Origin of the sequence: Pseudoalteromonas sp. SR43-3, assembly GCF_014163875.1 — a bacterium.
Taxonomy (GTDB): Bacteria; Pseudomonadota; Gammaproteobacteria; order Enterobacterales; family Alteromonadaceae; genus Pseudoalteromonas; species Pseudoalteromonas distincta.
On record NZ_JACJEC010000019.1, the window covers coordinates 1 to 57,462 of the forward strand.

Genomic DNA, 57,462 nt, shown 5'->3' on the forward strand with positions numbered 1-57,462 from the left:
AGCCAAGCAAGTCATAAAGCTATGTAAGAGACGTATTACACAAAGCTATATAGAAAAAAGTTTAAAAAACTTTATTTTGAATTACGAAAAAGAGGCCGCTGGATAAAGTGGGGATCCCTCAGCCCAAAGGGTTCTTCCTAGGGGCTACTTACTCTTTGTTGCTCGGTTTTTACTTAGCCCACTAGGTTACAAATCTCGCGCCGCGATTAAATAGCCCCTAGTTTGAACAAATTTTAATCCGCAAAGATCAACAGACCCTAAAGTTAATAGCTTAAACCTCTCATTTGTTTTTAGCATTCACCCTTTTTAGTAATTGACCTTTTGGTCAGTAAAGCTACAATCAATCAATACGTTAAACACGCAAACTTTATAATGACCACACAAATAAAGCCAAATAAAAAAGAAGTCACACGCGAGAAAAACCAAAAACTAATTTTAGATGCCGCCGAGCAATTGTTTTCGCAATTAGGTTACGACGGAGCAAGTATGAGCATGGTTGCTAAAGAAGCGCAGGTGCCAAAAGCTAATATTTTGTATTACTTTAAAAGTAAGGATGGTCTGTACGAGTCTGTGATTGACCGCATAATAGCTAATTGGAACTTAGGGCTCGATAACGTCACAATTAACGACGATCCAGCTACCGTGCTTTATAACTATATTAAAAGCAAAGTAATACTGGCCGTAAATCAGCCAATGCAATCTCGCTTATTTGCCAGTGAAATACTGCGCGGTGCACCCTATTTACAAAACTACTTTAGAACCAATACCCGCCCTTGGGTTAAACAAAAGGTTGATGTACTTCAAGCATGGATGGACGCTGATAAAATGGATAAGGTTGATCCCTACCATTTGCTCTTTACTATTTGGTCTACCACGCAATATTACGCCGACTTTCAGGCTGAGGTTTTACTCGTAATGAACAAATTAGAGTACGACGAAACCGATGTGGCACAAATTACGCAATCAATTGCCCACATAATTTTAAAAGGTATTGGTCTTAAAATACCTGAGCAAAGTGAGACTTAACCCATGACATCCTTTACTACACCCGATTTATTTGACGATCATCGCGATAACGTGCAAGTAGCAGACAGCGGCCTTTATCACTTTGGTAAAAAAACCACGTTTTATGGCAAAGTAGTTACCGTTACCTGCCCAGAAGACAACTCTTTTGCCGCCGATATATTGCATGAAAATGGTGAAGGTAAAGTATTGGTTATAAACGGGTTTGCGAGCAAACGCTTTGCGTTTATAGGCGATATTATGGCTGAGCGTGCCCTAAATAATGGCTGGGAAGGCGTAATAATAAATGGCTGTTGCCGAGATATAGAAATACTTGCCACGATGAACTTACCTGTAATGGCGCTAGGCTCTACACCGCGTAGTACCTTAAAGCGCGGCTTTGGTGATAAAAACCAAGCTGTTACCATGCTTAGCACTACTATTGAACCTAACAATTGGGTTTACGCCGATATTAACGGTTTAATCATCAGTAAAACGCCCCTTATTTAGCACTCAAAACCATATAAATAGAGACCAACTTGGTGCATCTGCGCACCAAGTTGGTCTGTTTTAGCTCATTTTAATCTCACTATTTCTACAGACCACATTTACAAATCTCATACAACCCAACAAAACCTGACCAGTTGGACAGGATTTTAATTTATGGCATTCCTCTTGCTTAGTCTAAGCACTATAAAATCAAAACTACCGATTAAAAAGCGGAGCCTTAGCAATTGCATTAAATTAGTGATCTATTATAACGCGAAGAAAATGACGCAGTGAGTGCGCTATTTAATCCGATAAAATGATCATGTTTTTAATAAAATTGGTATTCATAATAATAATAACCAGCCCGCTTTTTAATCACTCTTAACTTAATAAGTAAGTACTTGGTCAGTTTTATAATAATGAGCTGCAAATGAGTGATAAAAAAAACAACAAAGGTATATTTTGCAATCACGGTCCTACCCTGTGGCAAACAAACCACTCTGGAGTGCTTGCAAACAATCGCTTAGCTGTAAAAGATGTATTTGCAGTAAAGGGCGAGCGTAACAGCGCAGGCAACCCACACTGGTTTAAAACAGCTAAACCGGCTCAAAATACGGCAAGCTCGGTTAATAAGCTCATGACCGCTGGTTGTAACTTTATAGGCTTTACCCATACTGACGAGCTGGCTTATAGCTTAGAGGGTAATAATATACATTATGGCGCTGCGCAAAATCCTAAATTAAAAGGGCATGCTTGCGGTGGTTCGAGTATGGGGTCTGCTGCTGCAGTTGCTGCTAACTTAGCTGATATTGGCTTAGGCACCGACACCGGCGGCTCAATTAGAATACCCGCCAGCTATTGTGGTTTATATGGCATAAGGCCAAGCCATAACGTGATTGAAAAAGACGGCCTAATACCGTTGGCTCCGCCTTTTGATACCATAGGTTGGCTTACCCAAAGCGCCGAGCTATTAAGCGATGTAGGTAATGTACTGCTACCAAATCAAGCTATTAATAACGTTGATACCTTAGTTATTTGCGAGCCGTTATTTGAACTCGTTGACCCTGTTTTACAAGCCCCACTTAAACAATTGCTTGAAAAAACCAAGCCTAATTTTAAGCACCATAAAGAATTTGAACTACCTAACAGCAGCTTATTAAATGAACTTGCTGATAGTTTTAGAGTACTGCAAGGGCGAGCAATCGCAAAAACGCATAAAGACTGGCTTCAATTGCCGGGGCAACTTCCCCAGTTTGCTCCAGCAATTGCGGCACGTTTTAATATGTCGCTTGCCCTAACTGATCAAGAAGAACAAGAAGCACTAAAAGTACAAACCCAATGGCAAACACTAATAGCTAAAAACCTAAATACAAACAGCTGTTTATTTTTGCCAACCACACCTACAACCGCACCTAAATTAGGCGCCGACACAAGCGCCTTACGCATGCAAATTATTACGCTTTCGGCAATTGCAGGACTTAGTGGCTCAGCGCAAGTGCATTTACCGCTGGCTGATTTAGCAAATGATCATCCGTATGGTTTTTCATTAATGATGAGCCACGGTAACGATAAAAGCCTACTAGCTTGCGTTAAGCACCTAGCTGCACACTTTAAACAGGACACACCGGCATGACTACACACAACATTGCATTTACCGCGTCTCATTTTTCGGCCACTGAGGCGGGTATAAATATACTAAAACAAGGCGGTACAGCTACCGAGGCTATGGTAGCGGCTGCCGCTGCTATTAGCGTTGTATATCCACATATGAACTCAATTGGTGGCGACAGCTTTTGGCTTATCGATAACCCAAACCAAAAAACGCCTACCGCTATTGACGCCTGCGGCCGTGCAGCAACTAATACAACGCCCTATAACTCGCTCGCGCAAATACCAGAGCGCGGCGGGTTAAGCGCACTGACTCAAGCGGGTACAATTCGCGGTTGGCAAAAGGCGCTTGAACTAGATGAGCACGCAGCACTACCACTGTCAAAAATTTTAGCACCCGCTATTGAGCTTGCGCGCGAGGGCTTTACAGTTACAAAAAGCTTGCAAGCAGGCTGCGAAAAACTAGCCACTGCTAACAATACCAATGAGGCGTTTAAAAGCCTCTACATACCCAATGGCAAGCCCTTGCAAGCAGGTCAACATTTTAAAAACCCTAAACTTGCAGCAACGTTTGAATACCTAGCAAAACATGGCTTAAACGCATTTTATGAAGGCGCACTTGCCAACTCATTTGCCGCCGACTTAGCAAAAGCAGGCAGCTCAATTACCGCAGGTGACATTGCAAATACTAAAGCCGAGGTAGTTACTGCGCTAAATGCAAACCTCAGTGGTATTGATTGCTACAACTTACCCGCGCCAACACAGGGCGTGCATTCACTACAAATAATTGGTGCCGTAAATAAGTTAAAGCATTTAGCTAAAACCGATGCCGACTGGACACATTTAATTGTTGAGGCAACTAAACAAAGCTTTACCCATCGCCCTACCCTTTGGGCTGACCCTGAAGCATTAGGAGACGATTATAAAAACGCACTAACCGATAATCGCTTAAGCGAACTTGCTAACAATATTGATATGGCCAAAGCCAAAAAATGGCCATTTAACGCAGAGCCTGGCGATACTGTGTGGATGGCAGCCAGAGATAAAAACGGGCAATTAGTCAGCTTTATTCAAAGCATTTACTGGGAATTTGGCAGCGGAATATTAATGAGTGAAGGCGGCTTTGTGTGGAATAACCGTGGTTTAAGCTTTAGTTTAAACAATCAAGATACCAACGCCCTTGCACCAAATAAAAAGCCCGCTCATACACTTAACCCAGCACTGGCAAAGTTTAGCGATGGTCGTCGACTTGCTTACGGAACAATGGGCGGTGAAGGGCAGCCACAAACTCAAGCCGCTGTTTTTGCAGGCTACGCGTGGCGAAATAAATCTATAAAACAAGCAATTAGCGACCCTCGTTGGTTACTTGGACGAACATGGGGCGATACGAGTACAAATTTAAAAATTGAAAAAGAGTTAGTTTTTCATATAGAACATGAATTAAATCAACGTGACCACGATTGGGTAAGCGTTGATAATAATAACGAAATGATGGGGCACGCTGGGGCTATTTTAGATACACCTATAAGCCTTGAAGCTGCAACAGATCCTCGTTCAGATGGACGTGCAACAGTAACTACAGCAGGAACACAATGTCAGAAATAATAAATCAATGGCCAATTATAGTAGCCTTAATAGCAACCGGTATTTTTGCCGGTATTTTAGCAGGACTTTTTGGTGTAGGCGGCGGTATTGTTATCGTCCCTGTGCTGTATTTTTTACTGCAAGGTTTTGGCGTAAGCCCAGAGTCGGCAATGATGATAGCCACCGCTACATCACTTGCAACCATAGTACCTACTTCGCTTTCATCTATTCGCTCGCATCATAGCAAAGGGAATATTGACCTTGCGCTAATAAAATACTGGGCACCATTTATTTTAGTTATGGCCGTTGTAGGCAGCTACTTAGCGCACTCAATACGCGGTAATGCACTGGTACTTATGTTTGCCTGTATTGCTATTTTAGTCAGTTTAAACATGCTATTTAGAGCCGGCGCACCCGCGCTTGTAAAACAACTGCCAGGAAAATTTGGTCAAGGCGTTATGGCAAGTCTTGTAGGTGGTTTGTCGGTAATGATTGGCATAGGTGGCGGCACTATTGGCGTACCTATGCTAAACGCATTTAATGTACGCGCCCATGTTGCAGTAGGTACTGCGGCCGTTTTTGGTTTATTGATTGCACTACCTGGCGTTATTACCTTATTAAGTATTGGCACAACGCCAACCGATGCTCCCCTAGGTACGTGGGGGTTGGTTAACCTCCCTGCCTTTTTTCTTATTATTCCGTTGACTATTTTATTTGCGCCTATTGGCGTAAAAATTGGTAGCAAGCTGGATCAAAAACAACTAAAACGCGCCTTTGCCGTTGTCTTAATGATAACCGGCATACGCATGCTTATTCAGACTCTGGGAGCCTAAAATATGTTTAATAACACGCAAGTTCAAACCTTAAACCCACCACAGCGTTTATTAATGGGACCAGGCCCAATTAATGCCGACCCTCGTGTTTTACGTGCTATGTCGGCACAGCTTATAGGCCAATACGACCCAGTAATGACCGGTTTTATGAACGAAACCATGGCACGTTACCGCGAAATTTTTAAAACCAAAAACGAATGGACCATGCTAATAGATGGCACATCGCGCGCGGGTATTGAAGCCGTATTATGCTCAATTTTACGCCCGGGCGATAAAGTACTAGTACCAATTATGGGGCGCTTTGGCCACCTACTTGCTGAAATAGCAGAACGCGTTGGCGCAAAGGTGCACACAATAGAAGTGCCGTGGGGCGAAGTGTTTACGCCAGAACAAATCGAAAAAGCCATTGTTGATGTAAAACCCCATGTACTTGCTATGGTACAAGGCGATACATCCACCACCATGAACCAACCTCTTGAGCATATAGGCGATATTTGCCAAAAGCACGATGTACTATTTTATTGTGATGCCACCGCCTCTATTGTGGGTAACGAACTTCCTGCCGATGAATGGAAACTCGATGCACTTTCGGTTGGCCTGCAAAAATGTTTAGGCGGTCCTTCTGGGTCTGCGCCATTAACGCTTAGCGATAAATGCGCCGATTGGATCCAAAAACGCAAAAAGGTAGAGGCAGGTATTCGCACGGCCGACCATACCGACGGCACAGAGCCATTTGTACGCTCAAACTACTTTGATTTAGGCATGATCATGAATTACTGGGGGGAAGAGCGCCTTAATCATCATACCGAAGCCACCAGCATGCTGTATTGCGCCTCAGAATGCGCCCGCATTGTTATTGAAGAAGGCGTGGATAACTGCGTAGCGCGCCACAAATTACATGGCGATGCCATGCTAACAGGCATTCAAGCGCTCGGCTTAAATGTATTTGGTGATTTAACACATAAAATGAACAACGTACTGGGTGTGTATATACCCGAGGGCATTAATGCCGATCACGTACGCGGACAAATGCTAACCGATTTCGGAATAGAAATTGGCACCTCGTTTGGCCCGCTGCATGGCAAAATTTGGCGTATTGGCACCATGGGTTACAACGCCCGTAAAGATGCCGTATTACAAACATTGGCAAGCTTAGATGCCTGCTTACATGCCAACGGTTACAAAGGCCCTAAAGGCGAAGCCGCCATTGCCGCCCTTGCTCACTATAAATAAAAAAAGGATTTAGCATGACGATTGTAAGCCCACAACACAGCCCTTTATTAGACAAAGAACTTGCTGATGAATACGCAACACGCGCTTTATCTCGCTGTAAAACCCTCAGCGCACTATCGCAAATGCAAGGCGGTATTCACCGCGTGTACTTATCAAAAGAGCACAAAGAGTGTAACGCCGTTACTGCATCGTGGATGGTTGAGGCAGGCATGCAATCGTGGCAAGACGAAGTGGGCAACCTTTGGGGGCGACTAAAATCATCAAACCCACATGCTAAACGTTTAATTATAGGATCGCACCTCGACACCGTACCAAACGCAGGTGCGTTTGATGGTATTTTAGGTGTACTACTGGGGATAGAAATTGCAGCGCTTGCACATAAGTTAAAGCTCGACCTGCCCTTTCATTTAGATGTAGTGGGCTTTTGCGATGAAGAAGGCACCCGCTTTGCCACAACTTTAATTGGCTCAAAAGCCCTCGCTAACGAATTTGACCCACAGTGGCTAAACATTGAAGACACAAACGGCATAACTATGCGCCAAGCCATGCTCGACTTTGGTTTAAACCCCAACGACTATGCAAAGGCCGCACTAAACAAAAACGAATTACTAGGTTACTGGGAAACTCATATTGAACAAGGTCCTGTACTCGAATCGGTTAATCAGGCGTTAGGCGTTGTAACTGCAATCGCAGGAGCAAAGCGCGCCATGCTTACCCTAACAGGCCAAAGCGGTCATGCGGGTACAACCCCAATGAACTTGAGGCAGGATTCACTAGCAGGCTGCGCTGAATTAGTAACCGAAATTGAAAAACTAGCAAGTAATGCTAAAAATGGCGAAGTTGCCACCGTAGGGCAAATACAGTCTCGCCCTGGGGCTACAAACGTGATTGCAGGCAAAACAACCATAAGCCTAGACGCACGCGCACAAAGCGACACCGATCTCGCTAACTTACTAAGCGTCATACAAAACAGCGCTCAATCTATAGCAAGCAAACGCAATTTAACGCTTGATTGGCAATGGACGCATGCCGCCGATGCCGTAGCGTGCGACACCACTATTCAGCATTTGTTTTCAAGCGCATGTAAACTCAATAACCAAGCATCGCCTTCACTTGCCTCAGGCGCAGGGCACGATGCAATGGCAATCGCTCCAATTTGCCCCGTTGGCATGTTGTTTATACGCAGCCCTGGCGGTATAAGCCATCACCCAGCAGAAGCGGTTATCGACAGCGATGTAACAAAGGCACTCAGTGTAATGTACAGCGCGCTTTTACTTTATGTGAAAGAGTGTGAGTGATTTAAGGTAATCGAGTAAACCAAGTATATTAACTTGGTATGCTTAGGGGCTTAAACCTCCTCAAAGTCATTTGGAGGTTATTACTGAAGGCAGGTAAATGCAGGAATATATGTTATTTAAAGTAGCTTTATCGGGCTGCCCTTTGCTCTTTTAGGCTAAGGCGTTTATGTGAGCTATATACATGTTGAATGTTTGTACCATTAACCAAATATGCATCCATTTCGACGGTAATTAAACCCGATAATGGCTTGATTTCTAGAACACCCAACTCACCTAAATTTGCAGATAGTAAAGTATTATTCCTAATAGCTAACAAAGTTTTGTCAGTATCTCGTAAGTCACCATTCACATATAATTTAGCACCACTAAACCAAGTGTTAATTATTTTAACTTTGATTGACTTAACAGTAAATTCAAAGGATTTTCTCATCAGATCTCCATACCCAGAAATGTAATTATTATACTTTATGTTTTTATGTGTTTGGCGCACAACCACTTTCGTTTAACACCCGCTTAGCCGATGCTGGGTAATTTTTTAGTGCAGCCAAAGGGCGAATTGGCCGCTGAACCAAATTACCTGAGCAGTTTGGGCACACGTTATTTAATACTGTTTGAGCACAGCCAGAACAAAATGTGCATTCAAATGAACAAATAAAAGCCTCTGTGGACTGTGCAGGTAGATTCTTATCACAACATTCACAATTAGGTCTTAAATCTAGCATTTAGAGCTCCCTTTTATCCACCCAATGCTGAATAAATATCGATTACCTTTTATAACCTTTGATACCTGATGCTCACTTACATCAGGGCGGAATAGCTTAACCCGCTTTGTTTCAAATATCGGATCACTGCAAATAAACTCACCACCCAAATCTGCTTTTTTCAGTACTATATTCAATCGATAGTGTTTACCAGATTCAACTTTGTCTGTGTGTGGTGCTATTTCACTTCCTTGTGGGAATTTAAGCAAATATGTATCAAATTTAATTGGCCACGTAGCACCACAAATCAACATTTTATCGTAGCCTGATTTTTGTCGGCCTCGCTCCCAACAAAATAATTTACTCAAAAAAAACATACAATCCCTCGAAACAGCTAACAAGCTGCAGGTTAACTCGTTTTTTTATTTTTATTGATAAACAAACCATAGCCGAGTTCATATTTTGATTCAATCGATTACTGTATTTTACGTGGGATATAAAAGGGAGTTTTAATGGTGTTTTGATTGGCGCTTTAAAAGACATTATGGTGGCTATAATTGACAGAAAATCAAAATATAGCCACCCGTTTTACTTTAATGCTTATTTAAGGGCTTATTTAATCGTAACCTTTGCATCACTTACCCATGTTTCAGTTATAGCTTCATCATTTTTATCAACTAAATACGCGCGTATGTTCACCGGATTGTTGTTAGCTTGTTTGTAGTCAAACGCTAATCGCCATTGGTTTGTACCAACTACCGGATAAACCCCAATAGGTTCTAGTATTTCACCGTTGCTGGCTTCAACAATCGGCTTTATACCACTTTTGTTATCTAATCCTTTAAATGCTGGACCTTCAAAATCAATCACCATTTTGTTAACGCCTTTAGGAATAGGCTGGCCGGGAATTCCGCCTAAGCCTTGGCGAGTATTTACAACGCTTGCAAGCGTTTTTGATTTTGGATCGAGTGGACGCCATTCAATATCATAAGAAAAGGTAAACTCGTCGCCTTTGCGCGCCTCTTTTTCAGGCACCCAATAGGCAACAATATTGTCGAACGTTTCATCTTTTGTAGGAATTTCGATTAACTGTACTGCGCCTTTGCCCCAATCGTCAGTAGGTTTTATCCACGCTGATGAACGCTTATTGTAAAATACGCCGTCGTCCTGGTAGTTATTAAAGTCACGGTCTCTTTGGATTAAGCCAAACCCTTTTGGGTTCTCATCAATAAAGCTATTGGTCGACACCGACTGAGGATTATTTAATGGGCGCCAAACGTATTGACCCGATCCTGTGTGAATCGCAAGGCCATCGCTATCGTGAATTTCTGGGCGCCAATCTTTAGCTTCTGTTTTATCTTTTTGTGAGTACCAATACATACTGGTTAACGGTGCTACGCCTAAGCGTTCAACATCGGCGCGCATATACAAATTAGCCGTTACAGAGGTAATATGGCCTCTGGCTTCTTTGTTATCTTTACTTAAACCAAATCGATAAGCACCAGTGATAGAAGGCCCTTCAAGCAATGCCCAAACAGACACGCTTTCACCTTTTTTCTCTGCGGGGCCAATCCAAAATGCAGAAAAGCGCGGAAATTCTTCTGGCTGATTCATACCCGTATTAATCGCGATACCTCGAGCCGACAGTCCATATTGCCCCTCTGGCCCGTCGGTACGAAAATAAGACGCGCCTAAAAAAGATATCCAATCTGGTTTCATATCTGGGCGCATTATTCTAAAGCCTGCAAATCCAAATCCTTCAGGGAGGTCGTGAGCTGGGCTATCATCGGGCATATCAAAAACGTCATTACTAAAAGGTACATTTTGCACCTGATTTTTATCGTCTCTGATGTAAATACTTACTGGCTCAGGAAAATATCGGCCAGGGTAAAATAATTGTACAGGCGCCTTCTTTCCACTTGGGTATAAGGTTTCATCTTCTTTAAAGCGTATTTTCCAGTGTTCGTCATACGTAATTTTATCGATTAACTCCGGCGCTGGCACCTTAGTTGGCGTATAGGGCTTTTCGGCTGAGGCTTTTGCTAGGGCTTTTAAGTCTTCGAATGAAAACTCCGTTTTATCTACTGCTTCTGTCGCGTAAGACGACATCGAAGTGCTAAAAATAATTGCGATAAATAACTTTAATTTCATAAAAAGAATGTCCAATAAATTGAGTCAAATAAAAATGGGAACGCTGCACGAACGTATGTTTAACTTAAAGTTCTGTATGGATTTTACGTGACGTAATATGAACTAGTGTTTACTAAAATATAGTTATTTGACTACAGGACCTCCCATAGTTATTTTTTTAGGTATTGGTTTTAAGGGATATTGCGCGCGTTTGATGATATCGCTGAAGTGAAAATAAGTGGGATAGCCCAATTTATTATTAGATCGCTGGTATTCAAATGGATAAGGGTTGTATTTAGGTGGTGGAAAACGAAGAGGCTCACCCCTTTTAAAACTTGCAATTAATGGCTGAGTTTTATTTGGCCCTCACTTCAGGGCATGTTTTTATGTTTTTGAAGTTAATTTTTCAATAGCATCTTTAGCTTCTTTCAAACTTACACCATGAACAGATCTATAATATTTTATTGCTCTAACTTTATGACCTGATTTTAAAGCAACAATAACATCACCTTCAGTTACGCTGCCATGCTTAGGTATTGAGTTACCAAGTATTAATATAAATAAAACTGCAATAACCGCTAAAACACCCCAAATATATTCAATTTCCATAAATATCCTCGATGTTCGAAAAATAATGAGCCTGTAGGTTAACTCGTTTTTTATTTATTTTTATTGATAAACAAACCATAGCTGAGTTCCTCTTTTGTTTGTAATAATGTTCACCAAGAGCAAAATGTATTTTTATTTTATCTTATTTTAATTATTCTTATTGGCTACTGGTTAAATAGCCTTTCGCATTTTATTTAATAACTCGTAGCATGCTTTATACAACAATATTTCCATGTCTTCGTTATGGTACAAAGGACCCCAACGAAAAAAGCCTCTTAAGCTAAATTTTTTAGCTATGAATTCGCGCCACGTAACAGATTTAGAAACGCTGAACGTTTTAATCGTCTTATTGTGTTTAATATTATACAAGCGCGATACTAACTTAACTTTTGGTCGCCAAAATAGCGGAATAATAGCTGTATCAAAATCTATAGTGAATGCATCACCACCATGCAAAGTAACTATAACAACATCTAAACCAATATCTGACTTTTTAGGCTCTTTAATAGACGAAATACTGTGAAGACAAAAAATATCTTCAAGCTTCTTGTGCATATGATCTTGTAGTGAATCGCCCGTTATATAAAAAAACGACTCTACCTTAGAAAAATGGCTGTTATTAGCTACAGCTAACGATCCCAAATAAACATTTGGCTTTTCAGAGCTAAACCAATCGAATAGCAAATTCAAATTCCTTTTTACTTATGCCGAATAAATAGGCCATAAAGTTGTTATCTAAGGTTAGGGCGAAAAAGCAAAAACCAGCTGTTTATGTTCTGCTTTACGATTTTTTATTATGCTTAATTATTTTACTACGTAATTGAACCCCAAGTAACGTCCCTAATAAAACAGCAATAACATGCAGCAAAGCCGAAACCAAATATACTAAAGGCTCCATTGATATCTCTAATAAAATGTATAGTAAGGCACCGACACTTAGATTAATAAACCAATAAACCGCCATAACTAAAAAGGCTTGTTTATAGGGACTCACTGTTTGCTTATAGCCTAAGTAACAATACACGATTAAAAAGGTTACAAATCCGAGGACGTAATAAGTAAAAGCTAATGAGGTACTTTGAGTCATTTCATCAAAGCCAACAATCTTTGTTGCTATTGTTGATAAAGCAACTAGCAATAAATACAAGCCTAATGAAAAGAGTACAATCCTAGAGTATTTCACGATAATCCTTTAGTAATAAAACGAGGCTGCAGAATAACTTCTATAGCCAAATTCAATTAATTAGTTTCTTTAATTAACTCTAAGCACTTTAATACAATGTGTAATAAATGTATTACCCATTAAACAGGTTGTTTTCTTAAAAAGAGTAATTCTACAATCTCAACGCCCGCATAAGGGGCTGATAATAACTTGTCGTAATATGTAGCAAAAAGAACTAAGCAAACAGTTAGTAGTCGCTTGTTAGTAGTTTATACCACTAACCTCACGTAGAAATTTTTAATAAAAACAAACCTAACCCGCCGAATAAAGTTAAAAATACCACCAACATTATAATCAGCGTTTTGGATTCACCTAATGATTGCATTAATCCCATTTCAGTCGGTAATACTTGCTCAAGCAGACTTGGCTGTTTAATTTTGTTTTTTTGACCTCTATCCATAATACACATTCCATATAACTAATACTGCTAACGAGCTTGTAAATTAACTCGTTTTTTATTTGTTTTTATTGATAAACAAACCATAGCTGAGTTCCTATTTTGGTTCAATCTTTTACTGTATTTCACGTGGAATATAAAAAGAGTTAGCTGTTGTTTTAATTGGCGTTTTGGAAGGAGTTACGAGTGCTTGAGTGTCTTTATTTTAGGTTAAAAGGGCTTTCCCTTTTCAGTACATCGTGTTTTGCAGCTTTTCTATATTATGAACAGGGCAATACAGTTGCCATTGCGTAAAATAAAGGCATTCACATTCGTTTTACCCAGTAAGGTCAATTTATTCATATCTTTATTGACCGTATTATTCCGATTTTTATTTAAAGGAAAGCAGACTTAACAAAGCCGAGTTGTTTACCATTTTTTAATAAAAATTGTTGTCGTATATCGGGCTACCTATTACTACTTTCATCTTGTCAACGTAGCTCAGCTTTTTTGCGTGATGCACTTTCATGGATTAAACCTAACTCACTGCTATCATTAATTATTTACGTAAAGTTAGAATGGGTGTCATCCTAACTTATTTCGTTAATGGTTTTGTTATGTAACGTCACCGTCAAGCCCAAATTTTTTCCTGTTCAAAACTAGCGCTGCCAGCAGAGTTAAACCTAACACCGTACCAACAGGGAACATGAAAAGTAACAATGTTGAATATATTATTAGTGCCCAAAAAAGCCACTCAGTTCGATAGTTTAAGCCCACAACGGAAAATGTTAAAAAGCAAAGCGCAACTAAAAATAAGATGAACCCTGTTACTGTAGACAAAGCTGTTGATGACATTTCTTCTTGTGATATTTTAGGTTCATTATTTCCAAACAGCGTTATCTCTTGAAATGAAGAGGACATAATTAAATACGAATCAACAATTCCCCAAAGTGGTGCCCAGAAAAGCAATAATCCCAAAACTGCGACGTATTTCCCTATAGTTTCCTTGTTCATCATCTCTCCTCACGTAGTTACATAACGAGCCTGTAGATTAACTCGTTTTTTATTTGTTTTTATTGATAAATAAACCATAGCTGAGTTCCTATTTTGGTTCAATCGATTACTGTATTTTTACGCAGAATATAAAAGGGTTTGGTGTTGTTTAATTGACGTTTTGGAAGGAATTACTGGAAATTTGATGTGGGTGTTTTTTTACTCTGGTGGGCAAAATATATTTGTTAAAATAAGCGATGCAGCAGAAAAAACCTAGCAGTTGGGGATCATCATAACGTGGGTAATATTCCGCTTTTATTTTAAAGGAAATTAGGCTCAATGAAGCCGAGTTGTTTAGTATTTTTTAATAAAAATTGTTGTCGCCTATTGATCTATCTATTTTTATTTTCATCTTACCAATACAGTTCTGTTTTTACGTGATTCATTTTCATGAATTTAACTTAACTCACTGCAATTATTGATAATTTCCGTAAAGTTAGAATGGGTGTCATCCTAACTTCTTTTCTTGACTGTATTATTCCGCTTTTTATTTAAATGAAACCAGACTTAATAAACCCGAGTCGTTTACTTTTTTATAAAGTTTTTTGTCGCCTATCGGGCTATCCCTTATTACTTTTATCTTGTCAGTGTAGTTCAGCTTTTTACGTGATTCATTTTCATTAATTTAGCCTAACTGACTGATATCTACAATAATTTAAGTAAAAGTTAGAATGGGTGTCATCCTAACTCTTCTTTATATTTCATTGATACTCATTAATGTTTCTCTGAAATCTTTGGTACTTTCCCAACCAAGTATACCAATAAAGCTCGTTGTTAAGTTTCTAGGTAATTCATTATATGTGTCAAAGTCGAATACAATATTTGGTTTATATTGTTGGGAATTTACGTTGAGTAAATTAATTATTTCTTTCGTCGGCTTTCTAAGTCTTTCTCCATCCTCTAGATGGTTATAGTGATTTCTGCCTGCATAAATAATTAAGCCCGCAGGTATTTCTCTAATTATTTCACCAACAGAAAATTTACACGCCTTCTCTGAAAGGTTAGGAAGTGGCGAGGTGTTTTGGTTGCTTTCTGAATACAGCTCAATTCCTTTACAAGCTATCTGCAAAAGAGAACCGTCAATAATTGATAAAGCGAATTGTTCATTAGTTAGGTTTTCAATTGCAGCATCCGATTTTTCTTTCTTTAGTTTTATTTGTTTTTGTTCAAGCCATGCTGCGTGGTCTCGAGCGATTACTTCTTTCGGATTGTTTCGGTTATGGACAAAAATTGGAGGCATAGAGTCTTTAAACAGATCGTTTATAATTACATGATAATCAGCTCTCGCTTCAAACAACCTTTTAACTACACTTTCGACCGCTTCTAAATAATTGTGAATCAAACTCTATCCTTGATTTGAAATATAACAACTTATTGAACACCACTCAGGGGATTTATAACACCCCAAAACGGCGTATATTACAGTGTTCAATAATTCCACTTAATAACTTTAATGTAAACAAGTAATTAGCCCTATTATAAAAGTGATATGTGATAAGGAACTAAAACCGTGTTAATTAAGGTTATTTGTATCAGTAAGTGTTGAGCATGAGGGTTAACGCCACGAGTCAGGTACATAGAGCATTTTAAAAGGAGTTTACAGCGCTGCCTTCGCACCATAGTAAATAAAGCTATTGGACTATGTTTACTTAGCCTCAAAGTGTACTTTATTAAAATACGGGTTTTGTGTGAGGGCTTTAATTACGCTAATGCTGGTAAGTTCTATAAGCTTTAGCTCGCCACTTACATTAATGGCAATGCACTCTTGTTTAAGTGCATTGCGTTTTGTGTCAGTTGCTATCCCACATACACCATCACCATTTTTTAATATAAGCTCAATGCTTAAATGGTGCATACAAGCAATTTCGATGTAGTCGTATTGATTGCAACTGATCATAACGTCTTCTTTATTTAGTCGGTTTAAAAATCATTAAAAAAGCAATAACAACAAGGTTGGCTATATACCACAAATCTTTAATTACAAATTGCCCTAAACGATCCAATAAAGTGGATGAACTAAATGCACCGGTTGCGGTAATTAAGAATGTTTGGGTCATCATAAATACGCTTAAACACGCTAAGCCACTTACAATAATTAGCTTTTTATTCTTTAAAAATAGCCCTAAGCCCAATAACACAGCAAATAATACATCAAACCCGCCAATCACGTTAGATGTACCTTGTACGCTAAATACCGTGTATAACCACGACATAAACGGTGAGGTTTCTACTAAACTTACAATGCCTTTTGCTTCAAACTCGTAAAACTTCATGCCGCCAATCCACAGTAAAACCATAGCAACCGGTATAAAGTTTAAAAGTACGTGTTGTTTGTCGGTAAGTTTGTCTTTATAAAATAAAAACAAATACAAAGGCACTACAGCAAAGTATTTAATTATGCCCTGCCCGCTACCAATGATTGGAAAGCCGCCTAGTTGCGCCATCCAACGGTTGCTGGCAAATAAGGTAAGTAATGCAACTAAACTTATAATTGCTGCAAGTAAAAGTGCTGCCGTAGGTTTCATTAGTTTAAAACGAGCGAGCACGGTGGCAAACGCTAAAGCAATCATAAATGAGCCACTAATTAAACCTAACGCAGATACAGACATTAGCGAATCAACGTCGTAAAAACTAAACGTAGCCGTTAACGTATTAGGGTTTGCTCCTAACGCAAACGATAAGCCAAGTAGTAAAAAGCTACTCGCTAATAAAAAAGTAATCACGTTGTTGGTTAGTTTTAAGTTCATTGTATTTCCAAGTATTCGTTAAGACTTACAAAGACCTTACGAACCTATAAAACAATTCAAGCTAACTCTTAAAAATCAGAGTTAATTAAGCACACTGTAAGCTCTTATCGGGTAATGTAATCAATCACTTTAGTTTATAATTTATTTCCTCTTTATTAATAAAATTAAATAAGTCTAATATTCATATGATGTGCGTCATCTTTTTTATTATTAAATGAAGTAGAATAACGTTGCCTTTTCAATACACAGAATGCATGCATTTCTAAAACTTAGGGATATTTTTAATGAAGGGTACTGATATTCGAGTTACCTCTGGACTGATTTCTGTAGCCATTGTTTTACTACTTTGGTTTGCTGTACCGCCTCCGCAAGGTGTTACCGAAAACGCATGGCATTTGCTCGCTTTATTTATTGGTACTGTAGTTGCCATTATTGGTAAAGCAATGCCTATCGGCGCCATTGCTATTTTAGCTATTACTTCTGTTGCGTTAACCGGCGTAACTAATGACAGCCCATCTGGCGCTATTAAAGATGCATTAAGTGGCTTTTCTAATTCATTAATTTGGTTGATTGGTATTGCTATTATTATTTCTCGGGGTTTAGCTAAAACTGGTCTGGGAAATCGTATTGGCTATAATTTTATTTCTCTTTTTGGTAAAAAAACAGTTGGTATTGGCTATGCACTCGCACTTTCTGAACTTGTTATAGCGCCTGTAACGCCAAGTAATACCGCGCGAGGCGGCGCTATTATTCACCCAATAATGAAGTCTATAGCAACAAGCTTTGGCTCATCCCCTGAGGAGGGCACATCTCGTAAAATTGGGCACTACCTTGCTTTGGTGAGCTACCATATAAACCCTATTACATCAGCTATGTTTATTACCGCCACGGCTCCTAACCCTCTAATTGTAAAGCTTATTGCAGATGCTACTGGTGCAAATATTAGTATTACTTGGAGTACATGGGCGCTGGCAGCGCTTGTTCCTGGTTTGCTATGTATTGCCCTTGTGCCTTTGGTTGTTTATGCCATTTACCCACCTGAAGTTAAAAGTACGCCCGACGCTAAAACCTACGCAGAATCTAAATTAACTGAAATGGGCCCAATGAGTTATGGCGAAAAAATAATGGTGGGTGTTTTTGCTATGCTGCTTGTTTTATGGGCCGGCGTACCTGCAATGATTTTAGGGGCTGACTACGCAGTTAATACAACCGCAGTGGCTTTTTTAGGTTTGTCGGTTTTATTAGTGACTGGTGTATTAAGCTGGGACGATGTACTTAAAGAAAAGTCAGCGTGGGATACCGTTGTTTGGTTTTCTGCATTAGTAATGATGGCCACTTTTTTAAATAAACTAGGTTTGGTAACGTGGTTTTCAACACTTGTTGAGAGCAACATTGCGCAACTGGGCTTTGACTGGATTGTATCGGCTATTATATTGGTAGCTGTGTATTTTTATGCTCATTACTTTTTTGCCAGTACCACAGCACATATTACTGCTATGTTTGCCGCATTTTACGCCGCAGGTTTAGCGCTTGGCGCTCCGCCTTTATTTTTAGGTTTACTGTTAGCTGGCGCTTCATCACTCATGATGTCGTTAACGCATTACGCAACAGGCACATCTCCCATAGTGTTTGGCTCAGGCTATGTATCGTTAAAAGACTGGTGGGTAATGGGCCTTATAATGAGCGTTATTAATTTAAGTGTATGGGGAATTATTGGCGGGCTTTGGTGGAAAGCACTTGGGTATTGGTAGTCTTGCCTTTGTTAGTTTGGCTTGCACATTTAATACTGCGCACTTATTATAGTTAGTTCTACAAATATAAACATTGAGGCTGTTGCAAGGGAGCACTATGGTTTTTAAATTTATAAAGGCAGCATATTCAGACCAAGACTACTTATTAAGCCTCAGAAAACTGACTATGGTCGAACACTTAGAAAATGCCGGGTTATTTTTAACAGATCAACAGCATGTTTTAAGGCTTAATGATCAATATGACTGCTCCCATCTTATAGTTATAAATGAGGTACCAATTGGTACTTTAAAATACCAAACACACGCTCAATACGTTGAAATAATGCAATTACAAATACATCCATTGCACCAAAATAAAGGGTATGGGAAAGCGGTTATTGAACAAGTTATTACAAATACGCAGTCAAAACCCATTAAACTCACCGTGCTTAAAAACAACCCAGCATTAGGACTTTATAAGCGGCTGGGTTTTACTATAACGGATGAGGATAATTACGAGTACCACATGCAAACGCGAGCTACTCGTAGCTAAAATTAGTCGCTTTGATCTCTGAAGTCTTTTTTTCTGAAAATAGTTAAATGCCAACCCCAATGCAAAGAGCCTAATCTTAAAAAGATAGTCGTGAAAAATGAGCCTAAAATACACCAAATGTAATCTACATTAAGGCTAAATAAAGCAGCATAGACTGCACCACCCGCTAAACACGCAGAGGCGTATGGTTCGCTGCGCATAACAGTTGGTACCTCACGGCAAATTACGTCACGTATTAAACCACCAAATATACCTGTAGTAATACCCATGGTAATTGCGACCACCATACCAGAGCCATTAATGAGTGCTTTTTCTATCCCCATAATATTAAATAACGCCATACCCACAGCGTCTACTAATAAAAAGTAGTAATTATTAACGCGCGGTAAATATCGAATAAATGCAATTGTTGCTATAACGGCCCCATAGGTTGAATATAAATACTCTGGGGTAGCAATCCAAAATACTGGTTTGTTTAAAAGTATATCTCTGAGGGTACCGCCCCCTAGTGCAGTAACGGTTGCAACCACTACGACGCCAAAGCCACTAATGTTTTTTTCATACCCAAGCAATGCCCCTGCAACAGCAAAAAATGCAACACCGAGTAACCCTAGTACCATAAAGTATTCAGCTGTCATGGTAATTCCTTTTTAAAGTTTATTAGGAGCTGTATCAACTTACGTGCCAAAAAACTGAGTAAATATAAATAAACCCACAATTTAAGTGACTGAAATTTATAAGCTTATTTCATTTATTAAAAAACGTTAGCTATGTGATATTTAGTGAAGGATTAACAAGAGTAATTATTTTAATTATGGGTAGTTTTTACACGTGAAAGTACAGAGGGATTTTGTTACAGAGTTGCAGTCGAGCGCTTTTAAATTTTAAGCAAAAATTAAATGGACAATAAAGCTATTACCAATATTACAAAAATAATGGGCAATAATGCATGTTGCCAGTTTTGTTCTTTATTTTGATTATAGAGTGTTTGCATTGAGCTTTTATCATTATTGGTAAAACTATGCCGGCACTGCATACAGTTTTGGGCTTTTATGCTCACCCAAGTACCACATTTAATACATGCGTAACGCCTCGACAGTTTATCAAACTCGTTTGTTTTCCTAAATATTCTCATTTATCACCTCATTGCTTTTCGCCGCAGTAAGAAACCCAATGAATAATATATGCTCTTTAAATTCATTGTTACTTCTTTACTTTATTCAATAATTTTTACATTTGGAATGTTTTGTAAAAGGTAGGATTTTAAAGATTCAAACGCATCTTTATTGAAAATAAACTCAGTTGTTTTACCATCAACTTGATTATACGGTAGTGCAAATACACCGTGCCTCTTAGTTTTGTCGATGACAACTTTGTTAATATCGTTAATATTAAACACTTGCTTATAAACGTATAATATTTGCCCCTCAACGCGTACAGCCTTTAACGGGCTTTGCTCAACATTACGCGAACGAATAAACACAAAATATAAAATAACGGGAAATAAAAACAGGTTAAGCGCTTGCAAACTAAAAGGTTTATCTATCAATACAATATATGTTGAGTAACAAATTAAAGAGGCCGCTAGTGCTAAAATTAGTTGTGTGTTGTTTTTCATAATCATCCTTGGTTACTAGTCAAAAAAATCGGTAAGGTTTTTTAATTATATTACCAATTTAGTGAAATACGCCATTTTGTAACTTTTGCTAATCAAACTTAAATCCGGGCAAAGCTGCCATAATTAATATCCTGATTAATCTACATAACTCACTTTTGTTCCCGCTAAATGATCATGTAAACATCGTTTATCTTTTCCAAATATAAATAATGGATTAACAAAACCAGCTATAAACTGACCTACCGAAGGGACAAGTGATAATAGTTGCATACAAAGCATGCGTTTAAAGTAAATTGTAGTAAAGCTTGCTTGTGTACCATCTAAATTTTCAATACGGATAGACATTAAAGATTTACCAATTGTTTGTCCGCGTTGGTACATAAGGTAACCATGAAGCACTAACGTGCTTAATATGCCATAACCTAGCAAACCTGCAGATAAAGTAAGTGTTGGTTGGCTTAAATTATCAAACCCTACGAGTATGAATACAGGTATAAAACAAACAACACCTAAAACGCCATCAACAATAGCAGCCACTAGCCTGTCTGAGCGCGTTGCTTTTTCTCCTGCTACTTTTGATACAATATTTTCAGATGGGTTCTGTGCTTCTCGCGTTTCAATTAAGTCGTCTATTTCTTTTGCTCGATCTGGGTAGGCTTCGCGATCTATAGCTCTCGCTGATGAGTAAAGCTCATCTAAAGTGTAGGTAGAAAAATCAATTTCAGAATCCATGCAAAAAATCCATATAGTGTTATTAAAAAGTAATTTAACACAATTAATTTAAGCTATTCAATTATTTAAAATTATCAAATAAAAAAGCTACTAAAAAGTAGCCTTTAATTATTAATTAAATACCATTCAATTTGCTGTTAAAAATGCCATTTAACTAGCAAGTTTGGATTATGTTCGGTTTGCCCATCTACACCAAATTTATTTTTCCAATAAACATACTCAATACCCACATCAAGGCGGCCTGTATCTAAGCCAAGCATAGGGGCAATATTGTATTTAATCTGCGAGGTAAAGTTAAAGCCACCTTCACTTTTACCAAACATTGTGTCGGTGCTATCTACAATATCTAAAAAGCCATCGTATCTAAAGTTACCTTTGTTGTAGCCCCACGTGACTGTTATTTGGTTATTATCCTCACGTTGAATACCTATATCATCTTGAAAACGACGATAATAAGCCACATTAAAATATTGAAAGCCAGGTACATCAAGTGATACACCGCCCCCTAATAAATAGTTATTTTGATCCGTATCTCCCGAGCCATACTCTGTTTGTAGGCCTAAAAACACCTCTTTAACAAAGCTATTTTGTGGCTTGTAAAGAGTAGGGTTTATGTTTAGCTCACCGTACACTTCATCGGGATTACTTAGTCTATCCATAAAGAAGAACGTACTGCCCCATGTATGTCCCGATGCATGCTCTATAGTAACAACACTTCTATCATCTTCAGTACCTGAAAACGGCTCTAGGTAGTCGGCTCCTGTCATTGCGGTAATACTAAAATCAGACCAAAGCTCTTTAGCCGATACACCTGTAGAGCACATTGCAATTGCAGTTACTAATGCTAATTTTTTTATTGTTTTGATTTTCATTGTTAATCCCTTTTATGATTTTTATTAGTTTAGTTAAGATGATCCGTACTTGCTGAGTAATTTTCTGGTAGTACCAACGTCATTATTATTGCGGTGATACCCGACACCGTCACTGCACTACCAAATATGGCAGTAACTAACTTAGGTGCGTTTGCAAACAACTCCGGTACAAAACTAACACCTAGCCCGAGCCCCAAACTCACTGCAATAATAAGTAGGCTTCTGCGATTTATTTTTTCGCTTGCGAGTATTTTTACGCCCGCGGCGGCAACGGTGCCAAACATTACAAGCGTTGCACCGCCCAAAACAGGTTTAGGTATATTTTGTAATACAGCACCAATCACAGGAAACAAACCAAGAATGATTAAAATACTGCCGATCCACAGGCCTATATGCCTGCTGGCAACACCGGTTAGCTGAATAACGCCGTTGTTTTGACTAAAAGTAGTATTAGGAAAAGTATTAAATAAAGCGGCAATCATCGAGTTAACACCATCACCTAAAATACCGCCGCGAATACGTGCTAAGTAACTAGGTCCTCTAACAGGTAACTTAGAAACCGCACAATTGGCAGTAATATCGCCTGTCGATTCAATTGCAGTAATAAGGTATAAAAAACCAAAGGCTATGAGTGCACCAAAATCAACATTAAAGCCGTATTTAAAAGGCAGTGGGATAGCAATTAGGTCAAATTCACCTAATTTAAAATTAGCGATACCTAATACAAACGCAAGTAACCAGCCAAGTATCATTGCAACTACCACAGCCGTTAGCCTCACCCATTGGTTTTTACTTGCATTAAGCAGCACCACTAAAGCAACAACCGAAAAACCAACAATTAAGTTGCTCGTTGAAGCAAATTTTTCAGGCATATTAGTAAGTAGCCATTGCCCGCCACCTATATCAGTCATGCCTACTTTAATTAGGTAAATACCAATAGTAGTGATGACCACACCAGTAACTACTGGCTTAATTATTTTGCCTAATTTACTAATAAAAAAACTAATAAATACTTCAACAAACGCGGCCAAAAAGCACACTGCAAATATAGTGGCAAGGACCTCGTCGTTATTGCCTCCGGTGGCTTTAACGGTAAAGCCTGTTGCTAAAATAGTCCCTAAAAAGGCAAAGCTTGTACCTTGCACACATATTAATCCTGAACCCACAGGGCCAACACGCCGCGCTTGTATAACCGTGCCCACACCAGATACAAATAATGCCATACTAATTAAATAAGGTATTTCAGCAGCTAAACCAAGCACACCACCAATAATAAGCGTGGGTGTAATAATACCTACAAAGCTTGCGAGTACGTGCTGTAGTGCGGCAAAAAATGATTCAGTTAAGCCTGGTTTGTCATCAACTGCATATATAATATCGTCAGACGAGCTTGTATTTATTGACATATAAACCTCTACGTTTTGCAAGTTAGCCACTGTATTTGTCTAAGTGATTAACTCATTGTTATTGCGTTAACCGCTTATTTAAGCTGCCCTTCAACGCCCTCAACATAAAAATCCATACCCAACAACGTTTTGTCGTCTATTGTTTTACCCGCATCAATAATCAGCTCACCTTGCTGATTTTTTATAGGGCCAGTAAATGGATGAAATTCACCTTTGCCAATTTTCTCTGAAATAGCATTTACTTCACTCACTACATCACTTGGAATGTCTTTACTTAGCGGCGCTAAGCGAGTCATCCCTGAGCCTATCCCTTTCCATATATCTTGTGATTGCCATTTATCGTCAAGTACTTGCTGTACGCGCTCTGCATAAAATTCATCCCAGTGATGAACCGCTGCCGTTAAATGTGCTTTTTTACCGTATACGCTCATATCTGAGTGGTAGCCAATAGCGTAAATACCAGCGGCTTGCGCTGCTTGCAGAGGTGCAGGCGAATCAGTATGTTGAGTAATAATATCAACGCCTTGATCTATTAGGCTATCGGCAGCTTCGCGCTCTTTACCCGGATCAAACCAGCTATTAACCCACACTACTTTTACTTTTGCATTAGGCTTTACTGAGCGCAAGCCAAGCGTAAATGCATTTATACCGCGTATTACCTCCGGAATAGGAAACGCAGCAATATAACCAATACTGTCGGTTTTACTCATGTGCCCTGCAATAACACCTGTTAGGTAGCGTCCTTCGTAAATGCGATCAAAGTAAGTGCTTACGTTTTTTGCGCGTTTATAGCCTGTGGCATGCTCAAACTTTACATTAGGAAATCGTTTAGCCACTTTAAGTGTTGGGTTCATGTAGCCAAACGACGTGGTAAATATTAAATCGTGCCCGCTTTTAGCCAGTTGCGTAATAACACGCTCTGCATCCGCTCCTTCTGGTACGCTTTCGACAAAAGTGGTTTCTATTTTGTCGCCAAACTTTTCTTCTAGGTAGTGGCGGCTAGAGTCATGTGTATAAGTCCAACCGGCCTCACCTATGGGGCTTACATATACAAAGCCAACTTTTACGCTATCTTTTGCAATAGCAGATGCGCTTATGCCTAAGCTCAATGCAACCCCGAGTGCTGTTATAAGTTTTTTCATTGTTATTCTCCGTGTTATATTTTTAATATCCTGTTGTAGCAGGTGATTTGCCATATTGATTTTGTAATTAATTTAATGACCCTTGTGCCAAGGCTTACCTAGCCACATGGGTTCGTACATTTTTAACTTTTGTTTATTTTTACTGAGCATAATCAGTACGATAAGCGTTGCACCATAAGGCAACATGGCCAGTAAGTTAGACTCCACAGCCCACCCAAAAGCCTGTGCCACTAAGTGCATAATGCTGGCAAAGCCAAATAAATAAGCGCCAAGCATTACGCGCTCAATACGCCAGCTTGCAAACACCACTAAAGCAAGAGCTATCCAACCTCGCCCTGCCGTCATGTTTTGAGTCCAAAGTGGTGTATAAGCCAACGACAAATATGCGCCCGCAATGCCAGCCAGTGCGCCGCCAAACATAACGGCCAAATAACGTGTACGCATTACAGGTAATCCTAAGTTATTGCCCACACTTGGGTTTTCGCCAATAGCTCGTACTGCAAGCCCTGCTCTGTGGTATTTAAAAAACAAATACGCACCAAGCACTAAACCCCAACTTAAATACACAATGGCGTCTTGCGAAAATAGCGCTTTGCCTAAAACCGGAATATGCTCAAACCCTGCAATTGCTAAAGTAGGTAACGCGTTAATGGTTTTTCCCTCATAGTCGGCCCCTAAAAATGCCGAAAGGCCTGTACCAAAAATAGTCAGCGCCAAACCTGCCGCTACTTGGCTAGCATTTAAATTAAGTGCTACAAAAGCGAAAATAAGTGAGGCCATAACACCAACCAAAGCTGCTACAGTAAAACCAATAAATAGGTTGTCGCATTGGTACATAGTTATAAACCCTGCCACAGCGCCTAAGAGCATCATGCCTTCTTGCCCTAAATTTAAGGTGCCGCTTTTTTCGCATACCATTTCACCCAGCGCCACCAGCAATAAGGGGGTGCCTGTACGAATAGTGGCGTATAAAATATTAGTAATTACATCTAATTCCATGATTTAAGACTCCTGTGCAATATGTATTGGCTGCGCTTTTTGTTGTTTAAATGGCAGCGAAAATCTAAGGCGATAAGTAATAAGCACATCGCACGAGAGTAAATAAAACAGCATTAACCCCTGAAAAATACCGGTTATAGCGTTAGGTAATCCCATGTTAATTTGCGCAAGTTCACCTCCCATATAAATAAGCCCCATTAGTAAGCCCGCAAACGTAATTCCTACTGGGTGGAGTCGCCCTAAAAAAGCAACAATAATGGCGGCATAGCCATAACCGGGTGATATTTGCGGAACCAGCTGCCCAATAGGCCCAGCTACTTCGCCCGCTCCAGCAAGCCCCGCCAAGCCCCCGCTAATAACTAGCACTCCGGCAATTAATAATGCTCGCTTGTAACCCGCCATTTTGGCCGCGGATGCATCAAGCCCAAGTACTTGTATTTGAAAGCCTATAAAGGTTTTACTAATAAAAACCCATGTAGCGCATAGCGCTAATAACGCAAACGCCAGGCCTAAGTGCAATCGAGTACCGTCGAATAAAACAGGCAATAACGTGCTATCGCCAAACAATGCACTTTCAGGAAAGTTATAACCGTGAGGATCTTTGAGTGGCCCATGAACAGCCCACAGCAATACATTTACTGCTATGTAGTTGAGCATTATGGTGACTAAAATTTCATTGGTGTTTAAACGCAGCTTCATAAAAGCAGCAAGCCCCGCCCACAACATGCCACCAGCAATACCAGCGAATAATGTAAGTGGCATTGCAAAAGCACTTGTTGAGTCAACAAAGTTAACGGCTACAGCACTTGCACATACACCACCAATAAGCAGTTGCCCTTCTGCGCCTATATTCCAAACCGATGCTCTATAACAAAGCGCTAAGCCATAGGCGCATAGCAAAATAGGAATGGTCATTACAAGTAGCTCTGTTACACCATACCAATCGGCAACAGGTGCTATAAGCAATGTATACAGGGCATTTAGAGGATCATGCCCTAATAAGGCAAACACCACGTAACCGGTTATTAATGTGAGTAAAATAGCTAAAACAGGAGAGAGATAGCTCCACGCTGGTGAGCGTTCAACACGTGGTTCTAACTTAATCATACGAGTGCCCCTTGTGGTGTGTGTACTTTAGGCTGGTTATTAAAAACATCGCTAAAGTCGCCAGCCATCCACTGCCCTAACTGCACAAGCGGTACGGTATCGGTATTTAAAATAGGAGACAGTTTGCCATCACAAATTGCGCCAATGCGGTCGCAAATTTTATAAAGTTCGTCTAAATCTTCTGAAATAACGAGTACCGCACACCCTTCGTCGCGAAGCTTTAAAATAGCTTCATGTATCGCCACCTGTGCACCTATATCTACACCCCAAGTAGGGTGCGACATAACGAGTAGTTTTGGACTTTGCTCTACCTCGCGACCAATAATAAATTTTTGTAAATTACCACCTGAAAGGCTAGCTGCATGAGTGCGAAAACTTGGCGTTTTAACCTTGTATTTTGTAATGATTTTATTAGCAAGCTCAGTAATTTTTTGTTTTACTAAAAAGCCATTTTTAACCAGCCCATTATCAAAACTAGTAAGCAGTGCATTTTGTGCTAAATCCATAGTGGGCACAGCTCCTCGCCCAAGCCTATCCTCTGGCACACATGCAAGCCCAAGGCGGCGCCTTTTTAGCGGGCACAGTGCATCAACTACGGTATTTTTAAATTTAATGGCGCTACTACTAGCTTGAATTTGCTCCCCCGAAAGCACTTTTAATAACTCTTCTTGTCCATTGCCAGCAACACCCGCAATCCCCACTATTTCGCCTTGCTGTACTGCAAAAGTAATGTTTTTAAGGGGTGTTTCAAATAATGCTTGTGCGGCGGTGGTTAGATTATTAACGGTTAAAAAATCCGCAGTACCCAAAGCTCTGCGAGTTTGGTTACTAATTGGCGTGTTGTCGCCTACCATCAGCCTAGCAATTGACTCACTAGTTTCGTTTTTAGGAATACAATGCCCGCTTACTTTCCCGCCTCTCAAAATGGTCGCACTGTCACATAGCTCAATCACTTCGTGCAGTTTATGGCTGATAAACAGCACAGAGCAGCCTTCTTTTTTAAGTGACTTTAGGGTTTTAAATAATGCATCGACTTCTTGTGGAGTCAGTACTGAAGTGGGTTCGTCTAAAATAAGTAACTGAATATCTAATAATAAGCATCTAACAATTTCTACTCGTTGGCGCTCGCCAGTTGAAAGTGTTGATACCAGTCTATGGGGGTCTAATGGCATACCATAACGTGTTGATGTTTTCGTAATTCGACCCGCAAGCGTGCTGCTATGCCCTGCTAAATCACCTAACGCTAGTTCAATATTTTGGGCGACCGTAAGTGTTTCAAATAACGAAAAATGCTGAAACACCATTCCAATGCCTAAATCACGCGCATCAGCAGGCTCTTTTATATTCATTATACGGCCGTTGAAAAACATGTCCCCTTGGTCAGGTTTAATCACACCATAAAGCATTTTCATTAATGTGCTTTTACCTGCACCGTTTTCACCTAATAAGGCATGCACTTCACCATGCTTAATTTTTAAGGTTACGTCATTATTGGCTATACATCCGGGATACTGCTTTGTCATTCCCTGCATAGTAAGGCGGTATTTATTATTCATTATTAGGGCCTATTTGTACTTAATGAGCAATTTAGCCTACTCAAAACATCAACTGACCAACCGGTCAACAATGGCATGGTAACTGCAATATACTTACCAAGATGAAAAAGTATTTTTCTTACCCGTGCGCAAACAACAAGAAAAAACATACGCCAAGCCTTTATGTATCAGGGCTTTATAAAAATTAAGGGGGTCTGTGTGATTCAATTTTTATTAAATAACACGCCAATTGAAGTACAAGAATGTTCGCCAAGTCTCACCATTTTGGACTGGCTACGCACCAAAAAAGGGAAAGTGGGCACCAAAGAAGGGTGTGCAACTGGCGACTGTGGTGCGTGCACAATTTTAGTGGGTGAAGAGCGTATAAATGCAAACGGGCAAACTAGTTGGCAATACAAAACAATGAACAGCTGTTTATTGTTATTAGGTAATGCGCATGCAAAACATATAGTAACGGTAGAGGCTGTGACTACTGGCTTATACCCAAACTTAACCGATTTACATCCCGTACAACGTGCACTGGTAGAGTGCCATGGTTCGCAATGTGGTTTTTGCACGCCCGGTATAATAATGAGTTTGTTGGCTCTTTATATTAATGAGCCAACGTACCCTGGTAAAAAAGCGGTTATTCATGCACTTGGCGGTAACTTATGCCGTTGTACAGGTTATAGCCCTATATTACTTGCAGCCGAAAAAGCCTATAGCTATGAGCGTAAAGCTGAACCGTACTCAGCAATGGCCGCTCAATTTAAAGCATCACTTAATACGCAATATGATGACGATATTCCATTTTTAAAAAATGGTCCTCGTAAATTTTACTTACCACAAACTGCCCACCAACTTGTTGAGCTAAAAGCGCTTTATCCTTATGCACATTTAGTTGCTGGTGGCACCGACTTTGCCATTGAGCTTAGCCAAAACATGCTCTTACCAGATGTAATTATCTCCCTTAGCCAAGTAAAGGAGTTTTGCACCTTGGCAGATAATAACGGTGAGTTACACATTGGTGCAGCACTACCTTATAGCCAATTTGTTGAGGTATTTTATAACCATTACCCAGAATCAAAAGAGCTATTTGAACGCTTAGGATCAAGCCAAGTACGTAACAGCGGCACGCTTGGTGGCAGCATAGGGAATGCCTCTCCTATTGGCGATCCCGCTCCCCTTTTAATAGCTCTTAATGCATCAATGGATTTATTAAGCAGCGCTGGTACGCGCGCTATTAAAGTTGCCGACTACTTTATTGATTACAAAAAAACGGTTCTTAAAAGCGATGAAGTAATTAGTAAGTTCACCATTCCAAAGCGCCCAGAGTCGCTAAAACTGGCATGTCATAAAATATCAAAACGCTTTGAAGACGATATATCTACCGTTTGTTTGGTGCTTGCTATAGAGCATTCAAAAAACATGATTACTCAAGCCCGCTGCGCTATGGGCGGTATGGCTGCTATTCCTAAGCGCGCACATCATATTGAGCAAAAGCTGATATCTCAATCATTACAAGTAAGTAGTTTTATAGACGCAGCAACGGCTATTAACGATGACTTTACGCCCATGAGCGATGTAAGAAGCAGTGCGCATTACCGCACCACGGTAAGCAAAAACTTATTACAACGCATTGGTATTGAGTTTTGTGAGCCACAAGCACGCAACAATAACAACATTGCCATTACGAGGATCTCACATGCGTCACTTTGAAATGGATAAACTAAAAGCGCAAGGTGGTAGCGTTGGAGAATCTAAATATCACGAAAGCGCTATTAAACAAGTTTGTGGCAGTGCAAATTTTGCCGACGATAATCCTGAGCCTTACGGTTGCCTGCATGCTTACCCAGTGCTCGCCCCTGTTACAAGCGGCTTTATTAAATCAATTGATACAAGTCTCGCACTGGCTGTTAAAGGTGTTAAACGTATTTTATCGGCCGAAGATGTACCGGGTAAATTAGATATTGGCCCGGTATTTCCTGGTGATGTACTGCTGACCGGCCATGAAATTCAATACCACGGGCAACCTGTATTAATTGTCGTTGCCGACACCTATGAAATAGCGCGCCGCGCGGCACGTTTAGTGGTTATAGAGTGCGAGCAAACTACTCCAATACTTGATATTAAAAAAGCCATTAGCAAAGAGCATTGGGTAAGGCCGCCCCATTCACTTAACCGTGGTAACAGCGAAAACGCCATTAATAACGCAACCCACCAGCTTAAAGGCGAAATAAACATAGGCGGGCAAGAACACTTTTATTTAGAAGGCCAAATAGCGCTGGCGCAACCTGATAACGACGGGGGCATTCATGTTCAGTGTTCTACGCAACACCCTACTGAGGTGCAGCACTTAGTTGCTAAAATTTTAAAAAAGCCATTTAGCTTTGTAAACGTAGAAACCCGCCGTATGGGCGGTGCTTTTGGCGGAAAAGAAACCCAAGGCGCACCATGGGCATGCCTTGCAGCTCTTGCGGTTTACCACCTTGGCTGCGCAGTAAAAATGCGCCTAGCCCGTAGCGACGATTTTAAATTAACCGGTAAGCGCCACCCGTTTTATAATCACTATCATGTTGGTTTTGACGAAAATGGTTTAATAGAAGGTGCCGACATTACCGTAAACGGATTTTGTGGCTACTCGCCTGATTTATCAGATGCAATTGTAGACCGCGCCATGTTTCATGTCGATAACGCCTACTACTACCCAGCCGCCACAATTAAGGGTAATCGCTGTAAAGTAAATACCGTAAGCCATACCGCATTTAGAGGATTTGGTGGCCCGCAAGGCATGATTATGGGCGAGCTAATAATGGACGATATAGCCGCCAAATTAGGTAAAGATCCGCTTGAGATCCGAAAACTTAATTTATACAAAAAAGGCCGCGATACCACGCCGTACCATCAAACCGTAGAGCAACATATTTTAATAGATATGATTGCTCAGCTTGAGGAGTCGGGTGACTACTGGGCACGTAAAGAGGCTATTAAAGCATTTAACGTATCGTCACCTATTATAAAAAAAGGCCTTGCAATGACGCCGGTTAAATACGGTATATCGTTTACTGTACAACACTTAAACCAAGCCGGTGCATTAGTGCATGTATATAGCGATGGCTCTATACATTTAAACCACGGCGGCACCGAAATGGGCCAAGGGCTGAATACCAAAATTGCGCAAATTGTAGCCCATGGCTTTGGGGTCGATTTTAACGCGGTAAGTATTAGTGCTACGCGTACCGACAAGGTGCCAAACACTTCACCAACAGCGGCCTCAAGTGGTACCGACTTAAACGGCATGGCGGCGCTAAATGCAGTAAACACAATAAAAGAGCGCTTAATTGATTTTATTACCGAGCACTTTGAAGTAGACAGCCAAAGTATTACATTTAAAGATAACCTCATTACTTTTAGTAAAGGGGAAATTAGCTTTAGCGAACTTGCAAATCTTGCTTACATGAATCGTATATCGCTTTCATCTACCGGTTATTACGCCACACCCAAAATTCATTACGACAGAGCCAAAGGCGAAGGCCGCCCATTTTTTTACTACGCTCACGGCGTAGCACTCAGCGAAGTAGAAGTAGATACGCTTACGGGCGAAAACACGGTAACTCGCGTTGATATACTGCATGATGTAGGCAGCTCAATTAACCCAGCACTTGATATAGGGCAAATTGAAGGCGCCTTTGTGCAAGGTATGGGCTGGCTAACAACCGAAGACTTACAATGGAATGATAAAGGCCAGCTTGCAAGCTTTGGCCCAGCCAACTACAAAATACCAGCCATTGGCGATACCCCTGCCGAATTTAACGTCAATCTTTATAACTCAGCAAATCCAGAAACCACCGTGTTTAGATCAAAAGCCGTAGGCGAGCCGCCATTTATGCTGGCCTTTAGTGTATGGAGCGCCATTCGTAATGCAATAAGCAGTGTGGCTGATTATAAATACACCGCGCCACTGGATACACCCGCAACCCCAGAGCGAGTATTGAGTGCAATTGAGCAAACCGCTAGCTGGTTTAAGGAGCATCAACATGACTAATTTAAATGAGTCGTTTCAGGGTTTTCATACGCAAAATTGGGCGCAGGCTATAAACGAGCACGAACAAAGCGGCACTAACTATGTAATTGCCACGGTACTTGGCACCAATGGCTCAACCCCACGCGGCACAGGCTCTAAAATGGTAATAAGCGGCGAGCATATTTACGACACCCTTGGCGGTGGCCATCTTGAGTACGTAGTAATAGAAAAAGCCCGCGAACTACTTTCCAAAGGCGAAGCCGCCCAAGTAATTGAGCAATTTAACCTAGGTGCAAATTTAGGCCAGTGCTGCGGCGGGGCTGCCACCGTTATGCTTGAATGCATGCAATGCGAGCGCTTTACCTTAGACATTTATGGCGCAGGCCACGTAGCACAGGCGCTTATTGGTATATTGGCACAACTACCTATGCGCATACGCTGGATAGATAGCCGCGCCGATGTATTCCCACAGGCTATTCCAAATAACGTAGTAAAAGTGGTTGATGAAGAACCAACAGAGCAAGTAAAACATGCGCCTAAAGCTAACAATTACTTAATATTAACCCATAACCACCAGCTCGACTTTGCACTCACCCAAGCCATTATTAAACGCGCCGATGCCAATTGGCTTGGTGTAATTGGCTCTGACACTAAAGCCAAACGCTTTAAGCAGCGCCTAGCACATCGCGATTTTACAGCCGATCAAATACAGCAAATGACCTGCCCTGTTGGGCTTAATAACATTTCGGGCAAATTACCAATGGAAGTGGCTATTTCGATTAGTGGACAGCTAATTGGCCTTTATCAGGCTATGCAAACCCAAGAGCCAAAACGCCAAGGCTTGCAATGGCGCACACTAAAAAATGCATTAATTAGCACCACGCAGGAGGAAGTAGACGCATGAGCAGTTTACAAATAAATACGCTAAATGATGCACAAGCAAAACAAGCACTTGAGCATTGCTGCGCGGCCCCTAACTGGGTAGCGGGCATGATAAAAGCAATGCCATTTAAAAGTGCTCAACAGTTGTTTGAATGCGCACAAAGCATATGGGATAGCCTTGGCGAAAGCGACTATTTAGCTGCCTTTGAAGGCCACCCGCAAATAGGCGACTTATCAACCCTTAGCAAAAAATACGCTGCTACCGCACAAAAAGCGGGGCATGAGCAATCGGGTATGAGCAAAGCAAACGAAGCCGTACTTACCAAAATGATTGCCCTCAATAAAGAGTACCTGAACAAGTTTGGCTTTATTTTTATTGTGTGCGCCACCGGTAAAACGGCCGAACAAATGCTCGAACTCATAGAGCAGCGCATACACAACACCCGCAGTACAGAGCTAAATATAGCCGCGGGCGAACAAGCCAAAATAACAAAAATAAGATTGGAGTCACTGCTATGAGCAAAAGCCCTATAACCACCCATATACTTGATACCAGCACCGGAAAACCGGCAGCAAACGTTGCTGTTAAGCTATTTAAACTTACAAATAACGAATGGGTACAACTAACCCAAGGCAAAACCGATTCCGATGGGCGAATTACCGATTGGCTAAATACAGAAGTAGAATTTGCAACCTATAAGCTAGTCTTTGATTTAGATAGTTATTACCAAAACCAACCTACCCCTGCGTTTTACCCAGAGGCACAAATAACGTTTAGATTACAAGATACTAAACATCACCATATTCCGTTGTTGCTTAGCCCGTTTGGCTACTCTACATACAGAGGTAGCTAATAATGAGCACGCAAAACAATAATAACTTAACAGTAGTTTGTGCCGATATACTCGACTTTGTTGACGACCCTGCCATTGCTGGTGAAAACGCCCATCGTTTTTTTGAAAAGGGCGCATTAGTTATCAAACACGGCAAAGTAGTTAAACTTGGCTACGAGCACGACATATTACCTACAATTGATAAATCAGCGCGTGTTATCCGCCACGATGGTAAGCTCGTTATGCCAGGCATGATAGACACCCACATACACTTACCACAAACCGAAATGGTGGGTGCGTACGGCGAGCAACTGCTAAGTTGGCTAACCGAATATGCGTTTCCAACAGAGAAAAAGTTTACCTGTAAGCATTATTCAAAAGAGATCTCTAACCGCTTTTTAGACGAGCTGCTGCGTAATGGCACAACCACTGCCCTTGTATTTGGCACTGTGCATCCGCAATCGGTTGATGCGTTTTTTAAAGAATCACAAAAACGCAATTTACGCATGATTGCCGGTAAAGTAATGATGGACCGAAACTGTCCTGACGACTTATCTGATTGCGCGCAAACAAGTTATGACGAATCTAAAGCCCTCATCGAAAAATGGCACAATGTTGATAGGTTAAGCTACGCAGTTACACCGCGTTTTGCTCCTACATCAACCCCTGAGCAACTTCAAAAATGTACTCAGTTGCTTGAAGAATACCCAGACACCTACCTGCATACACACTTATCTGAAAACAAAGACGAGTGCGAATGGGTAAAAGGGCTATTTCCAGATGCCGAAGATTACTTAGGCGTGTACGAGCAAGCAAAAATGGTACGTAAACGCTCAGTATTTGCCCATAGTATTCATTTATCTGAGCGCGAGCTATGCTGCCTTGCAGATAACAATGCGGCAATATCGCACTGCCCTACCTCAAACCTATTTTTAGGATCAGGACTTTTAAATTTAAAAGCCTGTGAAGAGCACGGCATAAACGTAGGCATGGGTACCGATGTAGGCGCAGGAACAAGCTTTTCTATGCTACAAACAGGTAACGAAGCTTATAAAATTCAGCAATTACAAGGTCAAAAATTTTCAGCATTTAAAGGGCTGTATTTAGCAACTCTCGGCGGTGCCAGAGCACTTGATTTAGAAGGGACAATTGGTAATTTTGAAGCCGGTTGTGAAGCCGATTTTATTGTAATGGATTGTTCAGCAACCCCATTTTTAAAATTTAGAATACAACATGCCAAAACCCTGCATGAAAAACTATTTGCAATGATGATGTTAGGCGACGACCGCTGCGTTGAGCAAACCTACATCATGGGTAAAAGTGTGTATAAGCGCGATGATAACAATCAATTTTCAGACACCCGCTCACCGGTATTAGAAGAGGCTTAACCGTTATGGAAAACTATTTATTTGAGCTTGCTCATTTAGTACTACGTTATTTTCATGTTATTGCTGGTATAGCATGGATTGGCGCTTCATTTTATTTTGCATGGCTTGATAACAACCTACAAACACCACCGCAGTGGAAAATAGATAAAGGCATAAAAGGCGATTTATGGGCCGTGCATGGTGGTGGCTTTTACGAAGTGGCTAAGTATCAAAATGGCCCTGAACAAATGCCGCATACTTTGCACTGGTTTAAGTGGGAAGCCTACACAACGTGGATCACCGGTATATTACTATTTAGCTTACTTTATTATGTTGGCGCCGATGTGTATTTAATTGATAACAGTAAAAGTGAGCTAAGTAAATTTGCCGCTATTGGCGCATCCCTTGGTTTTATTGGCTTAGGCTATGGTGTTTATCGTTTATTGTGTAAAACCCCACTGGTCGAAAACGGCAAAGTGTTTATTGCTGTAGTTATTGGTTTATTAGCTCTGTGGACTTTTGGGGTTGATCAATTATTTAGCGACCGCGCTGTGTATATTCATGTAGGTGCACTTATTGGCACGTGTATGGTGGGTAATGTGTATCACATTATTATGCCAGGCCAACGCTATATGGTAAGTGAAGTAGAAGCTGGTAGAATCCCTGATTCAGCGCCAGGTTTAAAGGCAAAGCTGTGTTCTATTCATAATAACTACGCCACGTTACCTGTGGTATTTATTATGCTTAGCAATCACTTTCCTTACACGTATAGCCACAACTTTGGCTGGCTTATTTTAATTGCGCTGTTTGGTATTGGTATGTGGATACGCCATTACTTTAACTTAAAGCATCAAGGCGTTAATAAGCCCTCAGTACTTGTAAGCGGTATTGCCGCCTTTTTTGCTCTTATGCTCGCCATAGCCCCTTGGCCCAGTACACCAACAAATGCAGGCGAAAGCGCGCCTTTACAAGCAAGTATTACCGACGCACAAGCGTGGGATATAATTAGCAAACACTGTACTGGGTGTCACAGCGAAACACCCACCTCTGAGCTTTTTCAAACCGCGCCGCTAGGCTTTAAACTCGACTCTATTAGTGATGTAAAAAAATCCAGCACGCTTATTCATACCCGCGCGGTTATAACCAAAGATATGCCACTGGCCAATATGACCAAAATGACAGACACAGAGCGCGAAACGCTAGGCGCTTGGCTCTCAGCACTTAAAAAGGAGCAATAAAATGAACGAGCAATTTAAAAACTACCCGCGCGATTTAATTGGTTATGGTCCAGATGTACCCCATGCAAATTGGCCCAATAAAGCACGTATTGCCGTGCAAGTGGTATTAAATTACGAAGAAGGCGGCGAAAATTGTGTATTACATGGTGATGCAGCGGCCGAAACTTTTTTATCAGAAATAGTCAGTGCCCCGCATGTTGAAGACCGCCATATAAGCATGGAGTCTATTTACGAATATGGCTCACGCGCTGGCGTGTGGAGGCTACTGCGTTTATTTAAAAAATACGATATATCGGTCACCATTTTTGCAGTGGCGATGGCCCTTGAGCGCCACCCCGATGTAGCTAAAGCCTTTTTTAAAGCGGGCCACGAGATTGCAAGCCATGGCCTGCGCTGGATTAATTATCAAAATATAGATAAGCAAACCGAACGCGAGCATATGCAACAAGCCATTGAGATCATTCAAACGCTTACCGGTAAAAAGCCCAAAGGCTGGTACACAGGGCGCACAAGCCCTAACACAGCAGCCCTTGTGGTAGAAAATGGCTCGTTTTTATATGATGCCGACGATTACAGCGACGACCTACCTTTTTACAGTATTAAAGAAGGTAAACCACAGTTAATAGTGCCCTACACGCTTGATGTAAACGACATGCGCTTTGCTGCCGTGCAGGGTTTTAATGCCGGGGATCAGTTTTATAATTACTTAAAAGATGCATTCGATACACTATACGAGGAAGGCGACCCACAAGGTGAAAACGCCCCAAAGATGATGTCGATAGGTTTGCATTGCCGCCTAATTGGCAGACCAGGAAGAATAAAAGCATTAGCACGGTTTTTAGAATATGCTCGCTCGCATGATCAGGTTTGGTTTGCCACACGTGAGCAAATAGCCGAGCACTGGCTTAAAACCCATCCGTATAAAAAGTAGTTAGGCAGAATTTAGCTTAGTATTCGCAAAGTAGTTTTAACAAATAAGGGCTGTGCTGCTAAACTTAGCGTACAGCCTGCTTAAAATAACCATTAATTATTTTTATACGCATATTCATTAGTTAAGGCGAGCTTGATTAGAAATTCTTTTACCTTATCTATCCTTGGGTTGTCAGGGTTTACCGCCTTAATAAAGTATTTTCTCTCTAAGTTGCCACATTTATCAGATAACTGAATTAACTTATTCGACTTTAGGTCATTTTTTATCAAGCTCATAGGACAAAGAGCTATTCCACTATTATTAATTGCTGCTGTTCGCATTAAATTAAAATCACCAAAAATAGAACCTTTATCTGAATATGCTAAATCGTGAGACTGTTCTGTATAAATATTAAACCACTTTCTCCATGCTTGTGAATCACTGTCGTGAAGGTATTCATATTTATTTGCTTTTTTAATACTAAATTCACCAATTAACTTTTTATATCCCTCACCACAAACGGGGATTGTTTTACCATAAAATAATAGCTCTTCACCTTCTTCAAGCCCTCTATCACAAAAATCTAATACTAAATCAACAAAGGTTTCTTCATAGCCAACATAATTGATATTGAAATTAATAGCTGGAAAAGCACTTTTTAAATCACTTAAGTGAGGTAATAGGAAGTCCGATGCTAAAGACGGTATTGTTTTAATTGTTATCGTATTATTTTGCCTTACAGTAGAAATTGAATTTCGAATATTCACCATTGACTTATCAAGTGAAGAAGCTAACCACAGTCCTTTTTCGGTTAAAACAAGTGTGTTATTTTTTCTTTTAACTAAGGCAACTTCCAACCAATCTTCTAATTTTTTCACCTGCGCAATAACTGCCGAATGAGTTATACATAACTCCTTTGCAGCCCTTGTATAACTGAGATTTCTAGCCACAGAGTCAAAATAGTAAATAGCAGTAAGTGGTAGTCTCATTTTAGAACCTCAATTTTAAATGTTAGTTTTTCTAACAATGGAAGGATTTTTTCTGACTTGTTAGTAACTTAACAGATGTTTAACCTGAAGGAAATTAAATAGTCACATTAACGGAGTAAGAAAAATGTTTATTAGAGAACTCAAAGATATTGAAAATACTGATTTTTTTGTTCATTGGGGAAATGGAACTAGCCATCGTCTTCTAACTGAAAAAGATGGTATGGGGTTCACAGTTTGCCACACAAAAGTTAATAAAGGATCTGAGTCTGTACTTGAATATAAAAACCATCTAGAAGCATGTTATTGCATTGCTGGACAAGGAGAAATTGAAGACATGAAAGGTAATATTCATAAAATTACTGAAGGTGCAATCTATGTTTTAGATCAACACGACAAACACTTTTTAAGAGCTGATCAAGAGGAGGATCTTATTTTGGTTTCAATATTTAATCCGCCACTTAAAGGCACCGAGAAGCATTCACTATCTGCAGATGGATCATCAAGCTACTAGCTAAATAGCACAGAAGGGGCGGACACCTATGAATTACACTTACAGCGCTTTTGCAATATATCTGCTCGCAATGTTAGGTATAGGCTATTACTTTTACCGTAAAACCAATACCTCCTCAGATTATATTTTAGGATCTCGAAACTTACCGCCCAGTGTTGCAGCTTTAAGCTCTGGAGCTTCAGATTTAAGCGGGTGGGCTTTAATGGGGCTTCCTGGAGCATTATTTGCCAGTGGCCTTTCCGCTGTCTGGATCGTTGTATTTACACTCATGGGTGTCTACCTCAACTGGAAACTCGTAGCGCCTAAGCTACGAGTTGCAACTGAGCAATTAGATAATTCACAAACAATTCCTGAATACCTTAAAAACCGGTTTAAAGCGGACACAAAAACCTTACAGTTAACAGCTTCATTGGTAATGCTATTATTTTTTACATTGTATGTAGCTGCAGGGCTAAGTGGTGGGGCTGTGTTGTTTGAAAAAGTCTTTAATATAAATTATCACTTAGCTTTATTAATTGGTGGGTTTGTTATCGTTTCATATACCTTTATGGGAGGTTACTTAGCAGTATGTTGGACTGATTTTTTTCAAGGGATAATGATGTCACTATCTTTACTCATTACTGCCCTTTGTTTATTTTTTATATTTAACACACCACAAATGAGCCACGAATTATCGCAAGTATTAAGTAAACTAACACTTAAAAATCTAGAGCCAAGTGACGGCTGGCTATTTGGACTAATTTCTTTGAGCGGTTGGTGTATTGGTTATGTAGGCCAGCCCCATGTCCTTGTTAGATTTATGAGTGTTAGGACTTTAAAAGATGTAGCAGTTTCACGAAAGATAGCCATGATATGGTCAGTAGTTACAATGATTTCAGCAGTAGTAGTGGGGGTATTAGGCACAGCCTATTTTGGAAAAGGGCTCAGCAACCCCGAAACTGTATTCATTGCACTAGCCCAAGCCTTTTATCACCCATTTGTTGCTGGAATTATCATTGCGGGTATTTTAGCGGCCATAATGAGTACTATCGATTCGCAGTTACTGATCTGCTCTACAACAATTTCTGAAGATTTATATAAAACATATTTTCGCAAAAATGCTAAAGATAAAGAGGTTATTTTAGTTGCACGCATTGGTCTTTTAATCGTTGCTTTGATAGGTCTCGCCTTGGCTTTTAATAAAGCTGATAGAACCTTATTGAGTATGGTTGCTTTTGCTTGGGGTGGATTTGGCGCTGCGTTCGGTCCTGTTATTATATTTAGCTTATTCTGGCAGTCTATGACATGCCAAGCAGCGATATGGGGCATGGTCATAGGTGCTTTAATATCACTAACTTGGGAGGTATTAGAGGGAGGTATATTCGATATGTTTGGAGTTGTTCCTGGTTTTATCGGAGCTAGTATGATTATCGTTCTTATAACTTTACTTTCTAAGTACCGTGTTAAACACCAACAATATAATTAAGTTTTTACTTTGTAAAAAAAGCCCAGCAATGCTGGGCTTAAGGTCACTTTAGGAGTAGTGAAATTTATTCAAAAAACTATTTCCCCATTGGCAGCAAAACAGATATATAGCGCTGCGCCCAATTAGCAAGCTCCACCCTGTTGCGTGAGTTAGTTTTTTTAAACGCACTGTACAAATGTGTTTTTACAGTGTGGTCGCTAATGTTAAGTTTATCAGCAATTGTATTGTTACTCGCACCCTGTGCAATTAAATGAATAACGGTCTTTTCCCGCTTTGTTAAATGCTCGTAATAGTCCTGCTTTAATTCAATGTCGCCGTGTAGATTATTAAATGACGTTGCCACGGCTAAAATGTCGTTAAAAGCTTTTGAAATTACTTTACGCGTAAACCAAAGCTCGCCAGTATCAACACGAATTAACCCTTTAAAAATATCTTCTGGCGCATCTGATTTATAAAAAACACCATTAAAATGGTTAAGTAATAAGTTTTGCTCGCACACATCTTCTTTATCAACATTAAAGATAACAACGCTATAGTGTTTAGCTAAACAAATAAGGTCTGCGGGAATGAGATCTTGCCATTTACTTTTAGCACCATCTATTAAAAATAAATCATAATTTGCACGCAACTCTATTTTAGGCAAAACATCATCCATTTTAATATCACCAAACAGGGCTTGTAGTGTCCTTAAAATAGTGGCGTAGTTATGTAAATGAAAAGAGGATTGAAATGTTGTTTTTACGAATACCGAGTTTTTATGGGGCATAAATTTCGTCCTTGAAACATTTACACTACATTACCTAAATCAAATACAACTTACAATGAGATTTTGGTATTAAAATAAAGTTATTGTTTTTCATCCTAAAACAGATAAAAACCTATTAAATCAATACATAACCTACATTGCCTTTGTTTCAAAATTGCTTTTGTAAGATAAATAATAGATCAGATTAGTAGTTTAGTAATTCTTAAAACCTTAAATATACATTGTCGTAAACTAAGCTTTAGGGGTAATTATTCTATTGTTTCTTTTAATTTATTTAACGCATCAACCGAAAAACCTCGATCATAAAAGTATAAAATTTCGCCGCTGCTATTTATAAGTACCACACGAGAGTTATTTGGGCTTTGATTACCTGTAAACTTTTGAACTGTCTCGCCATCTTTATAAATAGTGATTACCCCACCCCATAATTCTTTAGGGATGCCTTTGCGCATACCGCTATCTATAAATGTGCTAAACATACGTGGTGCCATGCCGGCAATGGTTGGTAGTTCGTAGGTAGGAAGCGTAACACCTGCCATATCTAAACCAATTAACCAACGGTCTATATCAAACTGGCTGTCTTGCTTGTACCCAATAAGCAGTAGTGTTTTATCTGCTTTAAAATCACTAGGTATAGTCACCATAGTTTGCTCTAAGCTTTCGCCACTAATGCTTGGGAACTGCTTACCTGTTAATTGCTGGTTTGGGTACTGTGTTGTACATGCGCTAAGTAGTAAAAGTGCAAAAGCACTTAATGTTAATTTGATCATAATAAACCTAATATTTATAAATTTCATACCGATACGTTTAGTATGGCAGCTGAGATCTAAAAATGCTGATTAGTTATATAATTTTTAAATTTAGACGCAGTCATGGGCTTACCGTATTTCCAGCCTTGTCCGTAATGCACACCCGCTGTTTTTAAAATGGCTTCTTGCTCAGTGGTTTCAATTCCTTCTGCTACACAGGTATAATTAAACTTATGCACAAGTTCCATAATATTTGGGATCATAGAGGCTTTTAAGCCCTCAGTTGCTATATCTTGAACAAACGTACGGTCAATTTTAAGTTGATGAAAGCTCAAATTTTGTAAATTTCTTAAATTCGAATAACCCGTACCAAAGTCATCTAATGATAAATTAAATCCCGATTCAACCAATGTTCTAAAATGAGCATGCGCGATGCTTGTATCAAGGTATTCGTCTTCAGTTATCTCTAAACAAATAATAAAGCGTGAATTGGTAAGCTCTGTAATTTGTGGCAACAACGACACGTTACCCAGCTCTACATCACACGGAAATATATTAAGCGACACTTTGAAGCCTTCAGGCAATACCTCTATAGAGGTTAGCTCTTTGATTGTTGTGGCAATCATGGCCTCAGTAAAAATCCAGGTTAAATTGTTTTTTCTAATAACCGGAATAAACTCATCTGGAAATAAAACACCGTACTTATCTTCAAAACGTGCAAGTACCTCGCAACCAATCAGCTTGCCACTTTGCAAACAAATAATAGGCTGGTAAGTCCAATAAAATGATCCCTTTTTGAGTCCTTTACGAATACGCTGATTAATAGAGCGACGTGCAGCAATTCTTGCATCAACTATTAACGCACTCGATATTCCCGCTAAACAGGTTAAAATTAACGAAATTATTAGTAATAAGTGGTTATTAGAAAAAAACAGACTCCAAGGTAAGTGCACTACCACACAATATTGGCTACTTGCAGAACTGCAAACTAAATTAGTTTCGTAAGGAAAGAAAACATTGTTTTTTACTTGAAGGTAGAGATCCTCTTTACCTGCTAAATGATGCAAAGTATTTGGTGTTTTATAAACAACTTCCCAATCTGGCACAGTAATGCCAATGTTGGTAAAGGGAGTACTCTGCATAATTAAATTATAGTCCCCTTGTCTGACTATAATTACCTCCATAGGGCGCTCACTAAATAATAATAGATAAAGCTCTGGCTCAAAACGAACCCTCACCTGTTCATCATCTCGAATAAAGTCAGGCTGTTTGTCGTTAATTGGTTTACTTAATAAGCCTGCACCCGTAGTACAAACTAGCTGATTATCTTTAAAAAAACCTATATCAATTACATATTTTGCGTCAAATAAAGCTCGGCGCATCTCAAGAAGAGTTGTGTTGTCACACTGTTTAAACGCAAGCTTATTTAATGGGGTAAGTATTCGACGCCGCTCTGCAATTGCACCTTCTACATGAGTGAGAATATACTCAGCATCTGACTTTGTTTGTGCTGTTAATTGCTGCGCTGCAAAATTGAGTAAAATAATACAGCCAGTTATAAAAACTAACACTCCGGTTAAAACGGCTATAATAGATTTTTGTTGGTACTTTTTCATAGCATCTCGAAGTTGTTAATTTATATCACTAATTTTATTAGATGATTGCATAAGTCGCATTAAATTCACACAGATAGATTTAACAATTATTGAGTGAGTTTTGAACCAATTGCGCTATTTTAAAGCCTATTGCCAAATGTTGGATATCATCAAAATGAATCCCATCACCATCTGTTATGTTAATGAACGAGTTGAAATCAATAAAAGCGCACTTATTATTAGCTGCAACGCTTTTAAATGCACTAGAGAGCTTTGTTACTTTTGTATCAGCCTCTTCATAAATACGTGAATACTGCTCGGTAATTCTTATTTTAGGTGGGCTAGCAATAATAATCTTAGGAGATTTTAAAGTACTACCCTGCTGATAATAAATGTGTATTGAGTTAATTAAATCATTCAAGCCATCTGCTATTAAACTAGGTGTTAAATTAAAACGCTTTTTAAGATCGTTTGTACCAAGAGCTATAATAATAAAGTCGAGATCATGCTTATCCAAATAAGGCTTTAAATAGCTAACACCATTAAGCACACCGTCAAACGGGGGATTATGCACTAACGTGCGATTAGGTTGCCCTGCCTCTATTACGTTAAAGCCCCACCCTAAGTTTTTATTTAAAAGTGATGTCCAACGGGTATTTTCATCAAAACGTTTACCCGTTACAGGGTTTAAGCCCCATGTATTTGAATCCCCAAAGCAGAGAATATTTTTTATTATTTGAGTCATTAAAATGGATTGAGCGTATAGCCTTGTTGTTGAAGTTGTGCGTGAGCGGTCATGGCCGAAAGCGACATTTTTACACCCTCAATTAAAAGCGCTGGCGTTACTTTAAAGTGAGTAGCAGATTGCCCGCAAACATACACTTTAGTGTTGTTTGCTAGTAGCTGCTCAATTAACGCTCGGTTTTTATTGTCGGCGTTAAAGCGTTTTTTATATTCGCTATTAGCTAACACATCAACACTTGCGCTGCCGTGCACAACTAATGCAAGTTGTATGTTTTCAGGCTTTACGCCATGCGCCACATGCATGTTAATAAAACGCGCTAGCGAATTTATTGAATTATTTTGCGCGCCTTTTTCAGCGCCATCAGCAACATCAAATGCTATTTTAAATACCGTAGCGTCATTAATTTCATCATGCTCGGGTACATTGTAATAATTACCATATCCCTTAATTTGTTGCTCATTAGCATTAATAAACGGGCTAAAAAGCAGCACTAACCCTAGTAAATATTTCATAAAACAATCCTGTGTTTTTTAAGATTATTACTAAACTACCAGAGACAACCAAAAAAGGCTGCAATTTAAGCAACCTTTTGGGTACTTTTATGGCTGTGGTTAATAAACTGCATACCTAAATAACTAAACGTATTTTTAAACTGCTCTACAAAACAGGCGGGGGCTTCACTTGATGACGCATTAGAAAGCACTGAAAAATGCTTACTGCGTAAATTACGAAGCTTAGGTTTTAATACTTCATCGTCCATATAATCGGTTATTCTATCGATAAATAATTTCATTTGTACCGTGGTGCTGTACCAATAAACAGGCGACGCGAACACCCAATGTTCATATTTTAAAAGTGCTTCAAACACAGCGTAAAAATCATCATTTTTATAGTTTTTGTTATAGCAGTACGGCGCAATTTTATAATCATCTAAGCATATTACACGCACATTATTTTGCTCTGCAAATCCATTAACGTGCGCCTGTGTATTACCATTTCTGCGTGCGCTTGAATAAATAATAACAGTGCTACGCTCAAGTTTTTGTTGCATTTAGTTAGCTCCTTTTTTAATGTTGCAAGAAGCTTAAAACCTCAAGTTATATTGAGGTCAATCGGAAATTAAAAATAATGCCAATAGATCAAAAAAAACTAACTGAGGCCAACTTAACCGTGGGTTATGTAGCAAAGCGTAGCGGCGTAAAAGTATCAACCCTACATTTTTACGAAACAAAAGGACTAATACGTAGCTGGCGAAATGGCGGCAATCAACGCCGCTATAAAAAAGATGTACTGCGCCGCATAGCGGTAATAAAAGCCGCACAAGCAATGGGAATAACCCTTGATGAAATTAAACAAACACTGGCCACATTACCTGATCAGCGCACACCCACGCAAAAAGACTGGGCAGCCCTTTCAAAGCAATGGCAAGCACAGCTGGACGAGCGGATAGTGTATATGCATCGTATGCGAGACAAGGTAGACAGCTGCATAGGATGTGGCTGTTTATCACTGAAAAGCTGCCCTATTTATAATAAAGACGACCATTTAGGCAAAACACAAAACGGTGCAGTATTTTTAAATTCAAAGGTTGAAAGTATTTTTCAAGAATGACCTTTGTTATATATTTAAAATAAAAACTAATTAGCCATAACTTAGTATTATCAATTTTATATATACCAATATACTTACCTCATGAGCAAAACATAGCTTTTCTAGCACAGAATTCTTATTTGCTTTAACTGTTAAATGAGGAAGAGCCATGGCTGCTTGTTTTATTTTTAATCACAAAGTAATCAATTGAAACCTTTAACGGTTTTGATATGGGGATTTTAGTAGTTGTGCACTTAAAGTATGATTACTAAAGATTCATTACCCACTCTCCTTAGGAAATGAGTAAAGTTTACGTCTGCATGTACATGCAGGTCGAAACGTAAAAAAGTATATTCAATACGGATAGTAGCATTGCTAACTGGTTAATTTTTAAGTATTCTTGTGCGCTTAAAAAGGAAGCAATATTCAAGGAACAAACTGTTGGAACCAACTAATCCCACCCCTGACAACAATACAAAACCACCTGTAGTTACTCAGAAACTCACTCAAGCCCTTAAAACGGTCGATCATAAAGAGCTCAAAAGTACTGGTTTTTGGTTAAATCAATTTTTTATGGTTATTTCTACCGTATTTGGTGTTTATTTGGCTGCTCAAAGCGGTTTAGAACAAGCGCTTAAGTTCGATTCATTTAGCAAAATGGAAGATAACTACTATTTGCGTATATCGCTCTATGACGAAGTTAATGATAACGCAAATACGGTAGCTAAGTATGCAGAACGCTTAGCGAAGAGCCCGCCAAAATCAGAAATGGAATTTTTTAAACCCACACTTGAGCAGTACATATGGAAAACCATGCAGTTTTCGCCTACTACGCTTGAAACACCAAGTGAATTTTTGACTAAAATACGTCGGTTTTATTCTCGAGCTGATTTTATCATTAATGCCGCAATAGAAAGAAAAATGTCAGCTAAGCAGGCTTCTATCGAATTAGCAAAAATAACAGACTCAATTAAAACTCAAACGCTACCCGCACTAAAAAATAGCGCTAAACAATTAAAAATGGAATTACAGCAGAATGACATTTCTGTTGGTTCGTTAAAGGAGCTAGAAAATGCCAACTAAGAGCTGCCCACATTGTAAAGACCATCCATTAGAAGTAACCAATTATCAAGGCGAAGAAATAGATATTTGCCGTGAATGTGGTGGCTTATGGTTCGAAAAAAATGAAGTAAATCGGATGATTTCCGAAATAAATGAAGGCCCTGAAGGTGATAAATTTGAAACTCACTTTGGTGAAGCATTAGGAATTTCTGAGCTTGACTGCCCTGATTGTAAAAAAAGCTTGGAACGTTTTCACTTACTTGAAGCTTTTCATACCGAAATAGATGTTTGTAGACACTGCGATGGCACATGGATTGATAAAGATGAGCTTGAAAGTGTTGAAAATAGCCCTGAAATAAAAGCGAGTTTAGGCGAGCTAAATCAAAAAGTAAGTTGGAAAACTTACTTGTTCCAATTTTTAACGCAAATGCCTGTTGAATATAATATTAAGCCACAAAAGACCCCCTGGGTAACTCGTGGTCTTATTGTCTTAAACACACTGATTTTTGCACTTTACTTTTTAAACCCGAGCTCATTTAGCTACGTCATTGATAACTTTGCCATGACACCTGCAGATTTAAGTAAAGGTAATGAGCTATGGACTGTATTAACTTGCGTATTTTTACATGGTTCCATAATGCATCTAGTTGGCAATATGTACTTTTTATATATCGTTGGCGATAACTTAGAAGATGTTTTAGGACACAAGCGCTTTTTGTTGTGGTACTTGGCCTGTGGTCTACTCGCATCATTTGCTAGCTACATTGTAAACCCTATGTCGAATATTCCAGGCGTGGGTGCCAGTGGTGCGATAGCCGGTTTATTTGGCATGTATCTGATGTGGTTTAGGCACGCAAGCCTCACTTTTATGTTTGTAATTTATCAGAAGAAACTTTCTGCGGTATGGTTTTTTGCTATTTGGTTAGGATTTAACATTTTTGGTGCAGTAACAGGCCCTGATGGCATTGATTATGGTGCACATATTGGTGGCTTTATAGCTGGACTAATTATTGGTTATATTTTGAAAAGTAAAATATTAGAGCAAAACCCTATAATTCGTTTACTAAACCAAAAAGAAGCACAGTTAAAACGTTAATCATCATATTAAAGCCACTAATAAGTGAACATTAGTGGCTTTATCAGACTTCTCACTAATTTCTATAACTTATACCAATCCGCAATAATACTTAATCATTTTGCGGGGCTAAACGTGTCGCTACCTGCGTTAAAAAATTCTCATTTAGAACAACTAAATAGCGAATTTTTTGCCTAGCTATCAACACGTTTCTCCGCCCTCGAAATAAACCACTTAATTAAGCGAATTGGTATTACAACGCGTATAAACTGTATAAAATTGACCCGTATTTTTTATCGGTATATCGTACGTTGTAGCCTCTTCACTAAGTTCGCATTCAAAGTTATTTAATATATCAGACAGCAGTGCTTGCTCTTCGGTGAACGGTATTGTGGTATACCACAAGATTGAATCTTCATCTTTTTTGTTTCCAATATAAATACTCTGTAGCAAAGAGCTATTAAAAAACATGTTTGAAGGCTTTGAACTACGTATTGTTTTATTATCGAAATAAAAGTAACCATTGTTATCACTTATGGCTTCATCAATATAAGTATCACCGTAAATCAGCTCTCTTGTTACTTTAACGCCCTGTTGGGGCTCACCATTATTTAATAATCTGCCTTTTACAGGCAACGACAACGTAACGTTTTGTTTATTAAAAAACCCAAACATGTCTGCACATCCTTGCAATGGTATTAATAAAAATAAAATAAGCGTTAAGGTCACGCCAGCCGATCTTGTATTAGTCATAAAAAGTCCTTTTCCTATTTATACTTTAACCTAACAATAAATCTGGAAAATAAATAGCGATAATACTGCATCCCGCATTGATTAAAATACATAACCACAACACCACTATAAAACGCCGCTTTTGTGATTTATGGCGAAGTAATTGTTGAGCAAGTAATGCCCCCGGCCACCCTCCAAATAATGCGAGTAGTTGCAGTGTGCGCTCTGGCGTGCGGTTTACTTTTTGATGTGAAGAACGCTTAGCTTGTCGCTTATCCCACGCGTACATTAAAAAAGTGATAGCACTTAATACACTTATATAACCAGGTACATATATTGGTATATAAACAGGTAAGTATTGCAGTAGGTAAGCCTGCCAAATGGCGGCTAAATAAAGTAATGAGAATGTGATTAATATTTTCTTTATCAATTAATTATCGCCTATACTTGGCATTGGTATTACAAAAACAAGAGCCAAATTATGACATATTTTAAAGCGATATTCTTAGTCTTATGCTTATTAACATTTAGTAGCTATGCATCCGATACATCCACCAACCTTGATAAAGAACTTGCCGTATTTAAGCCCTATTTAGGAACTTGGCAGGCTGACTTTAAAGTACCTGAAGGTGCTAAAAAAATACAAGATGTTGGCCGTTGGGAGCGTGCTTTAAACGGTAAAGCGATACATACCAAGCACTCTATTAATGAAGGTGAGTATGGCGGCGAGTCGATGATTTTTTACGACAGTAAAAAAGAGTCTTTGGTATTTTACTATTTCACAACAGCAGGGTTTTATACAAAAGGGACTATGAAAGTCCTCAGCCCCACTCAATTTGTAGCTTATGAAGATGTAACTGGTAGCCAAGATGGTATTACAAAGGTTAAATCGATGAGTGAACTAAAAGACGATAAATTTATTGTATCGACCTCTTATTTAAAAAAGGGTGAGTGGACAAAGCCCGAACAACGTATTTATACACGCAGTACAAAAACGGTTAAGTTTAAATAGCTGTGATTTAAAAGTACAAAAAAGGCAGCCTAGGCTGCCTTTTGTCATTTATAAAACCGTATTTATTTTACGTATTTTTTAAATGCAGCGTCTACTGGTGTATCAGCAAGGTGATTAGTGTAGTTGCTCATTACTTTTTGAGACAAGCCTACAATAATTTCAAGTAGCTGTTGCTTAGCGTAACCTGCGGCAAAGAATTTTTCGATTTGCTCATCGCTGATCACGCCACGTTCACGTGTCATTGCGAGTGTAGTTTCACGAAGAGTTTCTAGCTTAGAGTTTTCAAGTGGTGTTTTGTTAACAAGTGCGTCAACAATACCTTGATCAACCTTCATTGCCGCTGCAATACCACTGTGAGCAGGTACACAGTAATGACAGTCGTGCTCTACGTTAATTGATTGCCATACTACTGTTAGCTCTTCTGCGTTGAATGATGTTTTTTGAAACAACTCATGCAGTACTTGGTAACCTTTAAGTAATGTTGGTGCTTCAGCCATTACTGCATGTAAGTTAGGAAGCATACCAAATGCTGCTACTGAATCAGCTAGTAACGGTTTTGCTTCTTCTGGTGCGTTTTCTTGAGTGTATAAAGTAAATTCGGCCATGGTTAGCTCCTAATAATTAATAGTTTTAAGTAACTTCGAGACACATAGTATTTGATTTTGAGCGACTGTTCAAGTTAAAATTGAGCAAATGTTCAAATTGATTGAGAATGATATGGCTAATAAGGTTAAATTTGAACGCGAGAATGTAGTTCGCGTTGCTAGTCAGCTATTTTGGCAAAAAGGTTTTCATGCAACCTCAACGCGTGACTTACAAGAAGCCGTTAATATGCGCCCAGGTAGTATTTACTCTGCGTTTGGCTCTAAAGAAGGCCTATACTGCGAATCGCTGAAAGATTACACCGTACAAATGAAAACCCAAATAGAAGGGTTTTTATCAAGTGCCGATACAGTACTTGGTGGATTACGTGCGTTTGTTGAAAACGTGGTAATTAAAACAAAAGATTGCAGTCCAAGCGCTATTTGTATGCTAGTTAAAGCAAACAGCGAGTTTGCAGAAAAAGATTCAAACCTGTATGAGCTAAGCTTAGATTTAACGGCTCAATTTGAAGCTTATTTAACGCAATTATTTAACCAAGCAATAAACAAAGGTGAGTTAAGTAACACGTTGACCGCTGTTGAATATGCGCGCTTTTTTCAAGTGCAATTTACAGGTTTACGCGGTTATTTTAATCGTCCTAATGTAGAGCAATTTGCTGAGCCAATGATCAACCAAATGTTTATGTTGATTAAAAAGTTATAAATAGCAGTTATCGAGCATTCCCAACAAGTTACATTTATTCTACTAAATAAAAATGGCCAGTATTAACTGGCCATTTTTTTTGTGCTTAAAACTTAATTTGTAAGTTACGTTTTAAGCTTATTAAGTTCATTATCTTGCTGGGCAACGAGTGCATTAAGCGCTTCGCTGCTATCCCCTGCTTGTGTAGATAAGTCAGCAAGTTGCGATGCGGCATCAGATATAAGCGTTAAATTACGGTTTATTTCTTCAGTTACTAAACTTTGCTCTTCAGCAGCAGTTGCAATATGTGTAATTTGATTGGTTATTTCATCAACTTTAACAACAACACTGTGCAGAGCATCAAAAGCTACTGATGTTTCATCAACGGCATTTTGTGCACGTACTACGCCTTTTTCAATAACGGTAGATGCGTTACCTACTTCAGATAATAAACTATCAATTAGCTGGCTTATGTCGTCTGTTGATGAACGCGTTTTAGAAGCAAGTGCACGTACTTCATCGGCAACAACGGCAAAGCCGCGTCCATGTTCACCAGCGCGCGCAGCTTCAATAGCAGCGTTAAGTGCAAGTAAATTTGTTTGTTCTGAAATAGTACGAATTACATCTAATATTTGCGTAATGTCTTTACTACGCGAAGCAACTTTTTCAACGGCTTGGTTAGCTTCTTTAATTTCTTCAGACATCGTTTTAACTTGCGTCATCGCTGATGACAAGCTCGACTCACTGCTTACTACCAAGCTATTTATTTCATCGGCTTGTTGGGCTGATTGCTCTGATGCTCTGGCGACTTCAAGTGCTGTTGCGCTCATTTCGTTCATAGCCGTTACCACACTTTCAATTTCTTGAAATTGAGATTGCACATTATGCTTTGTATCAATAGCTATGTGTTGTGCTATTTCGCCTTGCTGCTTGGTTTGATCAGACACCGTTTTAAGCTCAGAAATTAAATCACGTAGCTTTGCTAAAAATCGATTAAACCCACCAGCTAATGCAATAAGCTCTGCGTGACTATCAACATGCAATGTATGTGTTAAATCACCTTCAGAACTTGCGAGGTTATCAACCCGCTGTTGAATTTGTTGTAGCGGCGCTATTACACCTGCTATTACTAATTTCATAATAACAAAAGCAACCACAGCAATTACTAAGCCTGTTATTAAAATAATAAATCTGAGTGATGTTGCTGTCTCTTGCATGTTTTTTTCTAGCGCTTCAGGCCCTGCAAGTGCTAGTTCTGTAGGTACTTCTATGATTAATGACCACTGAGTGTTAGCTAGTTTTATATTAATTGGGTAGTTAACTAAATACTCGCTAGGCGTTTTAAAGAGACCATGTTGGCCTTTAAATTTAACCAGCTCACTGTAAGTGTTGCTACTAACCGCTTCTTTAAATGGGCGGCCTAATTTAGATTTATAGTGACTGCTGCCTACAATTAAACCTATATCACTTAAAAGTGTTACTTTTGCTTGGCCGTTGTAAAGCTCGCTCGACAGCTTTTCGGTTAAGCCCTGAAAAGTTGGGAGCGTTAAATCAACGCCAGCTAAACCAATAAACTGACCTGACTTTAAAATAGGCACAGTTAACGAAGTTAGCATTACTGAGTCGCCCGATGGGATTTCGTATAAATACGGTTCCATAATACAAGGCTTAAGCGTGTCTTTTGCACACAAATACCAATGCGCTTCACGAATACCAAATTCATTTAAAGAGGTAATATATTTATCGGCAGCATTAGCTACTTTTTGCTGTTCAATTACGCCGTTTTGGTCGCGAGTAATATACACCTCTAAGGTGCCATTACCATTAACCGAATGTTTGTAACCTTGTTTAAAGCTCGAATCTTGCCCATCAAAAGCATTAGGCTCAAATTGCGAATATATAGAAGAAAGCAGAGTATTTTGCTCTAACATCGAGCGGTTAATACTTACTACTGTATCGCGGCTCAGGGTTTCGCTTTTGGCTGCGTCACCTAATAAAGCCGCTAATGAATAAGGAATGCGGTAAGCTTCATTAATAAAGCCTGCAATTTTTTCTCCGTATCCAGCTGCATGAGCATTAAGCTTTTCTTCTACTTCTACAGTAATGTACTCTTCAGATTTAGTCGCTAACTGCTTATTACTTGATGATAACTGCCACCACAAAACGCCTGATAACACTAGTACAGTTATAAATATACTACCGACACTAAGCCAGAGTAACTTTTTTGCTAACGATATTTCTCGCATTCATTACACCCTTTAAATTAAAACTACTGATACAGTTTAGTAGATCTAACCAACGAAGCTATGAATATCGTTAAACAAATTGAATTTAATACAATACGTTGGGTTTTTTAAAGTTTAGCTAACCGTGCTGTTGTAATTGCGGCTAAAACTAATAAACACACACTTACCCATAAACACGCACTAAGCCCATATACTTGAAAAACCCAACCAGAAAGCACCGTACCAAGCAAACGCCCCATCGCATTAGCCATATAGTAAAAACCAACGTCGAGCGACACCCCGTCATTTTTAGCAAAACTTACTATTAAGTAACTGTGCAGTGATGAATTTACGGCAAATACACCACCAAAAATAAGTAAGCCAATTACAAGCGTAAAATGTACCGCTATATCCAATTGCATCAACAACGCCAAAATGCCAGTTACACCACTTAATAAAGCAACCCACCAGTATGCTTTTTTGACTGAGTGTGAATTTGAATCGCTTTGCCCAGTTATTCGCGGTGCTTGCGATTGCACCAGCCCATAAGCAATAACCCACAAAGCCATAAAGCCGCTTACCCACCAGTGATCCCAGTTGAACTGAGCGGCTAAGTAAACCGGCAATGCAACCACAAACCATACATCGCGCGCCGCAAACAAACATAAACGCGCAGCACTAAGTAAGTTGATTGCACGAGATTTAGAAAATAATTCTTTAAACTTAGGTTTGTTTTTAGCTTTACCAATATCGCCTTTTAAAAAAATTAAACTAATAACCCACGCAACACTAAGTAATGCAATTAGGCTTATTAGTGCACCTACAAAACCAAATACAGTTAGTAATAAGCCGCCTAAAAAAAAGCCCACCCCTTTTAAAGCATTTTTAGAGCCCGTAAGTATGGCAATCCATTTATATAATTGGCTTTGCCCTGCATCGTCTTGTGGTACTAAATACTTAATGGCGCTCTTTGCACTCATTTTATTTAAGTCTTTTGCTATCCCACTCAGTGCTTGCGCTGCCATAACATAGGCAACGGTTAGCCAATCCCCTGGCACGCAAAGCATGGCTAAAGCGACAAGTTGTAGCCCAAGCCCTACATTCATGGTTTTGTTCAACCCTAAATGCGCGCCAAGCCAACCACCTACTAAATTGGTGATCACCCCAAATATTTCATAAAACAAAAACAACATGGCTATCGCAAATGCACCATAACCCAACTGATGAAAATACAGCACCACCAACATGCGTAGCGCACCATCAGTTAAAGTAAATGCCCAATAGTTACCAGTAATTATTAAATATTGTTTTATAGAGCTCGGTAAGTTAGCCAACTGCGCAAACATAGCGTTAAACCTTTTTAAACGAGATTAAACCAAATCACTTTGTGCAACTTTAAGCATTAGCTCAGCAGTACGGTTTGCATAACCCCATTCGTTATCGTACCAAGCGTATAGTTTAAGTTGAGTGTTGTTAATTACCATGGTTGAAAGCGCATCAATAGTGCAGCTGCGCGGATCTGTTTTGTAATCTATAGATACAAGCGGTCTTTCTTCGTAGCCTAAAATACCTTGTAACTCGTTATTTGCAGCGTCTTTAAACCACGTGTTTACTTCGTCTTGTGTAACACCTCGCTCGAGCTCAAAAACACAATCGGTAATTGATGCGTTAGTAAGAGGTACACGCACGGCGTGGCCGTTTAATTTACCTTTTAGCTCAGGGAAAATATGCGTAATAGCCGTTGCACTACCGGTTGTAGTAGGTATTAAACTTGTACCGCACGAACGCGCACGGCGTAAATCTTTATGAGGGGCATCAATAATCGTTTGAGTATTAGTAATGTCGTGAATAGTAGTCATTGAGCCGTGATTAATGCCTACTTTTTCTTGCAAAACCTTTACTATTGGCGCTAAACAGTTAGTAGTACACGAGGCGGCTGTAACAATTTTATGCTCACTTGGATTATAAAGATCATCGTTTACACCCATTACTACATTTAAAATACCGTCTTCTTTTACAGGTGCGGTTACCACAACACGCTTAACACCTTGTGCTAAATATTGATTTAACAGCTCTGTGGTTTTCATTTTACCGCTGGCCTCTATTACCACATCGCAATCTGACCAATCAGTTTCGTTTATGGTTTTGTTGTTGGTAACTGCAATCGTGTGCTTACCCACGCTAAAGCTATTATCATCACTAGAAACCAGTCGTGCTAAGCGCCCATGTACTGAGTCAAACTCAATTAAATGTGCGTGGGTTTTAGCATCGCCCGCTACATCATTTACTTTAATAAACTCTATTTCTGGCCAATCAACTGCTGCACGCAGAGTTAAACGCCCCATACGGCCAAAACCGTTAATACCTACTTTAATAGTCATAATTAAATACCTTTAATAAGTTAATTTATTAGTTAGTTACAGCAGCTAGTAATACGTTCAGGGCGATTACCCATAGCGTTTAAGCGCGTTAAATCATTTTCATAAAATGAAGGGTTAGCAGTAAGCGTTTGCGTTAATACATTTTTAGCCCACTCTGGCAGGGCTTTATTAATACTGTAATAAACCCATTGATTTTGTTTACGGTCGCTCAATAATCTGCATTGTCTTAACTGTGCTAAATGGCGAGACACTTTAGGTTGGCTTAGCTCAAGTGCAGCAACCAGTTCGCATACACATAGCTCTTCTTGGTCGCTAATAAGCAACATTGCTTTTAAACGCGTATCGTCCGCTAGGCATTTATAAAATTGAAGTGGGTTGAATTGTTCCATACTGTCCTCACTGTGCTTATGCATACACAATAAAACAAAATAACAATATATGGAATAGTGAATATACGATTTATCGTATATTTAATTTTTATGCCTTAAACGCAAAAAAGCACACAACGACTAATTCTCGTTGTGTGCTTTTATAACTTTTCTTTATTTAGTTATTAAATAACTGAAAGCTCTACTTCAATATTGCCACGTGTTGCGTTTGAATATGGGCATACTTGGTGTGCTTTATCTACAAGCGTTTGCGCTGCTGTTTTATCCATATCACCTAGTGACACAACAAGTTTTACTGCAATACCAAAACCGCCTTCAATAGCACCAATAGACACTTGTGAATTAATATGTGTGTCGCTTGGTAAATCTATTTTTTCACTACCTGCTACAAATTTAAGTGCACCAATAAAACATGCTGCATAACCTGCGGCAAATAATTGCTCTGGGTTAGTGCCTTGTCCGTCGTCTCCGCCTAAACCTTTAGGTGTTGATAAATTTACATCTAAACGACCATCATCAGATTTAGCTACGCCTTCACGGCCGCCAGTTGCAGTTGCTTTTGCAGTGTAAGCTACGTTTTGTAATACATTCATAATGAACTCCAAAGTTTAGTAATCAATTTAGTTTGTGTGCAAAATAATAGAACAAGTAATTAGAGATTGCAAATACTTTGCATGCAAATTAAAATACCATGTATCGAAATAAAGGATAACGTTATGCAGTTTGAGCAATTAAAGTTAAAGAATCAGTTATGTCATCGGTTATACATGGCATCTAACAGCATTGCGCGTGCGTATCGCGAGCCTTTAAGCGAACTAAATTTAACTTACCCGCAATACGTAGTAATGATGGCGCTGTGGGAGCAAGACGAAATAACAATTGCAGAGCTAGTAGATAAAACCGCGATAGATGGTGGTGCAATGACTCAAATACTCAAAAAAATGAGCGACAAATCATTACTGGCTGTTATTAAAGATGAGCAGGACAAACGCAAACGCCTAGTTCAGCTAACCCAGCATGGTCAATCACTTAAGTTAAAAGCAGCCGATATTCCTAAAA

At 39.4% G+C, this 57,462-nt stretch carries 61 protein-coding genes (1 of these 61 only partly in view); 25 read left to right on the forward strand and 36 right to left on the reverse strand.

Annotated elements, in window-relative coordinates; genetic code table 11:
- The first annotated feature begins 372 nt into the window (after positions 1-372).
- The 7 genes from H5088_RS16565 (at position 373) to H5088_RS16595 (ending at position 8,047) form a co-directional block, all read left to right on the forward strand.
- Positions 373-1,026, forward strand: coding sequence for a TetR/AcrR family transcriptional regulator (locus tag H5088_RS16565; RefSeq protein ID WP_004334664.1), 654 nt, complete (start codon positions 373-375; stop codon positions 1,024-1,026).
- Positions 1,027-1,029: 3 nt separating this feature from the next.
- Entirely contained in the window at positions 1,030-1,512 is a 483-nt protein-coding gene (locus H5088_RS16570) for a putative 4-hydroxy-4-methyl-2-oxoglutarate aldolase (RefSeq protein WP_182692420.1), read from the forward strand.
- A 409-nt stretch (positions 1,513-1,921) separates the two neighbouring features.
- Positions 1,922-3,124 carry an amidase family protein gene (locus H5088_RS16575; protein WP_182753770.1) on the forward strand — a complete coding sequence of 401 codons (1,203 nt, stop codon included), beginning with the start codon at positions 1,922-1,924 and terminating at the stop codon, positions 3,122-3,124.
- Entirely contained in the window at positions 3,121-4,704 is a 1,584-nt protein-coding gene (locus tag H5088_RS16580) for a gamma-glutamyltransferase family protein (RefSeq protein WP_182753772.1), read from the forward strand. Before H5088_RS16575 ends, H5088_RS16580 begins: the two co-directional genes overlap by 4 nt.
- Complete coding sequence (locus H5088_RS16585) at positions 4,692-5,516, forward strand: sulfite exporter TauE/SafE family protein (RefSeq protein WP_182711738.1); 825 nt, start codon at positions 4,692-4,694, stop codon at positions 5,514-5,516. The genes H5088_RS16580 and H5088_RS16585 overlap by 13 nt, the downstream gene beginning before the upstream one ends.
- A 3-nt stretch (positions 5,517-5,519) precedes the next feature.
- Positions 5,520-6,749: an alanine--glyoxylate aminotransferase family protein gene (locus H5088_RS16590; protein WP_182736717.1), complete on the forward strand. Its 1,230-nt coding sequence runs from the start codon at positions 5,520-5,522 to the stop codon at positions 6,747-6,749.
- A gap of 14 nt (positions 6,750-6,763) precedes the next feature.
- On the forward strand, positions 6,764-8,047 hold the full coding sequence (locus tag H5088_RS16595) for an allantoate amidohydrolase (RefSeq protein ID WP_182753774.1): 1,284 nt from the start codon (positions 6,764-6,766) through the stop codon (positions 8,045-8,047).
- Between the two features lie 127 nt (positions 8,048-8,174).
- Here the strand turns inward: H5088_RS16595 and H5088_RS16600 are convergent, their stop codons facing one another.
- The 12 genes from H5088_RS16600 to H5088_RS16655 all read right to left on the reverse strand — a co-directional run bounded on the left by H5088_RS16600 (position 8,175) and on the right by H5088_RS16655 (position 16,885).
- Positions 8,175-8,477, reverse strand: a complete 303-nt coding sequence (locus H5088_RS16600; RefSeq protein ID WP_024596154.1) for a hypothetical protein — start codon at positions 8,475-8,477, stop codon at positions 8,175-8,177.
- 43 nt (positions 8,478-8,520) lie between these two features.
- The gene (locus tag H5088_RS16605) at positions 8,521-8,769 is read right to left on the reverse strand and encodes a DUF1272 domain-containing protein (RefSeq protein ID WP_182753776.1); all 249 of its coding nucleotides are present in this window, start codon (positions 8,767-8,769) and stop codon (positions 8,521-8,523) included.
- A complete protein-coding gene (locus tag H5088_RS16610; RefSeq protein ID WP_182753778.1) occupies positions 8,763-9,125 on the reverse strand; it encodes a 2OG-Fe(II) oxygenase in 363 nt (120 codons plus the stop codon). The genes H5088_RS16605 and H5088_RS16610 overlap by 7 nt, the downstream gene beginning before the upstream one ends.
- 235 nt (positions 9,126-9,360) lie before the next feature.
- Complete coding sequence (locus tag H5088_RS16615; protein ID WP_182753780.1) at positions 9,361-10,899, reverse strand: glucan biosynthesis protein; 1,539 nt, start codon at positions 10,897-10,899, stop codon at positions 9,361-9,363.
- Between the two features lie 363 nt (positions 10,900-11,262).
- Complete coding sequence (locus H5088_RS16620) at positions 11,263-11,487, reverse strand: ribosomal protein L7/L12 (protein WP_182753782.1); 225 nt, start codon at positions 11,485-11,487, stop codon at positions 11,263-11,265.
- A 171-nt stretch (positions 11,488-11,658) separates the two neighbouring features.
- Positions 11,659-12,171: a hypothetical protein gene (locus H5088_RS16625; protein WP_024596157.1), complete on the reverse strand. Its 513-nt coding sequence runs from the start codon at positions 12,169-12,171 to the stop codon at positions 11,659-11,661.
- A 97-nt stretch (positions 12,172-12,268) separates the two neighbouring features.
- Positions 12,269-12,670, reverse strand: a complete 402-nt coding sequence (locus H5088_RS16630; protein WP_310737276.1) for a hypothetical protein — start codon at positions 12,668-12,670, stop codon at positions 12,269-12,271.
- Positions 12,671-12,932: 262 nt separating this feature from the next.
- Positions 12,933-13,109 carry a hypothetical protein gene (locus H5088_RS16635; protein WP_171972314.1) on the reverse strand — a complete coding sequence of 59 codons (177 nt, stop codon included), beginning with the start codon at positions 13,107-13,109 and terminating at the stop codon, positions 12,933-12,935.
- Between the two features lie 591 nt (positions 13,110-13,700).
- Entirely contained in the window at positions 13,701-14,099 is a 399-nt protein-coding gene (locus tag H5088_RS16640) for a hypothetical protein (RefSeq protein ID WP_182753785.1), read from the reverse strand.
- A 733-nt stretch (positions 14,100-14,832) separates the two neighbouring features.
- Positions 14,833-15,480, reverse strand: coding sequence for a hypothetical protein (locus H5088_RS16645; RefSeq protein ID WP_182753787.1), 648 nt, complete (start codon positions 15,478-15,480; stop codon positions 14,833-14,835).
- A gap of 303 nt (positions 15,481-15,783) precedes the next feature.
- A complete protein-coding gene (locus H5088_RS16650) occupies positions 15,784-16,035 on the reverse strand; it encodes a Rho-binding antiterminator (protein ID WP_182753789.1) in 252 nt (83 codons plus the stop codon).
- A gap of 10 nt (positions 16,036-16,045) precedes the next feature.
- Positions 16,046-16,885 carry a DUF417 family protein gene (locus tag H5088_RS16655; protein WP_182753790.1) on the reverse strand — a complete coding sequence of 280 codons (840 nt, stop codon included), beginning with the start codon at positions 16,883-16,885 and terminating at the stop codon, positions 16,046-16,048.
- 284 nt (positions 16,886-17,169) lie between these two features.
- Between H5088_RS16655 and H5088_RS16660 the strand changes: the two genes are divergently transcribed.
- Together H5088_RS16660 and H5088_RS16665 are read left to right on the forward strand one after the other, a co-directional pair.
- On the forward strand, positions 17,170-18,636 hold the full coding sequence (locus H5088_RS16660; protein WP_182753793.1) for a DASS family sodium-coupled anion symporter: 1,467 nt from the start codon (positions 17,170-17,172) through the stop codon (positions 18,634-18,636).
- Between the two features lie 97 nt (positions 18,637-18,733).
- The gene (locus H5088_RS16665; RefSeq protein ID WP_182753795.1) at positions 18,734-19,168 is read left to right on the forward strand and encodes an N-acetyltransferase; all 435 of its coding nucleotides are present in this window, start codon (positions 18,734-18,736) and stop codon (positions 19,166-19,168) included.
- A 2-nt stretch (positions 19,169-19,170) separates the two neighbouring features.
- On the opposite strand, the gene H5088_RS16670 is transcribed toward H5088_RS16665, so the two are convergent.
- The 9 genes from H5088_RS16670 to H5088_RS16710 all read right to left on the reverse strand — a co-directional run bounded on the left by H5088_RS16670 (position 19,171) and on the right by H5088_RS16710 (position 28,600).
- Positions 19,171-19,806 (reverse strand): trimeric intracellular cation channel family protein, encoded by a 636-nt coding sequence (locus H5088_RS16670; protein WP_004334621.1) that lies wholly within the window; start codon positions 19,804-19,806, stop codon positions 19,171-19,173.
- A 578-nt stretch (positions 19,807-20,384) separates the two neighbouring features.
- Positions 20,385-20,786, reverse strand: coding sequence for a hypothetical protein (locus tag H5088_RS16675; RefSeq protein ID WP_024595034.1), 402 nt, complete (start codon positions 20,784-20,786; stop codon positions 20,385-20,387).
- A gap of 135 nt (positions 20,787-20,921) precedes the next feature.
- Positions 20,922-21,518, reverse strand: a complete 597-nt coding sequence (locus tag H5088_RS16680) for an RDD family protein (protein ID WP_182753797.1) — start codon at positions 21,516-21,518, stop codon at positions 20,922-20,924.
- 137 nt (positions 21,519-21,655) lie between these two features.
- On the reverse strand, positions 21,656-22,390 hold the full coding sequence (locus tag H5088_RS16685) for a DUF5020 family protein (protein ID WP_182675000.1): 735 nt from the start codon (positions 22,388-22,390) through the stop codon (positions 21,656-21,658).
- 29 nt (positions 22,391-22,419) lie between these two features.
- Entirely contained in the window at positions 22,420-23,796 is a 1,377-nt protein-coding gene (locus H5088_RS16690) for a uracil-xanthine permease family protein (RefSeq protein WP_182753799.1), read from the reverse strand.
- A gap of 74 nt (positions 23,797-23,870) precedes the next feature.
- The gene (locus H5088_RS16695) at positions 23,871-24,938 is read right to left on the reverse strand and encodes a BMP family ABC transporter substrate-binding protein (protein ID WP_182753802.1); all 1,068 of its coding nucleotides are present in this window, start codon (positions 24,936-24,938) and stop codon (positions 23,871-23,873) included.
- Between the two features lie 72 nt (positions 24,939-25,010).
- Positions 25,011-25,937 carry an ABC transporter permease gene (locus H5088_RS16700; RefSeq protein ID WP_024591976.1) on the reverse strand — a complete coding sequence of 309 codons (927 nt, stop codon included), beginning with the start codon at positions 25,935-25,937 and terminating at the stop codon, positions 25,011-25,013.
- A 3-nt stretch (positions 25,938-25,940) separates the two neighbouring features.
- The gene (locus tag H5088_RS16705; protein ID WP_182692491.1) at positions 25,941-27,044 is read right to left on the reverse strand and encodes an ABC transporter permease; all 1,104 of its coding nucleotides are present in this window, start codon (positions 27,042-27,044) and stop codon (positions 25,941-25,943) included.
- Positions 27,041-28,600, reverse strand: coding sequence for an ABC transporter ATP-binding protein (locus H5088_RS16710; protein WP_182753804.1), 1,560 nt, complete (start codon positions 28,598-28,600; stop codon positions 27,041-27,043). Before H5088_RS16710 ends, H5088_RS16705 begins: the two co-directional genes overlap by 4 nt.
- Positions 28,601-28,798: 198 nt before the next feature.
- On the opposite strand from H5088_RS16710, the gene xdhA reads away from it, so the two are divergent.
- The 8 genes from xdhA to puuE are packed head-to-tail and all read left to right on the forward strand — an operon-like array spanning position 28,799 to position 37,854.
- On the forward strand, positions 28,799-30,298 hold the full coding sequence (xdhA, locus tag H5088_RS16715) for a xanthine dehydrogenase small subunit (protein WP_182753806.1): 1,500 nt from the start codon (positions 28,799-28,801) through the stop codon (positions 30,296-30,298).
- Positions 30,285-32,624: a xanthine dehydrogenase molybdopterin binding subunit gene (gene xdhB, locus H5088_RS16720; protein WP_182753808.1), complete on the forward strand. Its 2,340-nt coding sequence runs from the start codon at positions 30,285-30,287 to the stop codon at positions 32,622-32,624. The genes xdhA and xdhB overlap by 14 nt, the downstream gene beginning before the upstream one ends.
- A complete protein-coding gene (xdhC, locus tag H5088_RS16725) occupies positions 32,617-33,507 on the forward strand; it encodes a xanthine dehydrogenase accessory protein XdhC (protein ID WP_182753810.1) in 891 nt (296 codons plus the stop codon). The genes xdhB and xdhC overlap by 8 nt, the downstream gene beginning before the upstream one ends.
- A complete protein-coding gene (uraD, locus tag H5088_RS16730) occupies positions 33,504-34,004 on the forward strand; it encodes a 2-oxo-4-hydroxy-4-carboxy-5-ureidoimidazoline decarboxylase (protein ID WP_007378418.1) in 501 nt (166 codons plus the stop codon). Before xdhC ends, uraD begins: the two co-directional genes overlap by 4 nt.
- A complete protein-coding gene (uraH, locus tag H5088_RS16735) occupies positions 34,001-34,339 on the forward strand; it encodes a hydroxyisourate hydrolase (RefSeq protein WP_024595278.1) in 339 nt (112 codons plus the stop codon). The genes uraD and uraH overlap by 4 nt, the downstream gene beginning before the upstream one ends.
- A 2-nt stretch (positions 34,340-34,341) precedes the next feature.
- On the forward strand, positions 34,342-35,706 hold the full coding sequence (gene guaD / locus H5088_RS16740) for a guanine deaminase (RefSeq protein ID WP_182753813.1): 1,365 nt from the start codon (positions 34,342-34,344) through the stop codon (positions 35,704-35,706).
- A 5-nt stretch (positions 35,707-35,711) separates the two neighbouring features.
- Complete coding sequence (locus H5088_RS16745) at positions 35,712-36,923, forward strand: urate hydroxylase PuuD (protein WP_182753815.1); 1,212 nt, start codon at positions 35,712-35,714, stop codon at positions 36,921-36,923.
- Between the two features lies 1 nt (position 36,924).
- Entirely contained in the window at positions 36,925-37,854 is a 930-nt protein-coding gene (gene puuE / locus H5088_RS16750; RefSeq protein ID WP_182753817.1) for an allantoinase PuuE, read from the forward strand.
- A gap of 92 nt (positions 37,855-37,946) precedes the next feature.
- Here puuE and H5088_RS16755 read toward each other — a convergent pair whose 3' ends face one another.
- On the reverse strand, positions 37,947-38,822 hold the full coding sequence (locus H5088_RS16755) for a LysR family transcriptional regulator (RefSeq protein WP_182753819.1): 876 nt from the start codon (positions 38,820-38,822) through the stop codon (positions 37,947-37,949).
- Between the two features lie 124 nt (positions 38,823-38,946).
- Between H5088_RS16755 and H5088_RS16760 the strand changes: the two genes are divergently transcribed.
- Both H5088_RS16760 and putP read left to right on the forward strand, forming a co-directional pair.
- Positions 38,947-39,333: an ectoine synthase gene (locus H5088_RS16760; RefSeq protein ID WP_182753821.1), complete on the forward strand. Its 387-nt coding sequence runs from the start codon at positions 38,947-38,949 to the stop codon at positions 39,331-39,333.
- A gap of 28 nt (positions 39,334-39,361) precedes the next feature.
- The gene (gene putP / locus H5088_RS16765; RefSeq protein WP_182753823.1) at positions 39,362-40,798 is read left to right on the forward strand and encodes a sodium/proline symporter PutP; all 1,437 of its coding nucleotides are present in this window, start codon (positions 39,362-39,364) and stop codon (positions 40,796-40,798) included.
- Positions 40,799-40,874: 76 nt separating this feature from the next.
- On the opposite strand, the gene H5088_RS16770 is transcribed toward putP, so the two are convergent.
- The 6 genes from H5088_RS16770 to H5088_RS16795 all read right to left on the reverse strand — a co-directional run bounded on the left by H5088_RS16770 (position 40,875) and on the right by H5088_RS16795 (position 45,704).
- Positions 40,875-41,564, reverse strand: a complete 690-nt coding sequence (locus tag H5088_RS16770; RefSeq protein ID WP_182753825.1) for a LuxR C-terminal-related transcriptional regulator — start codon at positions 41,562-41,564, stop codon at positions 40,875-40,877.
- Between the two features lie 248 nt (positions 41,565-41,812).
- On the reverse strand, positions 41,813-42,334 hold the full coding sequence (locus H5088_RS16775) for a hypothetical protein (RefSeq protein WP_182695341.1): 522 nt from the start codon (positions 42,332-42,334) through the stop codon (positions 41,813-41,815).
- A 56-nt stretch (positions 42,335-42,390) separates the two neighbouring features.
- Positions 42,391-43,929, reverse strand: coding sequence for an EAL domain-containing protein (locus tag H5088_RS16780; protein WP_182753827.1), 1,539 nt, complete (start codon positions 43,927-43,929; stop codon positions 42,391-42,393).
- A 79-nt stretch (positions 43,930-44,008) separates the two neighbouring features.
- The gene (locus H5088_RS16785) at positions 44,009-44,644 is read right to left on the reverse strand and encodes an SGNH/GDSL hydrolase family protein (protein WP_182753866.1); all 636 of its coding nucleotides are present in this window, start codon (positions 44,642-44,644) and stop codon (positions 44,009-44,011) included.
- 8 nt (positions 44,645-44,652) lie between these two features.
- Positions 44,653-45,165 (reverse strand): DsrE family protein, encoded by a 513-nt coding sequence (locus H5088_RS16790; protein ID WP_182753829.1) that lies wholly within the window; start codon positions 45,163-45,165, stop codon positions 44,653-44,655.
- Positions 45,166-45,230: 65 nt separating this feature from the next.
- Complete coding sequence (locus H5088_RS16795) at positions 45,231-45,704, reverse strand: flavodoxin family protein (RefSeq protein ID WP_182753831.1); 474 nt, start codon at positions 45,702-45,704, stop codon at positions 45,231-45,233.
- 77 nt (positions 45,705-45,781) lie between these two features.
- On the opposite strand from H5088_RS16795, the gene soxR reads away from it, so the two are divergent.
- The 3 genes from soxR to H5088_RS16810 all read left to right on the forward strand — a co-directional run bounded on the left by soxR (position 45,782) and on the right by H5088_RS16810 (position 48,401).
- On the forward strand, positions 45,782-46,264 hold the full coding sequence (gene soxR / locus H5088_RS16800; protein WP_182753833.1) for a redox-sensitive transcriptional activator SoxR: 483 nt from the start codon (positions 45,782-45,784) through the stop codon (positions 46,262-46,264).
- Between the two features lie 420 nt (positions 46,265-46,684).
- Positions 46,685-47,326 (forward strand): hypothetical protein, encoded by a 642-nt coding sequence (locus H5088_RS16805; RefSeq protein ID WP_182753835.1) that lies wholly within the window; start codon positions 46,685-46,687, stop codon positions 47,324-47,326.
- On the forward strand, positions 47,316-48,401 hold the full coding sequence (locus H5088_RS16810) for a rhomboid family intramembrane serine protease (RefSeq protein WP_039486587.1): 1,086 nt from the start codon (positions 47,316-47,318) through the stop codon (positions 48,399-48,401). Before H5088_RS16805 ends, H5088_RS16810 begins: the two co-directional genes overlap by 11 nt.
- 213 nt (positions 48,402-48,614) lie before the next feature.
- Here H5088_RS16810 and H5088_RS16815 read toward each other — a convergent pair whose 3' ends face one another.
- Positions 48,615-49,133 (reverse strand): transthyretin-like family protein, encoded by a 519-nt coding sequence (locus tag H5088_RS16815; protein ID WP_259398133.1) that lies wholly within the window; start codon positions 49,131-49,133, stop codon positions 48,615-48,617.
- 25 nt (positions 49,134-49,158) lie between these two features.
- Entirely contained in the window at positions 49,159-49,542 is a 384-nt protein-coding gene (locus H5088_RS16820) for a DUF1294 domain-containing protein (protein WP_182753837.1), read from the reverse strand.
- Between the two features lie 51 nt (positions 49,543-49,593).
- On the opposite strand from H5088_RS16820, the gene H5088_RS16825 reads away from it, so the two are divergent.
- Positions 49,594-50,124, forward strand: a complete 531-nt coding sequence (locus H5088_RS16825; RefSeq protein WP_024595405.1) for a hypothetical protein — start codon at positions 49,594-49,596, stop codon at positions 50,122-50,124.
- A gap of 62 nt (positions 50,125-50,186) precedes the next feature.
- Here H5088_RS16825 and H5088_RS16830 read toward each other — a convergent pair whose 3' ends face one another.
- Positions 50,187-50,729, reverse strand: a complete 543-nt coding sequence (locus tag H5088_RS16830; RefSeq protein WP_182753839.1) for a carboxymuconolactone decarboxylase family protein — start codon at positions 50,727-50,729, stop codon at positions 50,187-50,189.
- Positions 50,730-50,841: 112 nt separating this feature from the next.
- On the opposite strand from H5088_RS16830, the gene H5088_RS16835 reads away from it, so the two are divergent.
- Positions 50,842-51,429, forward strand: coding sequence for a TetR/AcrR family transcriptional regulator (locus H5088_RS16835; protein WP_004334521.1), 588 nt, complete (start codon positions 50,842-50,844; stop codon positions 51,427-51,429).
- Between the two features lie 104 nt (positions 51,430-51,533).
- Here H5088_RS16835 and H5088_RS16840 read toward each other — a convergent pair whose 3' ends face one another.
- The 5 genes from H5088_RS16840 to H5088_RS16860 form a co-directional block, all read right to left on the reverse strand.
- Positions 51,534-53,654, reverse strand: a complete 2,121-nt coding sequence (locus H5088_RS16840; RefSeq protein ID WP_182197178.1) for a methyl-accepting chemotaxis protein — start codon at positions 53,652-53,654, stop codon at positions 51,534-51,536.
- Between the two features lie 107 nt (positions 53,655-53,761).
- A complete protein-coding gene (arsJ, locus tag H5088_RS16845; RefSeq protein WP_182753841.1) occupies positions 53,762-54,979 on the reverse strand; it encodes an organoarsenical effux MFS transporter ArsJ in 1,218 nt (405 codons plus the stop codon).
- A 24-nt stretch (positions 54,980-55,003) separates the two neighbouring features.
- Positions 55,004-56,014: an ArsJ-associated glyceraldehyde-3-phosphate dehydrogenase gene (locus H5088_RS16850; protein ID WP_182753843.1), complete on the reverse strand. Its 1,011-nt coding sequence runs from the start codon at positions 56,012-56,014 to the stop codon at positions 55,004-55,006.
- Between the two features lie 32 nt (positions 56,015-56,046).
- Positions 56,047-56,403: a metalloregulator ArsR/SmtB family transcription factor gene (locus H5088_RS16855; protein WP_182753845.1), complete on the reverse strand. Its 357-nt coding sequence runs from the start codon at positions 56,401-56,403 to the stop codon at positions 56,047-56,049.
- 164 nt (positions 56,404-56,567) lie between these two features.
- Complete coding sequence (locus tag H5088_RS16860; RefSeq protein ID WP_182753847.1) at positions 56,568-56,996, reverse strand: organic hydroperoxide resistance protein; 429 nt, start codon at positions 56,994-56,996, stop codon at positions 56,568-56,570.
- Positions 56,997-57,119: 123 nt separating this feature from the next.
- On the opposite strand from H5088_RS16860, the gene H5088_RS16865 reads away from it, so the two are divergent.
- A protein-coding gene (locus H5088_RS16865; protein ID WP_182753849.1) for a MarR family winged helix-turn-helix transcriptional regulator crosses the window boundary here: on the forward strand, positions 57,120-57,462 show its 5' portion. 92 nt of this gene lie beyond the right edge of the window; only the first 343 of its 435 coding nucleotides appear in the window; it begins with the start codon at positions 57,120-57,122; its stop codon lies off the right edge, out of view.

What these genes read in the sequence shown, in the direction of transcription:
- H5088_RS16585 (WP_182711738.1), top strand. Translation starts at nt 4,692, where the DNA reads ATGTCAGAAATAATAAATCAATGGCCAATTATAGTAGCCTTAATAGCA.
- H5088_RS16780 (WP_182753827.1), bottom strand. Translation starts at nt 43,929, where the DNA reads ATGAAAAAGTACCAACAAAAATCTATTATAGCCGTTTTAACCGGAGTG.
- H5088_RS16565 (WP_004334664.1), top strand. Translation starts at nt 373, where the DNA reads ATGACCACACAAATAAAGCCAAATAAAAAAGAAGTCACACGCGAGAAA.
- H5088_RS16655 (WP_182753790.1), bottom strand. Translation starts at nt 16,885, where the DNA reads ATGAACTTAAAACTAACCAACAACGTGATTACTTTTTTATTAGCGAGT.
- H5088_RS16835 (WP_004334521.1), top strand. Translation starts at nt 50,842, where the DNA reads ATGGCTAATAAGGTTAAATTTGAACGCGAGAATGTAGTTCGCGTTGCT.
- H5088_RS16650 (WP_182753789.1), bottom strand. Translation starts at nt 16,035, where the DNA reads ATGATCAGTTGCAATCAATACGACTACATCGAAATTGCTTGTATGCAC.
- guaD (WP_182753813.1), top strand. Translation starts at nt 34,342, where the DNA reads ATGAGCACGCAAAACAATAATAACTTAACAGTAGTTTGTGCCGATATA.
- H5088_RS16795 (WP_182753831.1), bottom strand. Translation starts at nt 45,704, where the DNA reads ATGCAACAAAAACTTGAGCGTAGCACTGTTATTATTTATTCAAGCGCA.
- arsJ (WP_182753841.1), bottom strand. Translation starts at nt 54,979, where the DNA reads ATGTTTGCGCAGTTGGCTAACTTACCGAGCTCTATAAAACAATATTTA.
- H5088_RS16575 (WP_182753770.1), top strand. Translation starts at nt 1,922, where the DNA reads ATGAGTGATAAAAAAAACAACAAAGGTATATTTTGCAATCACGGTCCT.
- H5088_RS16675 (WP_024595034.1), bottom strand. Translation starts at nt 20,786, where the DNA reads ATGAAAAACAACACACAACTAATTTTAGCACTAGCGGCCTCTTTAATT.
- H5088_RS16770 (WP_182753825.1), bottom strand. Translation starts at nt 41,564, where the DNA reads ATGCCCCATAAAAACTCGGTATTCGTAAAAACAACATTTCAATCCTCT.
- H5088_RS16680 (WP_182753797.1), bottom strand. Translation starts at nt 21,518, where the DNA reads ATGGATTCTGAAATTGATTTTTCTACCTACACTTTAGATGAGCTTTAC.
- H5088_RS16860 (WP_182753847.1), bottom strand. Translation starts at nt 56,996, where the DNA reads ATGAATGTATTACAAAACGTAGCTTACACTGCAAAAGCAACTGCAACT.
- H5088_RS16790 (WP_182753829.1), bottom strand. Translation starts at nt 45,165, where the DNA reads ATGAAATATTTACTAGGGTTAGTGCTGCTTTTTAGCCCGTTTATTAAT.
- H5088_RS16695 (WP_182753802.1), bottom strand. Translation starts at nt 24,938, where the DNA reads ATGAAAAAACTTATAACAGCACTCGGGGTTGCATTGAGCTTAGGCATA.
- H5088_RS16700 (WP_024591976.1), bottom strand. Translation starts at nt 25,937, where the DNA reads ATGGAATTAGATGTAATTACTAATATTTTATACGCCACTATTCGTACA.
- H5088_RS16615 (WP_182753780.1), bottom strand. Translation starts at nt 10,899, where the DNA reads ATGAAATTAAAGTTATTTATCGCAATTATTTTTAGCACTTCGATGTCG.
- H5088_RS16605 (WP_182753776.1), bottom strand. Translation starts at nt 8,769, where the DNA reads ATGCTAGATTTAAGACCTAATTGTGAATGTTGTGATAAGAATCTACCT.
- H5088_RS16775 (WP_182695341.1), bottom strand. Translation starts at nt 42,334, where the DNA reads ATGATCAAATTAACATTAAGTGCTTTTGCACTTTTACTACTTAGCGCA.
- H5088_RS16610 (WP_182753778.1), bottom strand. Translation starts at nt 9,125, where the DNA reads ATGTTTTTTTTGAGTAAATTATTTTGTTGGGAGCGAGGCCGACAAAAA.
- H5088_RS16600 (WP_024596154.1), bottom strand. Translation starts at nt 8,477, where the DNA reads ATGAGAAAATCCTTTGAATTTACTGTTAAGTCAATCAAAGTTAAAATA.
- H5088_RS16705 (WP_182692491.1), bottom strand. Translation starts at nt 27,044, where the DNA reads ATGATTAAGTTAGAACCACGTGTTGAACGCTCACCAGCGTGGAGCTAT.
- uraH (WP_024595278.1), top strand. Translation starts at nt 34,001, where the DNA reads ATGAGCAAAAGCCCTATAACCACCCATATACTTGATACCAGCACCGGA.
- H5088_RS16595 (WP_182753774.1), top strand. Translation starts at nt 6,764, where the DNA reads ATGACGATTGTAAGCCCACAACACAGCCCTTTATTAGACAAAGAACTT.
- H5088_RS16755 (WP_182753819.1), bottom strand. Translation starts at nt 38,822, where the DNA reads ATGAGACTACCACTTACTGCTATTTACTATTTTGACTCTGTGGCTAGA.
- H5088_RS16810 (WP_039486587.1), top strand. Translation starts at nt 47,316, where the DNA reads ATGCCAACTAAGAGCTGCCCACATTGTAAAGACCATCCATTAGAAGTA.
- puuE (WP_182753817.1), top strand. Translation starts at nt 36,925, where the DNA reads ATGAACGAGCAATTTAAAAACTACCCGCGCGATTTAATTGGTTATGGT.
- soxR (WP_182753833.1), top strand. Translation starts at nt 45,782, where the DNA reads ATGCCAATAGATCAAAAAAAACTAACTGAGGCCAACTTAACCGTGGGT.
- H5088_RS16660 (WP_182753793.1), top strand. Translation starts at nt 17,170, where the DNA reads ATGAAGGGTACTGATATTCGAGTTACCTCTGGACTGATTTCTGTAGCC.
- uraD (WP_007378418.1), top strand. Translation starts at nt 33,504, where the DNA reads ATGAGCAGTTTACAAATAAATACGCTAAATGATGCACAAGCAAAACAA.
- H5088_RS16710 (WP_182753804.1), bottom strand. Translation starts at nt 28,600, where the DNA reads ATGAATAATAAATACCGCCTTACTATGCAGGGAATGACAAAGCAGTAT.
- H5088_RS16665 (WP_182753795.1), top strand. Translation starts at nt 18,734, where the DNA reads ATGGTTTTTAAATTTATAAAGGCAGCATATTCAGACCAAGACTACTTA.
- H5088_RS16570 (WP_182692420.1), top strand. Translation starts at nt 1,030, where the DNA reads ATGACATCCTTTACTACACCCGATTTATTTGACGATCATCGCGATAAC.
- H5088_RS16855 (WP_182753845.1), bottom strand. Translation starts at nt 56,403, where the DNA reads ATGGAACAATTCAACCCACTTCAATTTTATAAATGCCTAGCGGACGAT.
- xdhB (WP_182753808.1), top strand. Translation starts at nt 30,285, where the DNA reads ATGCGTCACTTTGAAATGGATAAACTAAAAGCGCAAGGTGGTAGCGTT.
- H5088_RS16825 (WP_024595405.1), top strand. Translation starts at nt 49,594, where the DNA reads ATGACATATTTTAAAGCGATATTCTTAGTCTTATGCTTATTAACATTT.
- H5088_RS16830 (WP_182753839.1), bottom strand. Translation starts at nt 50,729, where the DNA reads ATGGCCGAATTTACTTTATACACTCAAGAAAACGCACCAGAAGAAGCA.
- H5088_RS16640 (WP_182753785.1), bottom strand. Translation starts at nt 14,099, where the DNA reads ATGAACAAGGAAACTATAGGGAAATACGTCGCAGTTTTGGGATTATTG.
- H5088_RS16850 (WP_182753843.1), bottom strand. Translation starts at nt 56,014, where the DNA reads ATGACTATTAAAGTAGGTATTAACGGTTTTGGCCGTATGGGGCGTTTA.
- H5088_RS16745 (WP_182753815.1), top strand. Translation starts at nt 35,712, where the DNA reads ATGGAAAACTATTTATTTGAGCTTGCTCATTTAGTACTACGTTATTTT.
- H5088_RS16580 (WP_182753772.1), top strand. Translation starts at nt 3,121, where the DNA reads ATGACTACACACAACATTGCATTTACCGCGTCTCATTTTTCGGCCACT.
- putP (WP_182753823.1), top strand. Translation starts at nt 39,362, where the DNA reads ATGAATTACACTTACAGCGCTTTTGCAATATATCTGCTCGCAATGTTA.
- H5088_RS16685 (WP_182675000.1), bottom strand. Translation starts at nt 22,390, where the DNA reads ATGAAAATCAAAACAATAAAAAAATTAGCATTAGTAACTGCAATTGCA.
- H5088_RS16590 (WP_182736717.1), top strand. Translation starts at nt 5,520, where the DNA reads ATGTTTAATAACACGCAAGTTCAAACCTTAAACCCACCACAGCGTTTA.
- xdhC (WP_182753810.1), top strand. Translation starts at nt 32,617, where the DNA reads ATGACTAATTTAAATGAGTCGTTTCAGGGTTTTCATACGCAAAATTGG.
- H5088_RS16670 (WP_004334621.1), bottom strand. Translation starts at nt 19,806, where the DNA reads ATGACAGCTGAATACTTTATGGTACTAGGGTTACTCGGTGTTGCATTT.
- H5088_RS16620 (WP_182753782.1), bottom strand. Translation starts at nt 11,487, where the DNA reads ATGGAAATTGAATATATTTGGGGTGTTTTAGCGGTTATTGCAGTTTTA.
- H5088_RS16840 (WP_182197178.1), bottom strand. Translation starts at nt 53,654, where the DNA reads ATGCGAGAAATATCGTTAGCAAAAAAGTTACTCTGGCTTAGTGTCGGT.
- H5088_RS16635 (WP_171972314.1), bottom strand. Translation starts at nt 13,109, where the DNA reads ATGGATAGAGGTCAAAAAAACAAAATTAAACAGCCAAGTCTGCTTGAG.
- H5088_RS16760 (WP_182753821.1), top strand. Translation starts at nt 38,947, where the DNA reads ATGTTTATTAGAGAACTCAAAGATATTGAAAATACTGATTTTTTTGTT.
- H5088_RS16690 (WP_182753799.1), bottom strand. Translation starts at nt 23,796, where the DNA reads ATGTCAATAAATACAAGCTCGTCTGACGATATTATATATGCAGTTGAT.
- H5088_RS16815 (WP_259398133.1), bottom strand. Translation starts at nt 49,133, where the DNA reads ATGACTAATACAAGATCGGCTGGCGTGACCTTAACGCTTATTTTATTT.